Here is a 57,671-nt window from a genome sequence, read left to right as displayed (position 1 = left end):
CGACCGCCATCCCGGCGTACAGAAACCTGACTGAGGAAACACACACCATGGCCGACCCGATCGAAACCCGCCCGCCACTACCCCCGTTCACACGCGAAACCGCGATCCAGAAGGTGCGCGCGGCGGAAGATGGCTGGAATACCCGCGACCCCGAACGCGTGTCGCTCGCGTACACACCGGATAGCGTCTGGCGCAACCGTGCCGAGTTCACGCATGGCCGCGCGGAGATCGTCGGCCTGTTGCGTCGCAAATGGGCAAAGGAACTCGACTACCGCCTGATCAAGGAACTATGGGCATTCACGGGTAACCGCATCGCTGTGCGCTTTGCCTACGAGTGGCACGACGACTCGAACAACTGGTTCCGCTCATACGGCAACGAGAATTGGGAGTTCGATGAACACGGGCTGATGGCGCGCCGTCATGCCAGCATCAACGATCTGCCGATCCGCGAGGCCGACCGTCTTTATCATTGGCCGCTGGGTCGCCGTGCCGACGATCATCCGGGCCTGTCCGACCTCGGCCTCTAGGCCCCTCAGAGGTTGAAGGTGGACACCTGCCGGGTGTTCACCGCTCTGCCATCGGTTCTCCGTTATCGTTGCATCTGCGCCGTGGGGCATGTCTCGTGCCCGCGCGCCCGAGCGTGTCCTCCACATCGCCAGTGCGGGTTGAGGTACAGTGCGCGACGGACGACAAGCAAGAATACCTGGAACATAGATGACACCGGCATTCGATCGGTGGCGGAGAATACATGCATTTTCGTCAGACAAAAAAGCAGATTCGACACGCGGCCGTAGCGCTCGTCGCGAGCCTCGCCGCAGCGTCCGCTGCGCATGCGGGCAATTGGTGCGACGGCGGCGTATGGGTCGACGCCATGCTCGGCTCGTATCACATCAATCCCGATCCCAATACCCACTTCGAGCAGTTCAATCCTGGCCTTGGCGTCGAATGCTGGCTCAACAATCAATGGGCGCTGACTGCCGGCGGCTTTCGCAACTCGCTGCGGCGGCCTTCGTACTATGGCGGCGGCGTCTGGGCGCCGGAGTTCGCGCACTGGGGGATCGTGCGGATTGCGGCGATGGGCGGGATCATCTCGGGCTATAACTACGGAAACTGGGGCCTCGGCCGTAACCACACGATCGGGCCAGTGGTCGCGCCGATCGTAATGGTCGACTACAAGCGCGTCGGCGCTAACTTCATTGTGATTCCGCCGATCCCCTCGGACAATCTTCCGTTCACGATCGGGTTTCAGGTGAAGGTGAAGTTCTAGTCTGCAAGGGTGAGCGATTCCAGGATGGTGAGGAATTCCAGGAGACGGCGTCATCGTAGTCAAAGGTGAGGAGCGCCATGAAATATCGTCAACGCCGCCAAAGGTGAGGAATTCCAGGAGACCCAACCACCTCGACGAAAGGTGAGCTGTTCCAGGGAGCACGACATCACGTCTGTGAGAGGTGAGCCGTTCCAGGAGATCGCTCGCCAAAGGTGAGCGATTCCAGGAGGTGAGAAATCGCCGCGTTGAGTACGCACCTGAAATAAGGTGAGGATTTCCAGGGAGTCGTTGTCTTAGCCGCCCACGGAGCTAACAGAGCTCCACGACACTAGGTACTCTCCCGCTCGATCAGACTGAACCCCACATCGACGATTGGCTCACCGCCAGCACGATTCTCAATCCGATCAACCAGCATGGTTGCCGCAAGCGTTCCAATTCTCGTGCCGTCGACTCTCATGGTCGACAACGGTGGCGTGGTGTCCTTCGCAAAATTCAGATCACCGTAACCAATCACACGCAGTTTCTCTGGCACTGCGATATCCCGGTACTCCGCTTCCATCAACACGCCCAGTGCCAGAATATCCGCGCCACAAAAAACGGCGTCGATATCGGCGTGCGTGTCGAGCAAGCCTTTCAGCGCCCGTCGCCCGTCGCCCAGATTCGCGGGTGACTCGACCGTCACCACAGGGATCGCGGAGATGGTTTTGCCGTTTCCGAACGCTTTGAGGAACGCTTTGGTGCGGGCCTGCGCCCGCCTGTCGCTGGGTGTGACGACAGCGGGCCGCCGCACGCCACGCGTCTTCAGAAAATCCGCAGCAGCCTTCCCAACGTTCTCATGAGAGAAGCCGACCAGCATGTCGATGGGCTCGCGTGTCAGGTCCCAGGTCTCGACGACAGGAATGCCGCACGCGCGCAGCTTTTGCCTCGCACTATGGGAATGAATGACGCCGGTCAGTACGATGCCGGCGGGCCGTCGGCCGATCACCGCATCAAGCAGGGCGTCCTCGCGCGACTCGTCGTATCCGCTTTGTCCAATCAGCAACTGGTAGCCCGCAGCGGCAAGCTCGGTCGTCAGGGCGCCGACGGTTTCCTGAAACACGCTCCCCGCCATCGCCGGAATCAACGCGACGATGAGACGGCTGCGAGTCGACGCCAGCGAACCGGCGATGAGGTCGGGCGTATACCCGGTTTGCCGGACGGCCGCCTGGACGCGCTCCAGCGTATCGACCGAAACCAGCTCCGGCGTGTTCAGTGCGCGTGAGACGGTCACCTTCGTCACGCCGACGAGCGTCGCGAGATCGCTCAGCGTCACGCGGCCGGAGTTCTTGCGGGCGCGCCGGGAGGCGCTGCGTTCGACAGGGGCAAGCAGGGTAGTAGGCGGTTTGCTCACGACGTTGATCACTCAGGCCCAAAAAAAGTTGCTGGCGATTATGGCAAAACCATACTACCATGCGTCGTATGTTACCGGTTACATGAACCGGTAACATTAATCAGAAAAAAGGCGATTGGCGCGAACCGAGTGCGTGCGCCCAGGACTTGAGAGACAGGGAGAGCATCATGTCGCAGGCTGGTACGGTGTTGAGCGAGCCGCTGATCCGGCTTAACGCCGCGGACAATGTACTGATCGCGCGAGAATCGCTGTCGATCGGGCAGCAACTATGCATCGGAGATGCGACGATCCGCATACGCGCGCAAGTCACCGCGGGCCACAAAGTCGCCGCCTGTCACGTCCCCCGTGGTGAGCCGATCCGTAAATACGACACGGTCATTGGCCTCGCGGCTCGCGACATCGAGGCGGGTGATCACGTCCACACTCACAACGTCGAACTGATTGATTTCGAGCGCGATCCGGGCTTCTGTCTCGATGTGCGTCCGGTCGAGTACGTGGCGGAAGCTGAACGGGCCACATTTAACGGTATCGTTCGGCCCGACGAGCGGGTCGCGACGCGCAACTTCATCGGGATTCTGGCATCAGTCAACTGTTCGTCGACCGTTATCAAGAATATCGCCGCCTGGTTTACGCCGGAGCGGCTTGCGGCTTATCCCAATGTCGATGGCGTGGTCGCGTTCGCGCAGACCAGCGGCTGCGGGATGTCCTCACCCAGCGAGCACTTCGACGTGCTGCGCCGCACGCTCGCCGGCTATGCGCGTCATCCCAATCTTGCCGGGGTGCTGATCGTCGGGTTAGGTTGCGAGCGCAATCAGGTGGGCGACCTGCTCGATTCACAAGGGCTCCATGTCGGTACGTCGGTCCATGCGTTGGTGATGCAGGACGAAGGTGGCACCCGGGCAACGATCGATGCGGGGATCGCTGCCATACAGAAGATGCTGCCGTTGGCGAACGATATCGAGCGTCGCCCGGTGTCGGCGAGCCACATCAAAATCGGTCTGGAATGTGGCGGCTCCGATGGCTTTTCGGGCATCACGGCCAATCCGGCCCTAGGCGCGGCCATGGATATTCTGGTGCGACATGGTGGTACGGCCATTCTTTCCGAAACCCCCGAGATTCACGGCGTTGAATACATGCTGACGCGCCGTGCGGTAACACCGGAGGTCGGCCAGAAACTGCTCGACCGGCTTGCGTGGTGGGAGCGCTATACGCGCGGCCACAACGGACAATTCAACGGTGTCGTCGGGCCGGGTAATCAGAAGGGTGGACTCGCCAACATCTTCGAAAAGTCGCTCGGATCGGCGATGAAAGGCGGCACGACGCCGCTGCAGGCTGTCTATGAATACGCCGAGCCGATCGATCGGGCCGGCTTTGTCTTCATGGATTCGCCCGGCTACGATCCCGTTGCGGTGACCGGGCAGATTGCAAGTGGCGCAAACCTGATCTGTTTCACGACCGGCCGCGGCTCCATGTTCGGCTCGAAGCCCGCGCCCACGCTCAAGCTCGCGAGCAACACGCCGATGTTCAAGCGGTTGCGCGACGATATGGACATCAATTGCGGACTTGTCCTTGATGGAGAGCGGTCGGTCGAGGAGATGGGGAAGGATATCTTCGAGCACATCCTTCGAGCTGCGTCGGGCGAGCGCACCCGTAGTGAATTGCTCGGGCTGGGCGATCACGAATTTGTGCCCTGGCATATGGGCATCGTGAGCTGAAACGCCACCTCATTCCTACAAAAAAGCGGAGACAGAGATTGAACCAAGCCTTGCAACAGGCGCCACGCAGCAAAGTGCGCTGGCTGGTGGCCGGTCTGATGTGGTCGGCCATTGCCATCAACTATATCGACCGGACGGTGCTGTCCGCCGCGGCCCCTCATCTTCAGGCGGAGTTCCATCTCAGCGCGATGGAGATGGGCATCGTGATGTCGGCGTTCTTCTGGTCGTATGCGTTGCTGCAATTGCCTGCGGGCATGCTCGCCGATCGCTTCGGACAGAAGATCGTGCTGGGTGCGTCGGTGTTCTGGTGGTCGCTTGCGACGGCCGTAACCGGACTCGCCACCGGCTTCAAGTCCCTCGTGCTCCTGCGGGTCATGCTGGGCATCGGCGAAGCCGGCGCCTACCCCAGTAACGCGGGCATCGCCTCGCGATGGTTTCCGCGCAAGGAACGCGCGACGGTGGCGGGCATCTTCGATAGCGGATCGAAGCTTGGAGGAGCGGTGGCGCTGCCGCTGATCGCCTGGCTGCTGGCGACGTTCGACTGGAAGGTCACTTTTGCGATCACCGGTGTGCTGGGTCTCATCTGGTGCGTCGTCTGGGTGTTCGTGTTCAGGGACTCGCCGGCGGATCACCGACGCGTGAATGCGGCCGAGCTTGCCCATATCCGCAATGACGAAGCGGTGTCGCGCTGCGACGGCGTGGGCGCGACCGCCGATGTCCCCTGGCATAGGCTGTTTGCACATCGGAACATCTGGGCCATGTGTATCGGCTTCTTCATGATCAACTACAACTCCTACTTCTTCATCACCTGGCTGCCGACGTATCTCGTCAAGGAGCGCGGCATGAGCCTGATGGAGATGGGCTTCATGGCTTCGTTGCCGCTCGTACTTTCGATGATCGTCGAGGTATTCGCGGGCTGGGCCTCCGATCGTGTGTATGCCTCCGGACGGCTGTCGCTCACCGCGACCCGCAAACTGTTTCTCGTCGTCGGCCTGGTGATGGCGTCAAGCATCGGACTCGCAGCGTTCGCGACTTCTCCGCTCGTGGCCGTCGCATTGCTCTGCGTGGCGAAGTCGGGCACGACCGTTGCCGCATCCCAGGTCTGGGCACTACCGGGTGATGTCGCGCCGGGGAATATGGTGTCGCGGGTGGCGGGCATCCAGAACACCGTCTCGAACATGGGTGGCGTGGTCGGTCCGATCGTCACCGGCGCGATCGTCGGTGCAACCGGCTCTTTCATTCCCGCGCTGCTGTTCTCGTCGGCGCTGATCGTGATCGCGATCCTCAATTACCTGTTCCTGCTCGGAAAGGTGGAGCCCATTCAATTCAATCAAGTCCCCGCGGAGGCTAGAAATCGTGATGAACGCAACGTCGATGTCAGCGCTTAACCCATTCAAGGCGGCGCTTGCAAATGGTCAACGACAGATCGGTTTCTGGCTTTCGATGGCCGATGCTTACCTGGCCGAAGTCAGCGCGACTGCCGGCTTCGAGTGGCTGTTGATCGACGCCGAGCACGCCCCGAACGACGTGCGCAGCATTCTTGCGCAATTGCAGTCGGTCGCGCCGTATTCCGCCGAAGCCGTCGTGCGACCCGTGAACGGTGATCCGGCGTTGCTCAAGCGCTTACTCGATATCGGCGCACGTAACCTCCTCGTTCCGATGATCGATACCGCGGATCAGGCCCGCGCGTGCGTGGCCGCCGTACGCTATCCGCCCCATGGAATTCGTGGTGTGGGCAGTGCGGTGGGACGTGCGTCGCGCTGGAGCTTGCGTACTGACTATCTGGATATCGCGGACAGTGAGATCTGCCTGCTCGTGCAGGCGGAGACGGTCACATCGCTCGACAATCTCGAGGCGATATGCGCGGTTGACGGCGTTGATGGCGTCTTTATCGGGCCTGCGGATCTGGCCGCGTCGATGGGCCATCGCGGCAAGCCCGGGCATCCGGAGGTGCAGAACGCGATCGAAGCGGCGATGCGCACCATCATCGCTTCCGGCAAGGCGGCCGGCACGTTGACCTCGGACCCGGTGCTCGCGCGTCGCTATCTCGAGCTTGGATGCACATTCGTCGCGACCGGCGTGGACATCCTCATGTTTGCGAACGCAGCACGCAAGCTCGCCCGGGAGTTCATCGAGCAGTGAAGAATGGTGAGGAATTCCAGGAGATGGCGCCACCTCGATCAACGGTGAGGAATTCCAGGAGACGGTGTCATCTCCGTCAGAGGTGAGTCATTCCATGAGTCAAACAGCACCTTGGGAGCATGCAAAGACGCGCTAAGGTGAGGAATTCCAGGAGATGATCTGCAAAGGTGAGTGATTCCAGGAGGTGAGCAATTACCTTGCTGAACGCGCACCTGAAATAAGGTGAGGATTTCCAGGGAGTCCTCGTCATGGTCGCCGACGGTGATGCGGCGAGCGGTCCAAACCTCACCCTGGTGCGCCCCGGAGCAAGACCGATACCGCCAATCTCCTTACATCCTCTTCCATATACAAACAAAGCGTGTGCGCGACACCTTGCGCCGTCCCACGCCGCAAAAGCCGTGTCACCTGCGCCGCACGGCGACGCACACCTCCGCGTTTGCGTGGCAGAAACGGCTCCGCCTCGTCATCTTGTAACGACGCCGTAAAACATGAACTCTCGCTGATTGATAAGTTGCGGATAACGCGCGTCGTCGCCACTCAAGCAACGACTTTGCGTGACCGTAGATCAATCGAAGGAGAAAGCATGAAGAAGTTATTGGCAATCGCGGCGCTGGCCGCACTGAGCGCAACCTTGAGCGGATGCTGGTGGGGGCCGCCTCCGGGTTGGGGCGGCGGAGGCCCGGCTGGTGGTGGACCCGGCGGCCCCGGCGGCGGACCGCACAGCGCGATCGTCGTTCCTGACAGTACCGCTCAAGGCTGAGCAGTAAACCAAGCCGAAACTAAGTCGATAGCGAAGCCGATAACGAAGCCGACAACTAAGCGGGAAACGTAAGCGTCACCACGAAACCGCCATCTGCGGCGTTATCGGCATGAAAAACGCCGCCGTTATATCGCACGAGACGCCGCACGATCGCGAGCCCGAGCCCGCAGTGCGCATCGCCGCTACGCGCTTCATCGAGTCGCACGAACGGTTGCAGCGCACGATCCAGTTGACCGCTGGGAATGCCGCCGCCGTGATCGCGCACCTCGAGCGTGTACTGGCCATCGCGGCGGGACGTCGAAATTTCCACCGGCGGCTCGCCGTAAGTGAGCGCGTTCTCGATCAGATTGGTCAGAATCCGGTCGAGGTCGACAAGCGGCAACCCAAAACCATCTCCGGCTTGTAGATCGAGGCGCACGAGCGCATCGTCCGCGAGACTGTCGCCGTAATGCCGGCGACAGTGGGCGTCGACGCTGGTGCTTGGTGAGGTATCCGCCGTCTCACGTGCGAAGTCGAGAAACTGCGTGACGATGCGCGACAACGATTCCGAGTCCCGCAAGAAGCCGCGGCGGTTCGCTTCGTCCGGCAGCAGATCCGCACGCACCTGCATGCGCGTGATCGGCGCGCGCAGATCGTGCGCCACGCCGGCCAGCATCACCGCGCGCTCCTGCTCGGCTTGCGCAAGTTCATGCACCATCTGATTGAAGTCGCCAATCAGTTCTTTCAGCTCGCGCGGGCCGCTCGCCTCCACAACCGGCGCGCGATGGCCGATGCGGAACTCGCGCGCTGCGAGTGCCAGCCGATGCAATGGCCGTTGCAATTGCCACGCGCCGAGCAACGCGATGATCACCGCCAGCACCAGCATCATCGCCGATGCGCCCAGGAAGCGACGCGCCGGCAGCGTCGAGTTTTGCATTTCGAGCCAGCCTGGATTGCCGGCGTAATGGACCCAGACTGTGCCGTTCTCGCCGTCGGCTACGACCTGGCTGCCTGCTGGCAACTTCTCGCGCAAGTCGTGTTCGAACGGACCCGAGGTGTTTTCACACGGCGCGGGACAGCCATACCGGATCGCGTCTTGCGCGCTCACATAAGACACACCGAGCGTTGCCGCGACATGGGAAGCGGTGAGCGTGCCGTCCTGCCTGGCCTCTACCGCGAGAAGCAAAGCGCGCTGCGCATGACCGGCGTCGATCTGGCCGCGCTCGCGGTCCACGAGGACGATTCCGATGATGTGCACCAGCACGATCAGGCTCACCGTCATCAATGAGAGCCGGCCGAACAGTGTGTTAAAGGGATTCTTCATCGTCATTGCCGCCGGGCACGAACATATAGCCGATGCCGCGTATTGTCTGGATCCGGCGCGGATTGGCCGGGTCGTCTTCAAGCAGACGGCGCAGGCGCCACACCGGCACGTCGATACCGCGTTCGGTCACTTCCGAGTGCGGTCCATGCAGCAGATCGACGAGCTTGGAGCGCGACAGCGTTTCCATTGGATGCGCGGCGAGCACTTCGAGCAGCGCATATTCGCCGCCGGTCAGCTTGAGCGCTTCGTCATCGCGAAACAGGGTGCGCCTCGCGAAGTCGAGCCGGAAGCGGCCGAAGCGCAGCGCTTCACGCTTTTCGAGCGCCGTAGCCGTGGACCCCGATGGCTGCGCATGACGGCGCAACACCGCATGAATACGCGCGAGCAGCTCCTGCGGCATGAACGGCTTGCCGAGATAGTCGTCGGCGCCGAGTTCCAGACCTATTATGCGATCCACGCCATCCGCGCGCGCTGTCAGCATGATCACGGGAATCGTGTCGCCATTCGCACGCAATTGCCTGAGCGCGCTGAGTCCGTCGACGCCCGGCATCATCAGATCGAGCACGATGATCGAGGGTCGCTCGCGTTCCAGCCGGCGTGCCAGATGGTTCGCGTCGTGCAACACGGACATCTCGATGCCGCGTTGTTGAAAGAAGGTTCTGAGCAGGTCACGAAGGTCGGCGTCGTCGTCGACCAGTAAAACCTGGATGGGCGTGTCTGACATGGCTGGGCCCTGATCGATGAGGACAATTGACGGACGGCGCGGCCGCGCGCCTGTCGCACGTCGCAATATAGCGAATCGCGCGATGGCAGCGGTTTCGGGTTCTTATCTGCGCTTACAGTTTATTACGGTAGCTGCCTTCGGTTCTGTCTGGCTGCGTGAAGCAACCAGTACCGGTCAACGTCACGCCGTCCGATTCATCGCCACACCACGCGCCTCGTTACAACTCGTAATCCTCGCCTAAGCCACCGTAAGACGCCGCTCACTATGCTGGGCCACCTCTCGCCGCTGGTGGCGTTACGCGGTTTCCTCAGAGACGCATGCCAGACGGCCCTTTGTCGATTGAGTCGAAGGATGCCCACAGCATGCCGAATAACCCTACCGCGTCCGGACCTTCCTCGCGCGTACCGAGATTCACCTATCTTGCCGCTGCAGTCGCCGCCGCCACGTTTTGGCTGGCGGGTTGCGGCGAGCAGGCACCGCATGGACCACCACAGTCCGTTCCTGAAGTTGGCGTCCAGACGATCGCGCCGCACACCGTGGTGTCGAGTACCGAATTGTCCGGGCGACTGTCGGCGATCCGTATCGCCGAGGTCAGGCCGCAGGTCGAAGGCATCGTCAGAAAGCGCCTCTTCACTGAAGGCGCGTTGGTCGCAGTCGGCGCGGTGCTTTACCAGATCGACCCGTCCAGCTACCAGGCAACTTACGACCAGGCCGTCGGTACGCTCGCCAAAGCCGAGGCGACAGCGAGCGCCGCGCAGACCAAGGCCACCCGCTACGCCGAACTGTCGAAGATCGAAGGCGTGAGCAAGCAGGACTACGACGACGCCGTCGCCTCCCTGGAGGAAGCGAAGGCCGACGTGGTCTCCGACCGTGCCGCATTGAAGACTGCTGCGATCAATCTCGGTTATACGAAAGTCGTTGCGCCCATCGCAGGACGCATCGGCAAATCGAGCGTGACTGAAGGCGCGCTCGTCACCGCGGAGCAGACCACCGCGCTCGCGACGGTCCAGGCGACGACCGAGATGTATCTCGACGTCACGCGCTCTTCCGCCGACTGGTTGCGGCTGCAGAAAGAATTTGCCAGTGGCCAGTTGCAACAGGCGGGCCCGGACGGCGCGGTTGTTCATCTCGTGATGGAAGACGGAAGCACGTACACGCAGCCAGGCAAGCTGCTGTTTTCCGATATCACCGTCGACGCCACCACTGGCTCAGTCACCTTGCGTTGCGTGTTCCCGAATCCGGACGGCGTGTTGCTGCCCGGCATGTTCGTGCGCGCGCGGCTTGAAGAGGGCGTGAGCCAGCAGGCGATCACGGTGCCGCAACTCGCGGTCTCGCGTGCATCCGACGGCTCGGCGAGCGTGCTGACGGTCGACGCCGACAACAAGGTCACGCAGACGCCCGTCACGGCTGACACCGCTTCAGGCGCCGACTGGCTCGTCACGCGCGGCCTCAAGGCGGGCGATCGTGTGATCGTCGCCGGATCGCAGAAAGCGCGTGCGGGTGGTGTTGTGAAGCCGGTCGAATCGCCCGCCATCTCGGGTGCGCCCGCCACCGCGGACACCACGTCGGCCGCACATAGCTAAAGCGAGACACTCATGGCAGGTTTCTTTATCAACCGACCGATCCTCGCGTGGGTCATCGCTATCGTCATCATGATGATTGGCGGCGCCTCCATCGGGACGCTTCCGGTCGAACAGTATCCGAGCGTGGCACCGGTTTCCGTGCAGATCACGGCGACGTATCCGGGCGCCTCGGCCGAAACCGTGGCGACCACCGTCACGCAGGTGATCGAGCAGAAACTGAGCGGCATTGACCATCTGCTCTACATGTCGTCCACCAGCAGTTCGGCCGGACAGGCCACCATCACGCTCACGTTTCAGCAGGGCACCAATGCCGACATTGCCCAGGTGCAGGTGCAGAACAAGGTCGAGCAGGCCAGTTCGTCGCTGCCGCAGACGGTTCAGGACCAGGGCGTGCAGGTCGCGAAGGCAGCCAATGCGTTTCTGATGATTGTGTCGCTCTCGTCCGCCGACGGCAGTATGAATTCCATCGACCTCGGCAACATCATCGCAACGCAGATCGAAGACCCGCTCACGCAGATCGACGGCGTCGGCGACGTGACACTGTTCGGCGCGCAGCACGCCATGCGTATCTGGCTCGATCCGGTAAAGCTGCAGGCCGTCGGTCTGACTGCCGGCGATGCCACCACCGCGATCACGAATCAGAACGTGCAACTCTCGGTCGGCCAGATCGGCGGCTCGCCTTCCACGAAGACGCAGGCGCTCAACGCGACCATCTCGGCTTCGAGTTTGCTCACCACGCCCGCGCAGTTCGGCGCAATCCTGCTGCGCGTGAATAGCGATGGCTCGAAGGTCATGCTGAAGGACGTCGCGCGCGTCGAGGTCGGCGGCGACGATTACAGCACGGACTCGCGTCTGAACGGCAAGCCGGCGGCCTCGCTCGCGGTCAAGCTGGCGAGCGGCGCGAACGCGATGAGCGTGGCCAAAGCGGTGCGCGCCAAGCTCAACGAACTGAGCGGGCAATTGCCGCACAACGTGGTGGTCGACTATCCGTACGACACCACGCCGTTCGTGCGCATCTCGATCGAAGAGGTGGTGAAGACACTGATCGAAGCGGTGATGCTGGTCTTCGTCGTGATGTACGTGTTTCTGCAAAACCTGCGCGCTACGTTGATTCCGACCATCGTCGTGCCGGTCGCGTTGCTCGGCACGTTTGCCGTGATGTCGGCGGTGGGCTTTTCGATTAACGTGCTTTCGATGTTCGGGCTCGTGCTTGCGATCGGGCTGCTGGTGGACGATGCGATCGTGGTCGTTGAAAACGTCGAGCGGCTGATCGCGGAAGAGGGACTATCGCCCGTCGAAGCCACCCGCAAGGCGATGAAGCAGATCACCGGCGCGCTGGTCGGCATTACGACCGTGCTGATTGCCGTGTTCATTCCAATGGCGTTTTTCTCGGGGTCAACGGGCGCGATTTACCGGCAGTTCTCGATCACCATCGTCGCGGCGATGCTGCTCTCCGTATTCCTCGCATTGACGCTGACACCGGCGCTGTGCGCGACCATGCTGCGGCGCACGGACGTCGAGCACCACACGAAGCGCGGCGTGCTCGGCTGGTTCAACCGTGTGCTGGCGCGTGGAACCGATCGTTACGATTCGACGGTCGCGCGTGTGATCGGCAAGCCGATGCGCTATATGGTGATCTACGTGCTGATTGGGGGCGTGGTTGCTCTGCTCTTCATGAAGCTGCCGTCGTCCTACCTGCCGGACGAGGATCAGGGGATCATCATCACGTCGATTTCAGCGCCCGCCGGCACGCCCGCCGCGCAGACGCTGGAAGTCGTGAAAAAGGTCGAGGCGTATTACCTCGGCCTGCCGCAGGTGGACAAGATCATCGCGCTGACCGGCTTCAGCTTCAACGGCTCGGGGCAGAACAATGGCCTCGCCTTCGTCAAGCTCAAGGACTGGAGCACGCGGCGTGGCAGCGACGGTTCGGCGGCGGCGATCATCCAGCGCGCCAACATGCACTTCGCCGCCTCGCGCGACGCGCAGATTTTCGCGCTCAATCCGCCGGCCATTCAGGAGCTCGGTACGCAGAGCGGTCTCGACTTCGAACTGGAAGATCGCGCCGGGCAGGGCCACGACAAGCTGATGGCCGCGCGCCAGCAATTGATCGCGCTCGCGGCGCAGGACAGCGCGCTATCCGGCATGCGTCCCGGCGGCCTCGACGATACACCGCAGTTCCATGTCGATATCGATCGCGAGAAGGCGAGTGCGCTCGGACTGTCCATAGCCGACGTGAACGACACCTTGCAGACTGCGTTCGGCTCGACTTACGTGAACAACTACGTCGATACGGGACGCATCCAGAAGGTCTACGTGCAAGCCGATGCGCCTTACCGGATGATGCCGTCGGATATCGGACGGTGGTACGTGAAGTCCAGCACGACGAGTAGTTCGAGCACGAGTACCAGCGCGAGCACTTCAAGCAGCAGTTCGACTACAAGCACTAGCAGTACGACCACTGCAGGCTACGACGGCCAGATGGTCCCGTTCTCCGCGTTCGCCACCGGCAAATGGACCTTCGGGCCGCCGCAGATCGAGCGCTTCAACCGCACGCTGGCGATGGAAATCACCGCGCAAACCGGCGCGAACACCAGCACGGGCCAGGCGATGGCGGCCGTCGACGCGCTCGTGAAGAAGCTGCCTGCCGGCTTCGGCATCGACTGGACCGGACAATCGTACCAGGAGCGCCTTGCCGGATCGCAGGCGATCTACCTGTACGCGATCTCGCTGGTCGTGGTGTTTCTCTGTCTGGCCGGTCTGTACGAAAGCTGGTCCATTCCGATCGCGGTGATTCTGGTCGTGCCGCTCGGGGTGCTCGGCGCAGTGCTGGGCGCGCATATCCGCGGGCTGTCCGACGACATCTACTTCAAGGTCGGCTTGCTCGCAACCATCGGGCTCTCCACCAAGAACGCAATCCTGATTGTCGAATTCGCCAAGGACCTGCAAGCGCAGGGCCGCAGCCTGATCGACGCCACGCTGGAAGCGGCGCGACTGCGTCTGCGGCCGATTCTGATGACATCGCTCGCTTTCGTGTTCGGCGTACTGCCGCTGGTCATCAGCACAGGCGCTGGTTCCGCGAGCCGGCATGCAATCGGCACCGGCGTGATGGGCGGCATGATCGCCGCGACGCTGCTCGCCATCTTTTTCGTGCCGGTGTTCTTTGTTGTCGTGCGCCGCCTGTTCGGCGAACACGGCGATGCCACGCAACAGGAAGGTGTTGAATGATGAGACTCAAATTGGGTGCATGCATGGTGGCGTTTGCCATTGCCATGCTGACGGGTTGCACGCTGGACCCGCACTATGAACGGCCTGCGGCACCCGTCGCGGTGGCCTATCCAAAAGGCGAGGCGTACGAGAGCGCGAGCGTGACCCCAGCCGCGGTAGCTTCGGAAACGGCTGCGGCTGCCACGGTGACTACCGCCCCGCCGCTCGGCGCCGACTTGGCCTGGCGCAGCTTCTTTCGCGACGAACGTCTGCAACGGCTGATCGAGATCGCGCTCGACAACAACCGCGACTTGCGCGTCGCCGCGTTAAACGTGGCCGAGTACGAAGCGCAATACCGGATCACGCGTGCCGCGCTCGCACCGTCGATCAGCGCGAGCGGCAGCCTGACTCGCGAGCGCACCTCGGGCGTGACGACCAGTTCCAGCGACGTGAGCGTCGGCACCACGTCATGGGAGATCGACTTCTTCGGACGCTTGCGCAGCCTCAAGCGTCAGGCCCTGGAAAACTATCTCGTAACGGATGCCTCGCGGCAGAGCACGCAGATCAGCCTGATCGCGACGGTAGCGACCGACTACCTGACCTTGCTGTCCGACGAACGTCTCCTGCAGATCACCGAAGACACGGTCAAGGCGGACCAGTCGACGTACGACGTGACCAGGCGCATCCAGGAACTGGGTAATTCGTCGATGCTCGACGTGCAGCAGGCGCAAAACTCGTTGGCGAGCGCAAAGGCCAGCCTTGCGTCCTACCGGCGCGCCGTAGCGCAGGACCGCAACAACCTGGTCGCCGTGCTCGGCGCGCCGATCCCCGACGACCTTCCACCCGCTCGTGAATTCGACGACGAGTCGATGTTCGCCGACATCGGTGCGGGCGTGCCTTCGTTGCTGCTCACCCGTCGACCCGACATCGTGCAGGCGGAACATGCGCTGAAGGCGGCGAATGCGAACATCGGCGCCGCGCGCGCTGCGTTCTTTCCGAAGATCGAGCTGACGGCGTCAGCCGGTACGTCGAGTTCGACGCTTTCAAGTTTGTTCAAGGCGGGCACGGGCGCCTGGGCATTCGCGCCGAGCGTGTCAGTGCCGATCTTCGATTACGGCAGCAACAAGGCATCGCTCGACGTCGCCAGGATCGAGAAGCAGATCGAAGTGGCTGACTACGAAAGCACCATTCAGACAGCGTTCAAAGAAGTGGCGAACGCACTGACCGCGCGCGCAACTTACGTCGATCAGGTGGAGGCGGATCACGACTATGTGACGTCGTCGCAGCGGTACTACACACTCGCTCAGGCGCGCTACAAGGCGGGTACGGACAGTTTCCTCACTTTCCTTGACGCGCAGCGCACGCTCTACACCGCGCAGCAGCAACTGGCGTCGGATAGTCTGTCGCGACAGGCCAATCTTGTGACTTTGTACAAGGTGCTCGGTGGCGGTTGGGAGGGAAGCTGAAAGCCGAAAGGTGAGAACATTCGGGAGCGCGTGAGATGATAATGTTGCTACCTGTCGACGCACTTTCGATTCGACGGTGAGAAGATTCGGGAGGTCTGCCCAAACGCAAACGCAGCCATCCGCGCGTTACTTTCCATTCATATGGAGCACTTCCCCAATGACGCCTGACGCTTTCCGTGAAGAAATCAAGGCAGCGCTGGCTCCGCACGCGGATGCCGGGCGTGCCGTCGCGATGCGCGCCTACATGCGCGACCAGTTCGAATACATTGGGGTGCCGACGCCACTGCGGCGCAAAGCGATATTGCCGATCTTCAAGCGGCTGCCTGTAGAAAACGCCGAACATCTGCTCGCGTGTGCACACGTCTTATGGGCGATGCCGCAGCGCGAATATCAATACGCTGCTACCGATCTGCTGGCACGCAAGTGGAAGATGCTGGCGATCGCGGACATCGAGCATCTGCTGACAATCGCTCAGCGCAGCGCGTGGTGGGATTCGATCGATCCACTGGCAGGCGTGGTTGGCGACATTCTGAAGTCGGCTCGCGGGCAGACGCCGCACGCGCAGGCATGCATGGACGCGGCGCTCGAGCACGAATCGTTGTGGGTTCGCCGTATCGCGATGATTCACCAACTCGGCTGGCGTGACGATACGGATGAGACGCGTTTGTTCGGTTATGCGCGCTCGCTCGCCGCGGAGCCGGACTTCTTTATCCGCAAGGCAATCGGCTGGGCCTTGCGGGACTATGCGTGGCATGCGCCTCACGCGGTCAGCGGTTTCCTGATGACCGCGCGCGACATCCTGTCACCGCTCACGCTGCGTGAGGCGTCGAAGCACCTGCCGCCGATCCGCTGACACGTTGAGCACAAAGCAGCAGCTGTTTACGGCGTCGAAACGAAAAACTTTAGAAGAATATTTAATCCCTTTGGCGTGGCCAAACGCTCTGTAGTCATCGCTTGGTAACATGCGCCAGCAATACTCGGCAGCGCTGCAAGCTTGACTCAAATTAGCAAATAACGCGCTGCCCCGATCGAGGGCGGACGCGAAGGCCATACCCCCGGGGGGTTCACATGACTATCCGTCATCGCATCACGCTATTGGTTGTCTTGATGTTCGTCGCCTTGTCGGCAATCGGTGGCTACGCCGTGTACCAAACGCGCGGCAGCGCAGGCGAAGTGCGCAAGGTGACCGAGGGCGTCGTCCCCAGTGCGCTGGCTTCCGCTGACCTCGTCTCCCAAGTCAAAGACGTACAGCTCGCGACCATGACCTTGGTCTACGCGCCGGACGCCAACATGGTCGCCCAGGCACAAGACGAACTGAAGAAGAAAAAGACCTCGTTGCAACAGGCGCTCGCGCTGCAAGGCAAAGATGCCGCGAGCCATGCCCAGCAAGGCCTTGTTTCCCAGGCTAACGACAGTCTCGGGAACTATTTCTCTGCGATCGCTGAGACGGCGAAAATGAAGGCCGACGGCAAGAACGAACTCGCGCAAGCGTATTTGTTCGCCAACGTCGCACAGTATCGCGACGAACTCGAAGGCATTGTCGAAACTCTGCGTGTTGAGAAGAACCGCCAGAAAGACGATGCGATCACCACACTGAACGTCACGCTTTCCACTACCACGACGGCCATCGCCATCGTGACCGGTATTGCGATCATTCTGCTGACTTTCATCGGCACGCTGCTCTACCGTCAGATCACCCGCCCGCTCAGCCGCATGCAGGCCATGATGAGCGAGATCGCGTCGAGCCAGGATTTCACGCGCCGCGTGCCGGTGGGCCGGCTGGATGAGATCGGCCATTCGATAGTCGCCTTCAACGGCATGATCGAAAAGATCCAGGAAAGCTCGGCGCAACTCAAGCAGAAAACCGCCGACATCCAGGCGATGTTGCAGAACATGCAGCAAGGTATCTTGACGGTGGTCGACGGCGCCGTGATCCACTCGGAGTACTCGGCGTATCTGGAAGACATCTTCGAAACGAAAGACATCGCCGGGCGCGGTCTGATGGATCTGGTGTTCTCGGATACCGATCTCGGCTCGGATGTGCTCTCGCAAGTCGATGCAGCCACGCATGCATGCCTCGGCGAAGATTGCATCAACTTCGCGTTCAATCAGCATCTGCTGGTCGGTGAAATTTCGAAGCGCATGCCCGATGGCCGCATGAAGATTCTTGACCTCAGCTGGTCGGCGATCACCGACGAAAACGACGTTGTCGTGCGTTTGATGCTGTGCGTGCGCGACGTTACCGAATTGCGCAAGCTCGCTGCGGAAGCCAGCGAACAGCGCCGCCGTCTCGACATGATCGGCGAGATTCTCGCCGTGAGCGAAGAGAAGTTCCATCACTTCATCGAAAGCTCCGCGGGTTTCGTCAGCGAGAACGAGCGCATTATTCGCAAGCATTCGGCGGCGGACCATGCGGCGATCGCCGAGCTGTTCCGCAACATGCACACCATCAAGGGCAATGCGCGGACCTATAACCTGGCGCACCTGACTAACGTCGTCCATGAAACCGAGCAGAGCTATCACGAACTGCGCCAACCGGACGCGGACCGCTCGTGGGACCAGGAACACCTGATGCAGGAACTGACGCGCGTGCGCGAAGCGATCGAGAGCTACGCGAAGATCAACGAGCATAGCCTCGGCCGCAAGGCTAAAACCGGCGCGAACAACGCCGGCAATGCGGGCCGCTACGTGATGGTCGAGAAGGACCAGATTCAGCAGACTCTGAGCATGCTGGACAAGACGAACGCCGGCGAACTCCACGAATTGCAGTCGATGCGCGATGCGATGCGCCAGACCTTGCGCGCCTTGGGCAGCGAAAGCGTGCACGATGCGCTGTCCGGCGTGCTGGACTCGCTGCCTTCGTTGGCACAGGAACTGGGCAAGCCGGCGCCGGCCGTGCGCATCGACGACAACGGCTACCGTCTGCGCGGCCAGGCGAGCGGTACGTTAAACAACGTGTTCATGCATCTGCTGCGCAATTCGATGGACCACGGCATCGAAACCGCCGAGGCGCGCAGCGCACACGGCAAGAAGCTCGCCGGCACCATCGATATCGACGTAGGCGTGGACAGCGGCGCGCTGCAGATCACGCTCAGCGACGACGGCCGCGGCCTCGCACTCGAACGGATTCGCGGCATTGCCGTCGAGCGCGGCTGGACCGGCAGCGACGAACACTTGAGCGACGAAGCCATCGCCGAATTCATTTTCCGTCCGGGCTTCTCGACCGCCGCAACGGTGACGGAAGTGTCGGGCCGCGGCGTTGGCATGGACGCGGTGCGCGACTTCCTCAAGCGCGAGAACGGTCGCATCGAACTGCGCTTCACCGACGATCATAAGGGCGCTTCGTTCCGTCAGTTCCAGACGATCGTCTGCCTGCCGGATAGCTTCGCGGTCGACACGCTAGGTGTGGCAGCGCGCGGCGATGCCGGTGAACTGCAACTCGACGCGATGGCGGATTGAATGTTGGTCGAACGCTGATTGACGCGCTTCGCGACGGACTTCGGAAGGATAGGTTGTGATTCAACAGTACGTATTGGCGGCGGTGGCAGGCAGCGCGGTAACCGCGCTGCTGGCCTTTGTCGCGCACAAGTTGCAAAGCACGAAGCTGACGGCACGGCTCTCCGCCGAAGCCGATGTCCGGATCAGAGCGCTGTTGGCGGCGCAGGCGGACCACGGCGAAGCGATCCGCGTGCGCGAACAGGCCGCGCAGGAGATGGAAGCCTTGGCCGCAAAGTTGCGCGAGGAGCTGAGGCAGCAATCGGCCAGCGTCGACGAGCTGCGCGCAACGTTGAAAGCAGCGACTGACGAGAAGGATCTGTGGGCACATCAGGCGCAACAGATCGCAGACGAAGCCGCGCGTCTGAAGAGCCTCGGTGCGACATTCGAACGTTGGCACGAGCAGATGATCTCGCTGATGACGCAGAACCACGACATGCACGCGAAGAATCAGGAGCTGTCGTCGATCGTCCGGCATGTGGTGATCGTGTCGCTGAATGCGTCGATCGAGGCCGCGCGCGCGGGTCCGGCGGGACGCGGCTTCGCGGTGGTGGCGAGCGAGGTCCGGGCGCTCGCCGCGCGTTCTGAGGAGTTGTCGAAGAGCTATCGCGACAGCCTGCACCGCAACGATCTGACCACCACCTCCACGTTCCAGGACATCCAGGCGGGCGGCAAGATGATCGCGGCGTCGCTCTCTAGTGTCGAATCGCTTGCCAATCAATTCCACTCGAAACTGCACCAGGTGCCGGCGTGATCACGAGCCAGGCGAAGGACAGCTTCGAACGCATTTTCCGCAAGGCGGCAGAGGCGCGCTTGCCGAGGGATTCCGGCGACACGTGCGAGATCGCGCCGCTCGCCGAGGCCGGCGCGGGCGCAACGAAGGACACCCAGGTGGTCGTGCTGACCATCTCGTCGATTGTGTTCAGACTGCTGCTGATCTTGCACTTCGACGAAAACGACAGCACCCGCAGCTACTACCTGAAAGAAGCCGACGAGCGGCCGTTTCAGGAAGCTTTTCTGGAAATCTGCAATCTGTGTTGCGGCGCGATGAATCAGGAACTGCAGCGTTATTTCCCGGACCTCGGCATGTCGACGCCTTATGTATTGAGCGCGCGTTGTCTCGGGCATTTGCCGGCATTGAAGCCGGGTTTGCTGTCGTCGTATTCGGTCACGCTCAACGGTTCCGTGCAGCTTGCCGCGACGGTATGTGTGTGCGCCCATGCGCCGATCGACTTCGTGGCCGACACGAGCGCAATCGAAGAATCCAGCGGCGAGCTGGAGTTGTTTTGAGTGTTGTCACAGGAAAAAACATGTCGAAAATTCTGGTGGTAGATGATTCGAGCACCGTGCGCGACGAAGTGGCCGGCTTTCTGAAGAAGAACGGCCTGGACGTCGACACGGCGGTGGACGGCAAGGACGGCCTCGCGAAACTGAAGGCCAGCCCGGGCATCAAGCTGGTGATCAGCGACGTCAACATGCCGAATATGGACGGCCTGACGATGGTCGAAAAGATTCGCGGCGAACTCGCGAACACGACAGTCAACGTCATCATGCTGACAACCGAGAGCAGCCCGGCGATGAAAGAGCGCGGTAAGGCGGCGGGCGTGAAAGGCTGGATCGTCAAGCCGTTCAAGGGCGACGCGGTGCTGGAAACGTTCCGCAAGCTGGCGAGCTAGACGCCGCACGCACGGCGGGCCGGCCAAAGGTGAGGGTTTTCGGGAGCCCGCGCGCCGATGATTTGCAAAGCATGATTCGCTATAACGGCGGCGGTTGAAACACGCTAGTCTGCGGACATGTGCCAACTGCTCGCCCTCAGCTGCGCCGAACCCACCGACGTCAGTTTCTCGCTGACGGGTTTTGCTGCACGCGGCGGCCTCACCGACCATCATGTGGACGGCTGGGGGGTGGCGTTCTACGAGGACCGCGCTTGCCGCGTGTTCGTCGATGAAAAGCCCGCGTATCAGTCGCCGGTGGCCGAATTTCTGAAGTGCCATCCGATCAAGTCGCGCAATGTCGTCGCGCATGTTCGCAAGGCGACTCAAGGCGGCGCGCGCGTGGAGAACTGCCACCCGTTCATGCGCGAGTTACGCGGCCAGCAATGGGTGTTCGCGCATAACGGCGACCTGCAACCGCTTGGTGAACCGGAGCAAGGTCCATATGCACCAGTCGGCACGACCGACAGCGAAGCGGCGTTCTGCTTCATCATGAATCGCCTCTACACGCATTTCGCCAATCATGCAGACACGGATGACATCGACGCCGTCTTCGACGTCATCGAGCAGGCGACGCACGCACTGAACCCGTATGGCATTTTTAACTTCGTGCTTTCGAATGGCACGGCACAATTCGCGTACTGCTCGACGCGCCTATCGTACGTGATACGTCACTGGCCGTTTTCGAGCGCGCGTCTCGTTGATGGCGACCTCTCAGTTGATTTCGCCGAGCGTGGCACGCCGGCGGATCGCACGGCAGTGATCGCCACCACCCCACTCACCGATGAAGTCTGGACCACCTGCGAACCGGGCGATCTGCTGATGTTCCGCAGCGGCGCACTATTGCGGCGCGCGCATGTACCCGTTCCCGCCGAAGTCCTCGCCACCGCGAAATACGCACCTTCCGAACTGTCCGCCATTCCGGCGTGACTTCAAGCCAACGCGTGGCCTTAGAAGCGCCCACGCTACCGGCACTTTCATATCCATCGAAGAATTCGTTAGTTTGCCGACACAAATTCCTCTCGTATCGTTTCGCCAGATTTAAACAAATACAACATTGATACGGGAACTCCAAAAATGAAACGTCTTTCTCTCCTCGCATTGCCCGCAGGTCTTTTGCTTGCTGCCGGCGCTCAGGCACAGAGCAGTGTCACGCTTTACGGCATTGTCGATGCCGGTATCGCCTATGTTCACAACGCACAAAACGCGAGCGGTCAGAATCAGTCGACGCTCGTGAAGTTCAGCAGTGGCAACCTGTCTGGCAGCCGTTGGGGCCTCAAGGGTACCGAAGACCTGGGCGGTGGCCTCGCTGCTGTGTTCCAACTCGAGAATGGTTTCAACATCGGTACGGGCGCGCTTGGGCAGGGCAGCCGCGAATTCGGCCGCAAGGCGGTGGTCGGCTTGTCGAGCGGCACGTGGGGAACGGTCACCCTCGGACGTCAATACGACCCGGTGGTCGATCTGGTTCAAGGCCTCACGGAAGACAACTACTTCGGCGGCGTATTCGGCACGCCCGGCGATCTGGACAACTACGACAACAGCCTGCGCGTGGGCAACTCGGTCAAGTACGTGAGCCCTCTGTTTGCAGGCTTCCAGGTCGAGGCACTGTACGGCGTGGGTGGTGTTGCGGGTGCGACCGGCAGCGGCCAGACGTATAGCTTCGGCGCGGCCTATGCAAACGGGCCGTTGTCGCTCGGCGCGGGTTACTTCTACGCGAACGGCGGCAACACCACGACGACTGCGAATGTGCGGACGTGGACCAGCAGTTCCGATTCGCTGTTCAACACCGTCATCAACGCCGGCTTTGCAACGGCGAAGTCGATTCAGATCGTGCGGGTTGGTGGACAGTATGTGATCGGTGCGGCGACGATCGGCGCGGCCTACTCGAACACGCAGTACGCGAACGATGCGTTCTCCGCTTTCAGCAGCACGGCCAAGTTCAACAACGGCTCGGTGTTCTTCAACTATCAGATCACCCCGGCGTTGCGTACGGGCGTCGGCTATAACTACACGTCGTTGACGGGCCCGAGTTCGGCACACTACAACCAGGTCAACCTCGGTGCGGACTTCGCGTTGTCGAAGCGCACCGAACTTTACGCACTGGCGGGCTACCAGAAGGCAAGCGGTAATACCTTGAACGCGAGCGGCAAGGTGGTGAGCGCCCAGGCATCGATCGGTGATTACGGCGTGAATTCAGGGACCAACAGCCAGGAAGTGGCGGTGGTGGGGATTCGTCACAAGTTCTGATTGCCTGGTTGAATGAGCCGGCTGCCTTGATGGCGGCCGGCGTTCCGAATGTTCCCACAAAACTCAAAGGTGAGAATATTCGGGAGCGTGATGCGTCAGCGCACACGTGAGCCGTACCTCATCACCCGGCCTCACCATCCAGCTATTCCGTCGACGACTCCCGCCAGCATTTTCTGAGCAGATCCGCCACCGGTGCGGAACGCGAGTGCCTGACACACATCGCCTCTTACCTGGGTATGCAGATTACTCGACCCCTTCCAAAGGTGAGGGTTTGCGGGAGTAGCCGGTTCCGAACCATCGGTGGCCCGCCCAGCATGCCTTTGCGGCCTGCCCCCAAGCTCGAAAGGTGAGCGTTTTCGGGAGCACTCGGATGTGCACTTCACGCCTGGGCCCACTCGCTCCGTACCAAAGGTGAGATTTTTCGGGAGCTGATGCGCGCGTCGCAGGGTGACTTTGCGAGCCTTCCCATATCACGTTCTGCGTTGAAAGAGTTGGGAAGAAATTGCCAACCTTGGGGGCTGTTCCGCGTTTTGAGAATGGCGGCATACAGGGAAGATGGCGACGCGGACGACAAGCGGTCAGCGGATTGCTATTCCTGCAAGCCATCGCCTGTCTCTGAAAACCGATCGTCTCCTGGAATCAGTTGGATGAGTCAGCACATTCTCTTTGTTGGCGCCGATGCCGGCTTAACGGCAGTAGTGGGCGAATCTTTACGCGGGCAGGGCTGCGGCGTGTCCGCACGTCCGCATTGCGCCGGACTGAAGCACGTGGTGGAGACGGAACGGCCGGCGTTGCTGGTGCTCGACGTCTCAACGCCGCACGGCGACGGCCTTGCCGTATTGCGCGACTTGCGCATGAGCGGCAACGACGTGCCGGTGATTTTGCTGTCGGCGAGCAGCAAGGCGATCGATCGCGTGATCGGTCTCGAGCTCGGCGCCGACGATTTCATGAGCAAGCCCGCCGACCCTGCCGAATTGCTCGCCCGTATCCGCGTGCTGCTGCGCCGGCGTGGCGCGCTCGCGCCAGGCGCGCCGGAAACACGGCCGCCGTACCGCTTCGGGCGTTGCGAGCTGAACTTCTCCGCACGCGAATTGCGCCGCGACAACGAGCATTTCGCGCTGCGCAGCTCCGAGTTCGCGTTGCTGAAAATCTTCGTCAATCACGCGATGACCGTGCTCACGCGTGTGCAACTCAACGAGAAACTACGCGGCAATAGCGTGCTGCATCAAGGGCGGAGTCTCGATGTATCGATCTGGCGGCTGCGGCGTCTGATTGAGATCGATCCTTCCGAGCCGCGCTATGTGCAGACGGTGTGGGGACGCGGCTATGTGTTCGTGCCGCACGGCGAGATTGGAGCGGCCGAGCGCGGCGCGATGGTCGCGCCCGGCGTGTGAGTCTCGACGTTTCAGTCGAAAGGTGAGGTTTTACGGGAGCGTGAAGCTCGCGTATCAGGCCTGCTTCGCAACCTCGCGAATGTCGGCCACCGGCGTTTGCCCGAATGCATCGCTGAAGGCGTAGTCGAGCAGCTGGGTGGCGCATTGTTCGGGCGTCGAAAGCTGACCATTGCGCTTGAGGTCTTCGAATTTTTCGCGCATCGGAAACTGTTCCTCGCCGCTGCTGCGAATTTCCGCCTGCATATTCGTATCGATAACGCCCGGCGCGAGGCTGCAGATACGCAGCGCGCGATTAGCGTCGAGCGTAACGGCGCGTGCGTGATGATCGAGCGCGGCCTTGGTTGCGCAGTAGATGCTCCAGCCTGGATACGCATTGCGCGCCGCGCCGCTGGAAATATGCATGATGCGCCGGTCGGTCGCGTCGATGCTGGCCGCGGCGAGCGCGCTTGCCAGCATCAGCGGCGTGGCTACGTTCAGGCTCACGGCGGTCGCGATGTGGGTGGCGTTCTGGCCTTCGATCGGACCGATCGGTTGGACCATGCCTGCGTTGTTGATCAACAGTACGCTCTGCGCGCCGCTGACGAAGCTGCGCAGTGCATCGGTTGCGACCCACTGCGCGACGCGCGTGGGATCCGCAAGCTCGAGCTCGATTTCGTCGAGCAGCGCGGGGAAATGCTCTTTGAGTGTGGCGTGACGCGAGCGGGACAAACCGAGTACCGCGACACCGCGCGTCAGCAGTTGTTCAGCAAGGGATGCGCCGAGGCCGCGAGTGTGGCCGGTAACGATCGCACGGATCGGAGAAGAGGGAGACATGTCGTTCCTTGTGATCGGTCGCTTGAGAAGACCGTCATTTTCTCACGCTATGTCTGATGCTTGCAGCGGCGCCGGTCTTCAAGCCGCATTCCGAGGGCGCGCTAACCGCTCTCGAGCCTGGCGTCTATACCGCCGTCATCTCCTCTTCACGTCTCCATTCCATTTCCCTCAGGCAGAGCGAAAGCGCTCGCGATATTGCATCGGCGTGACGCCGATTCGCTTCGTGAAGACAATGCGCATCCGGTCTGCGGTGCCGAAGCCGCAGTCATAGGCAATCGCCTTGAGCGCGGCATCGCTGCTTTCGAGGAACTTGCGCGCCGCATCCACGCGAGCGCGCTCGACGAATTCGTGCGGCGTCACCTTGGTTTCCTGCACGAACACCCGGGCGAAATTCCGTGCGCTCATTCCGGCGACGTCCGCCAGTTGCTTGACCGTGAAGCTTTCGCGAATCCGTTCCATGACGTGCGCCTGCACTTTGGCGACCGGCGAGGTGTCGTCGGCGGGTGCGATCAGGTACGGGCTGAACTGCGATTGACCGCCTTGCCGCTGTGCAAACACCACCAGCCGTTTGGCGACGGCGAGCGCCGTATGCGGCCCGTGATGTTCGGCGACCAACGCAAGCGATAGATCGATGCCCGCCGTGACGCCCGCTGACGTGACCAGGTTGCCGTCACGCAGATAGATCCGGTCGAGATCGACATGGGCTCGCGGAAACTGCTCGGCGAGTTGCGCCGCGTGCTGCCAGTGCGTCGTGACGTTGCGTGCATCGAGCAGCCCCGCGTGGCCGAGTGCGAACGCGCCGGTGCAGATCGAGCCGAAACGTTCGCATTGTGTAGCGACTTGCGACAACCATTCCAGTAAACGCGTGTCGGGCGTGGCATCTCCCGGCAGCGCAGGGCCGCCGGCAACCAACGCAAGGTCAAATGGTCGGCGTGCCTGGTCGAACGTGGCATCGGCGACGAGCGTCATGCTGTTCGAGGCACGCAGTGGACCCGGCTCCGCGCTGAGCAGTGTGACCTCATAGCGATCCTGCGGCGCGATGAAGCGATTGGCTTCGGAGAACACATCGACCGGACCGGCGACGTCGAGCGCCTGCACGCCGGGAAAGATCGCGATCGCGACGGTGGGCATTGAACGACCTCCTTTGACGATGGATGGGAATCCGCTGCCCGCGGCAGTCATCGCGGTGCGTTTGGCAGTGTTCAACGGTCCGCGACGATTGCCCGCGACAGCGTGCTGACCAATACTGAGCTTCATCGGACGCGCTGCTCGACGGGTCAAATAAGCAGTCAGAGAAAGCATCGCGGACCAGCATACCAAACGCGCTATCGACTCACAAAGACTGCGCGTCCGGTTCATTCAAGTCTTCATGGAGCACTTCACATGACCACGATCGCAGGCATTCAGATTCCCGACAGCATGATGGCACGCGAAGCCACGCAGCTCGTGCGCGACACCGAAACCGAGTTGCTCTATCACCATTCGCGGCGCGTGTTCCTGTTCGGCTCGCTCGCCGGCGCGCGCAAGCAACTCAAGTACGACTCCGAGTTGCTGTACATCGGCGCGATGTTTCACGACATGGGACTCGTCGCGCCGTATAGCAGCGAGCATGATCGCTTCGAGGTGGACGGCGCGAACGCGGCGCGTGACTTTCTGCAGCGCCACGGCATCGGTGAAGACGATATCGAGCAGGTGTGGAATTCGATTGCGCTGCACACCACGCCTGGGATTCCGCAATATATGAAGCCGGTGGTCGCACTGGTGACGGCGGGTGTGGAGATGGATGTGCTGGGCCTCGCCTATGACGAATTCACCGACCGCCAGCGCCATGAGGTGATCCATGCCCACCCGCGCGGCGCACATTTCAAGGAAGGCATCATCGACGCCTTCGCGCACGGCACGATCCACAAGCCGGAGACGACCTTCGGCAACGTAAAGGCAGACGTGCTGGCGCTCAAAGACCCGCATTACCATCGGGAGAATTTCTGCACGATGATTCTGGGGTCGGCCTGGAAGGATTAATTAGTCGGCGTGCCGCGGCGAAAGTGACAGCCGCACAGAAGAAATATCGTCGGCACAATTTTCGTCCAGCATGTCATTTCCAGTAAGCGTTTGCGACTAAACCCATGAAACACCCGGTCGATCGTGTGCAGCGGCCAGCGCCGGGTGTTGCATTCCCAGACTCGTCATGTGCAGCGGATCGACCGCGGCCTGTCTGTCTGAGCGTTTGAACGTCGCCTATGTAGCCGATTTTGAAACCCGGCTACTCACTTGAGACTGGAGATGACATGAAATCGATTCGAGCTGTAATGATGTGTAGCCTGTTGCCACTCGCGCTTTTAGCGGGCTCCGTACAGGCACAGGGAATAGGGCGCGCCGGCACGTATCTGATGCCGCCGAACTACGGCATGATGATGGACAAGCTGACACCTGAACAGCGTACTCAGGCCATCGGTATCGAGCAGAAAATGATGCAGATGGAAATGGAGTATCAGGACACGATGGCGCAGATGGAGATGAAGCATGCGCATGAAATGATGCAAATGCAAAATCAGCTGCTGGATATTTTCAAAGGCCATTGACGCTCACCGCAGTTCGACCGGTTCGCGTGTCGACTCACGTCAGACGCGGCCCGGTCATCCTCTGCCGTGCAACGCGGCGATCTCCTGCAAATCGAGATCCCGCTCCAGTTCGGTTAGCAGTTCATCATGAATCATCCCTGACCGATGCATCCGCAACAACTCGCTGCGACCGGCCGCCACGGCGGCGAGCACAACGTCGTAATGTGCGGCGCGAACATCGGCGGGATATTCCGTCACATGCTGGTAGGTTTCCGTCATCTGCGCTCGATAGCTATATTGCTCCAGCAGGCGCGGATGAATCACTTGTCCCTGGGCGTCGTGCACAAGCGGTTGGATCGCGGCAAATTGAGCCGCTTCGAGCCTCGCCCACGCCTGAGGCTCGGTCAAATGCTGCTCGTTGCGCTCTTTCACGCTATCCAGTTTGACCCAGCGAATCAGCGCGCCGATCGTGGTCCCTTGCCCGAGCACGGTCACGAGAATCACCGCGAACGACGCGACCAGAATCAGATCCCGCCCCGGCATCGCCTCGGGCAACGAGAGCGCGATCGCCAGCGTCACCACGCCACGCATGCCGGCCCAACTTGTCACCGCTGACGAGCGCCAGTCGAGCGCAATGTTTGCGCGCCGCATCAGCTTGCACACGAATCCCTTCAACCATTCGACGGCGAACACCCACACGAAGCGTGACAGCACGACGGCTGCGATCACTGCGCCGACAGCGGGTGCAAACGCGGTCAACGCTTCGCCGACGCCGCCCAGCCGCACGATCACACCGCGCAGCGACAGTCCGATCAGAAGGAACACGAGCGCCTCCATCAGGAAGATCAGGACTTGCCAGAAAGCCGTGCCGCGCATGCGCACCGAGGCAGAGAAAACTTCATGCTGATGCCAGCCAAGCACCATCCCGCAACTGACGGTCGCGATGACGCCCGAGACGTCCAGCATGTCGCCTGCGATGTAGCTGATCCACGGGGAGAGTGCGGATGCGGTGATGATGAGGTAGGCGTCGTCGAGGTAGCGCAGCAGCTTGACGACCACGAAGCCGATCGCGATGCCCACCGCCACGCCACCCAGGCCGAGCACCGCAAACTGCCCGATCGCGTGTGGAGCGCTGAACGTGCCGGTCAGCGCGGCCGCGACGGCGAAGCGGAACAGCACGATGCCGGCGGCGTCGTTGAGCAGGCTTTCGCCTTCGAGGAGCACCATCAACTGGCGCGGCAGCGCGACGCGTTCCAGTACGGCCTTCGCGGCGATGGCGTCGGGCGGCGAGACGACCGCGCCCAGCGCGAAGCACGCGCTCCACGGTAGGGCCGGCACGACCCAATGCACGACCAGACCGACCGCGAGGGTCGTGAAGGCGACGGCGCCGATCGCGAGCAGCAGGATGCCGCCGAGATTGCGCTTGAATTCGTCCCATACGGAGAAGTACGCACCGTCCATGAGGAGCGGCGGCAGGAACACGACCAGGACCAGTTCGGGATCGAGGTTGATGCGAGGGAGTCCAGGCACGAAGGCCATTGCGGCGCCGCCGACCAGAAGCGCCGCGGCCGGTGGGAGTCGTAGCCGCTTGGCGAGCAGTTGGAGACCGATCATCGCGCCGAGCGACAGCAGGACGAGTTTGAAGCCCATGACGGAGGACATGCGGGAGCCTCGGCGGGTGGCTGGGGATTACTTTTTATCACAGAGTACGGTTGTTGCCTGCGGTTGAGCAGACGGACGATACACCTATCGCATCAAGTACTTGAGTCGACTGTGCGCAGGTTGTCCACAGCCTTGCGAACAAAAACTGGGGATAACTTTAGTGCGTCGGCTAGCGGTCGTCTGAGCGCGCTCTCCCGCAATTCCCCATGCGCGTCCGCTACTCCTGTTATTGCTGTTGGCAAGTGTTGATGACTGACAGGCGCTTGCGTGGTGTCCTACGAACTGTTGTGAACTCCAATGAATGCATATTTGTGAATATGCAGTGAGATCGTAATTTTAGGAATTGTCGGATAGTGGAGGTGGAATGCTCCTTATAGGGTGCTTAGGCTTCAACCAAGTACAACTAATAAGGAAGACTATGAAAAACAACAGAGTTACTGGTAATCCAGCAGGCATGGAGGCCCGCCTGCTGGCCGCATTCATGTTGCTTATGGTCGCGTTTGGCGCCAACGCGGCTGATTGCAACGCGGTGTGGACCGCAACCGGCGCAAAACCGGGCTCGCCCACCTGCCGGTGGGATGCGTACGCCGGCGTACCAGGCGGCATGCAGTACTACAACTGCGTTAGTTTGCCGCTTATCGACGCGTGGTGCGCGACACCAACTACGGAAGAACCAGAAGCGAGTTGTCCCGTCGCTGATCCCGTGTACCCGGGAAATGGTGCTGTCACCTTGACTGAGGCAGACTTTGTCAGTGGCGACGACATTCCGATGCTGTTCACGCGGACCTACCGATCCAGGTCACTAGGTACTTCCGCCACGGCGATGGGACCGGTCTGGTTCCATCGCTGGCAACGCAACCTGGGGCTCGCGAGCGCTAATAGCGGTAGCTCGTCCAAAGTGCTTGCGTATCGCGAGAACAGTGAACCTGTCACATTCCACTGGTCAGCGGGCACTTGGCGTACGGCGGGCTTTACCGGCCTGGCGCTCGCACAGAACGACTCCGGATGGACACTGACCGATCTCAAGACCGATACCGTTGAATCGTATTCGGCCCAAGGCGTGCTGCTTTCGGAGAGCCTGAAGACAGGATTTATCCGAACGCTGACCTATGACGGCTCAGGGTTGCTGACCACGATCACGCAGCATGCAGCAGGCACGGATGCGAACAATGACATCACGCTTCGCCTCGACTATGACGACAAGAACCGTCTATCACGCCTGAACGACCCTTTGGGTCGCATGACGCAGTACGGGTATGACGCGAATGGCAATCTTGTTTCGGTTACCTGGCCTGATGGCTATGCGCGCCTCTATGTCTACGACGACACCCGCTTCAAGAATGCGCTGACGGGCGAAATCGACGAGGCGGGCAACCGCGTTGCGACGTGGAGCTATGACGCCCAGGGACGTGCAGTGGGGGTTAGCCATCCTAATGCCACACAGAACGTGCAGTTCGCCTACAACACTGGCTCGACCGTTATCACCGGTAGCAAAGGTGCGACCACGCTGAGTATGTCGTCGGTTGGCGGGCTACTGCGACCTACCGGGACTACCTCCGCTGCGGGCAACAGCAGTTCGACGTGGGATGCGTCTGGCAATCTCTTGAAAGACGTAGACGCAAGCGGCGGCACTACTGAGTACAACTACGACGACACTGGTCGGCCGGTTCGGGCGGCAGTAAAAAATGCGTCAGGCACATCGATCTCCACGATCCGCTACGCCGATGCAACCAGTTTGCGGCCGTCGATGATTGCATCGCCGAATTTGATCCAGTCGTTCGTCTACGACGCACGCGGCAATACGACGGGGATCGGTGAGACTCCGACCCGTGACGCGACCGGCGCAAGCGGCTTTGATGCGCCGAAGAGCGACGGCGTAACGATGGCGTACGGGATGACATACGACGCGACCAATCGGCTTGCGTTTGTTCAGCAAATGGCTGATGGGAAAGTGGTGGGGCGGTGGCAAGTCACTCGCGATGCTACGGGAAACGTGTTCTCAATCTACCCGATAGAAGAGAACGTTGCCAGCGAAGCAATTTCGCGCGACGCCGCGCACCGTATTGAGTATGGCTATAACCCGACCGGTGACTTTGCCCTGCGTTACGACCGGCGTGGACGTATCGATCTCTTCAAGTTCCAGGAGTATGCGAGTCCGGCGAATGGCGGTATCCGGCGAGTATTCAAGGTCAGGTTCGGGTATTCACCGGACGGCCAGGTCGTGTCACTTACAGGCACGGTCGCAAAGAATGGCAGTCTGCTTGACCTGAACGACGGTACTGACATTCCAATCAGCAGTGAAGAAATTAACCAGTGGATTGACAACTACAACTATGGCGATTCGCCGGTAGGACCGCCGGCCAATTTCCAGGGCGCACGTCAGCTTCTTGGTGATTCTCTTCTTGCTACGTCGACTGTGTGCAGTAGCTGCCATTTTTCTGTGGGGTTGATTGACGGCGCCGCGCGGGGTATTTATTTTGTCTGGCGACTCATCCAAAACCCGGCGGTCAGATACGGTATTGGTCAGGGTGCGAGGAAGGCCGCAGAAAACTGGGAGCGCATCAAGGAGATGTGCAAACCTGCCGCGGAGACGGAGATTGATGGGATTCCGCCGGGGCGGATCAAGTCTGAGTACAAGGACATTACAGTAGGCGACAGCGTCCGTAACATTGAGACTGACGTGGGCAAGGCCGAATTCGAGGCGAACTTACGTAATGATGGCTGGACACAGTCGCTCAGCAAGGATGGCAAGATGGATATCTTCACAAAGGATGGGAACCGCTATGGTGTCCGGGATCAGTCAAATCAGGGCCAGCCTACGGCAGACTATTTTCCTGCCGGCTCGAAAGGGGCAACGGTAAAAATCCGCTTGGGTGGCCAATGACAAATATTGATTTCATCCACGACCGCGAAATCTTCACGTCGCTTTGGCAGCGCGCGTGTGAGTGCGTGCGAACACTTGCAACGATTCCGGCTTCGGACTTGCTTCACTTTGATTCTTCAAACATTGGCACGCAGGTTTTTCAGAGCTTTATTCGAGACGTCGCGAACTTGAAGGGAGCGGGTGAATTTGCTGTGATCGTTTTGAACCCTGATCCGTTCAGCTACTTTCATTTCCATTTTGGCAAGTATCCGGGATTCATTGTTACGGCGCACCACAGCGATGACGACTTTATCGACATACTGATGATGGACCCCGGAGATAGTCCGGCCGACGCGATTGGCTTCTATTCAGAGCGGTATGTCGTCTTGCCGATTTCGGGCGAATGGTTCATGTATGCCGATCGGGCATGGGATGGAGGCACTGGTGTCCTGACAGGTCCGCCTGACGTGATGACGTTCGCCAAGGAGTCTTTCGCGTTCTACGAGAATCCAGACTAGGCTTCAGCGCCAGACGGTTTACTCCAGATAGAGGGCGGCTTCAGCCGGTTGCCAGGCAGGCTGACGGATGCATCGAGTCGGCAGAATGCATTTGCATCAATGCCTTGGCACGGTTGTGGGCGTGTTATCCACAGCCTTGATCACAAATTATGTGGACAACTGGGGGCGGGGTGTCCCGCCTGCGACGGCGGGTTCGCTATTCCAGCTTTTTTCGTGGCCGGCGGCGAGGTGATGAGTGATGCTTACTCATCAACCGGGACTGGATATTCCCGCTGCTTCAGCTACTTGGCTGGGATGTGCGGCGGTTGTCCACAGGCTTGCCAACATTTTATGGGGACAAGTTTTTTGCGCGCGGCGCCACGGTTCTGTGTGCCTACGACGTTGGAAAACAGAAGAAGCCCAACGCCGCAAGCGCGCAACTCATGTCGTCGCCGAAGGCAAAAGACTCCTTAAGCCTTCAACACCGAAGCCGCCACATCTTCCCTCGACTGCACCTGCAAAACTGCATCCCGCTTGTCCAGCAAGTGCTGCCGAAGAATCGCGCTCAACTTCTTCCCATCCCGTGCCTCGAGCGCCTTCAACATTTCATCATGATCATGAATCGCGCTATCCCACTTGGGGATCTGAAAATTCGACCGGAACCGCAACGCCTGCAGGCGTCGATTAACAGCGACATAAGTCTGCCGCAGTGCTGAATTCCTCGCCGCCTCATTGATCTTGTCGTGAATCGCCTGATTGCGGCTGTAATACCCGGCCAGGTCGTTCTGCGTCCGGCAAGCCAGCATCGCGTAATGCAATGCCTTGATCTCGGCGAGCTCTGCAGCCGTCATCCGCTCCGCCGCCAGTTCGCCGGAAAAAGCTTCAAGACCACTCATCAGTTCGAAGGTCTCGCGCAACTCCGCTTCCGACATCTTCGACACCGACGCACCGCGATTCGGCGAAATCTCGATCAGCCCTTCCGCAGCCAATACCTTCAGCGCTTCCCGCAGCGGCGTGCGTGAAATCCCAAGCGTCTCGCACAACTCGCGCTCGTTCAGTTTCTTGCCCGGCTCGAGCACCCCCTCGACGATAAAGCGGCGGATGTGCTCCACCACCGTGTCGTGCAAACGCTGACGTTCAACCCTCGGCATCAGCGGAGAAGCGGCCACACCCGCATCGAAATTCGAATTTTGCATACAAAAGCCCTCAACACTGTGTTACGCGTGATTTTATCGGAAGCATGCAGATTAGTTAATAGCACGGGTAAACACCGGTGTCAGAGGCCAATTTTCGCCTTGGGATCATCGCGGATCATCTGATATAGTTTTTTGCATGCAAAATTCAATCGGAGGAGCCCAATGCTCAAGCTAGACTTTCATCCCGCTGGCCGCCACTTTCTACAGATCCCGGGTCCGAGCCCGGTGCCCGATCGCATTCTCCGTGCGATGAGCTACCCGACCATCGATCACCGCGGCCCCGAGTTCGGCGAACTCGGTCTGAAGGTGCTCGAAGGCATCAAGAAAATTTTCAAGACGCAGCAGCCGGTGGTGATCTATCCGGCCTCCGGCACCGGCGCGTGGGAAGCGGCGCTGTCGAACACGCTGAGCCCCGGCGACAGCGTGCTGATGTTCGAAACCGGTCACTTCGCGACGCTGTGGAAAAAGATGGCGGAAAGCCTCGGGCTGAAGCCGGAGTTCCTCGGCCTGCCTGGTATTGAAGGCTGGCGGCGCGGGGTTCAGCCGGACATGATCGAAGAGCGTCTGCGTGCCGACACGCAACACACGATCAAGGCGGTGTGCGTCGTGCATAACGAAACTTCCACGGGCGTCACCTCGGACATCGCCGCCGTGCGCCGCGCAATCGACGCCGCCGGTCACCCGGCGCTGCTGCTGGTCGATACGATTTCGGGCCTCGCCTGCGCCGACTACCGCCATGACGAATGGGGCGTCGACGTCACCGTGTCGGGCTCGCAAAAGGGTTTGATGCTGCCGCCTGGCATCAGCTTCAACGCGATCTCGCCCAAGGCATTGGCCGCCAGCAAGCAGGCCAAGCTGCCGCGCAGCTTCTGGGACTGGACCGACATCGTCGAGATGAACAAGACCGGCTACTGGCCGTACACGCCGAATACGAACCTGCTGTATGGGCTTCACGAGGCGCTGGAGATGATCCTCGGCGAAGGGCTCGACAACGTGTTCGCCCGTCACGAGCGTCTCGCCGAAGCCACTCGCCGCGCGGTCCGCGCGTGGGGTCTGGAGATTCAGTGCGCGGATCCCGCTGTGTATAGCCCGGTGCTCACCGGCGTGATGATGCCCGAAGGCATCGATGCCGACGCCGTGCGCAAGCTCATCTACGAACGCTTCGACATGTCGCTTGGTACGGGCCTCGGCAAGATGAAAGGCCGCATGTTCCGCATCGGCCACCTTGGCGACTGCAACGACCTGATGCTGCTGGCGACGCTGGCCGGTTGCGAAATGGGCCTGCGGCTTGCGGGTGTGCCGCTCAAGGAAAGTGGCTTGCCTGCCGCTATGGAGTGGTTGAGCCAGCCGACCAAGGCCGCGGGGCTGAAAGCGGCGGCTTAAGCGACGGGGTGCCACGCGCATCGGTGCTCGCCGCATCGGTGCGCCAGCGCATCTGCGCAGCAGGCAGCAAGTAACAGGCATCTCGCAGCAAAGGAAGGCGGGGAGCACTTCCCTCAAGAAGCCGCGCGTAGAACGCGGCCCCTGAACAAGATGCGATGTTCCCGCAGCGTAAGTCGCTGACGGGCGACGAAGCAGCGCGCCATTCCAGGCGCGCTGCCGATAGACTGCAATGGAGAGAGACGATGAAGCGGTTTCGTGTGAGCAGTGCGACCAGTATCGTTCTAGTGATGCTATGCATCATGTACTTCATCACTTACCTGGACCGCGTCAACGTCAGCACCGCGGCCGCAGGTTTCGGCAAGGAGTTCGGCCTCTCCCATACGGAAGTGGGCCTCGTGTTCTCTGCCTTCGCTTATCCGTATCTGATTTTCCAGATCATCGGTGGCTGGGTCAGTGACCGCTTCGGCGCGAAACGCACGCTGATTTTCTGCGGCGCTATCTGGGGCGTCGCGACTTTGCTGACCGGCCTCGCCGGTGGCCTGGTTTCATTGCTGGCTGCACGCGTGTTGCTCGGTTTCGGCGAAGGCGCCACGTTTCCCGCTGCTACCTCTGCAATGGCGCGCTGGGTCGCGAAAGAAAAGCGCGGCTTTGCGCAAGGTATCACCCACGCAGCATCGCGTATCGGTAATGCGGTTGCGCCAGGGTTGATCGTGCTGGTGATGGCTACCTGGGGCTGGCGCGAATCGTTCTATATCTGCGGCGTGTTCAGCTTGCTGTGGGTCGCGGTATGGTCGTTCACGTTCACCGAACATCCGAAAGATCATCCGCGTATCACGAGCGAAGAACTCGAAGTCCTGCCCGCGCCGAAGCCGAAAGCGGCCGGCGTGCCGTGGGGCAAACTGTTTCGCCGCATGTGGCCGGTCACGATCGTGTACTTCTGCTACGGCTGGACCTTGTGGCTGTTCCTCAGCTGGATTCCGCAGTACTTCCTGCACAGCTATCACCTGCAACTGCAAAAGTCGGCGATCTTCGCATCGGTCGTGTTCTTTGCCGGCGTACTCGGCGACACGCTCGGCGGCATCGTAACCGACTGGATCTTCACGCGGACCCGCAGCCTGAGGCGTGCCCGGAGCTGGATGGTATCGGTGTGCATGCTGTTCTGTCTGCTCTCCCTCATTCCGCTGATGTTCACGCACAGCCTGTATCTGTCGATGGCGTGTCTCGCCTCAGGCTTCTTCTTCGCCGAAATGACGATCGGCCCGATGTGGGCGATTCCGATGGACATCGCGCCGGAATACTCGGGCACCGCGAGCGGCATGATGAACACCGGCTCGGCATTGGCCGCGATCATCTCGCCGGTGGTCGGCGGATTTCTGATCGACTACTTCGGCAGCTGGGAGTTGCCGTTCGTCGGCAGCATGCTGTTGATGGCGATCGGCGTGGTGCTCGCGTTCCGCATGCAGCCGGAAAGCAAGTTCGAGCTTAACGCGGCCGATGAAGCGCACGCTACGACCGGCGTGGGTGCGTAAGCAGACTCCGCACGGTTCCCTCTCTTCGCCTTTAAAGCAATGACAACATTACTGACTCAACGTCTCGCCGACGCGCGCCGCAATCACCTGATGCTCGATACGCTGCCGTCGGAGCAAGCGCCCGCCGACAGCGCTGCCGCCTACGCGATCCAGCACGAGACCCTGCGCCTACTGGACGCGCCGATCGGCGGCTGGAAGATCGGTGCGAAGTCCGACAGCGGCCCGATCCAGGGCGCACCGTTGCCGGCAAACGATCTGCATGCCGACGGCGCACGGTTGCCGCGTGAAGCCTTCGCCCCGCTGGGACTCGAACTGGAGATCGCATTCCGCTTCGGTCGCCGCTTCGAGCCGTCGACAACGCCCTATAGCGAAGCCGACGTGCACGCAGGTATCGGCTCGATCGGCGCGACCATCGAGATCGTGGCGAGCCGTTACGCTGACTGGCCCAAGGTTGACAAGCTCTCCCAACTCGCGGATTTGCAGAATCACGGCGTGCTGATCGTCGGCGAATTTACGCCGTATCGCGAGGACTTTCCATTTGTGACGCCGTCGCTGCATTTCAGCTTTGAAGGGCGTGACGTGGTAGCGACGACGCCCGCCAATCCTGCCGGTGATCCGCGGCGCCTGCTGACATGGCTCGTCAATCACGCCACGTCGCGCGGTATTGCGGTCACACCGGAGATGGTCGTCACCACCGGTTCGTACACCGGCATGTTTTTCCCGCAGAGCGCGGGCACAGCGAGCGGGCGTGTTGAAGGGCTCGCGCCGATCAGCCTGACGCTGTACTAGCCCGCTTTCCTATAGGCCGACGATATGACGAACCCCACTTCCGCTTTACTCGTCAAGCCGATCCATCTGGTGCCCTCCGCGGCACGGCTGATGTCGCCGCTCGCGCAGCATCTGCGCAAGTCGTTGCGCGGCGACGTGTTGTTCGATGCGGCGAGCCGCGGCCGTTATTCGACCGATGCGTCGATCTATCAGATCACGCCGATCGGCGTGGTGGTGCCGCGCGATCAGGACGATCTGCGCATCGCGCTGGAGATCGCACGCAGCGAGAAAGTACCGTTGCTCGCGCGTGGTGCAGGCACAAGCCAATGCGGCCAGACTGTCGGCGAGGCATTGGTGATCGACACCAGCAAGTGGCTGAACAACATCGTCGTATTCGATGCCGACGCGCGTACGGTGACGGTCGAGCCGGGCGTCGTGCTGGACCATCTGAACGCATGGTTGAAGCCGCATGGCCTGTGGTTTCCGGTCGACGTCTCGACGGCAGCGCAATGCACGATCGGCGGAATGGCGGGCAACAACTCGTGCGGCTCGCGCTCGATCGAATACGGCAATATGGTGCACAACGTCGAAGCGATCGACGCCATTCTCGCCGACGGCAGCGAAGCACGTTTCGCCTCGTTGCGCGAGGCGCCGCAAGGTGCGCGCTTGCAGCAGATAGTCGAAGGCGTGAAGCGGATTGCTGAGCGAGAGCATGCTGAAATCGTCGAACGCGTGCCGAAAGTTTTGCGTCGCGTCGCGGGCTACAACATCGACGTGTTCGATTGCCAGAACCCGCGCGCTTATACCGACGACGGCATCGCGAATCTCGCGCATCTGCTGGTCGGTTCCGAAGGCACGCTCGCGTTCAGCCGGCAACTGACGCTGAAGCTCGCGCCGCTGCCGACGCATAAGACGCTTGGCGTGGTCAACTTCCCGACCTTCTGGCAGTCGATGGATCTCACGCAGCACATCGTCAAGCTGAAGCCGGTGGCTGTGGAACTGGTCGATCGCACGATGATCGATCTGGCGATGAGCAATCCCGCTTTCCGTCCGGTGGTCGAGAAAGCACTGGTCGGCGAGCCGCAAGCCATCCTGCTGGTGGAATTCGCAGGCGAGGATCGCGACCAGCAACTCGCGTCGCTCAAACAACTCACCGAACTGATGGCCGATCTGGGCTTGCCCGATTCGGTCGTCGAGATGCCTGCCGCGAACGAACAGAAGGCGCTGTGGGAAGTCCGCAAAGCCGGGCTGAACATCATGATGAGCATGAAGGGCGACGGCAAACCGGTCTCCTTCATCGAAGATTGCGCGGTGCCGCTCGAACATCTGGCGGAATACACGAGCCGTTTGACCGAAGTGTTCCACCGGCACGGCACGGAAGGCACCTGGTATGCGCATGCGAGTGTTGGCACGCTGCACGTGCGGCCGATTCTCGATATGCGGCGCGACGGCGCAGTGAAGATGCGCGCGATCGCGGAGGAAGCAGCGGCGTTGGTGCGCGAATACAAGGGCGCATATTCCGGCGAGCACGGCGACGGTTTGTGCCGCGGTGAATGGGTCGCGTGGCAATACGGGCCGCGGCTGAACCAGGCGTTCACCGAGATCAAGGCGCTGTTCGATCCGGACAACCGCTTCAATCCCGACAAGATCGTGCGTCCGCCGAAGATGGACGACGCACGCAATTTCCGCTTTGCGCCGGGCTACGAAGCGCAGCGGATTGATACCGCACTCGACTGGTCCGCGTGGAACGTTGAACGCGATCCGCTGACGGGGCGGGAGACGCTGCCGGGCAGTGGCAACGATCTGTCGGGCGGTCTCGCGAAGGCCGTCGAGATGTGCAACAACAACGGCCATTGCCGCAAGTTCGACGCGGGCACCATGTGCCCGAGTTATCGCGTGACGAAAGATGAGCAACATGTGACGCGAGGACGTGCGAACACGCTGCGTCTCGCGATCTCGGGGCAACTCGGCGAAGCAGGACTCGCCAGCGACGATGTCAAGGACACGCTCGACCTGTGTGTCTCGTGCAAGGGCTGCAAGCGCGATTGCCCGACGGGTGTCGACATGGCGAAGTTCAAGATCGAGGCGCGGGCGGCGCGTGTCAAACGGCATGGACTGCGTCTGCGCGACAAGCTGGTGGCCTTCATGCCGCGCTATGCCGCAACGGCGAGTCGCGTGCCGGGCTTGATGGCATTGGCCGACAACGTGCCAGTGTTGTCGGCGTGGTTCAAACGCTCGGTGGGTTTTGCGCCTGAACGTACCTTGCCGCGGTTCAAGAAATCGTTCCTGGCGAGCGCGTCGGCGGCCAAACCGCCTCAAGGCGGTGCGCTGAAAGAAGTGCTGTTGTTCGTCGACACATTCAACAACAACATGGAGCCGGAAAACGCGCGCGCCGCGCTGCAGGTGCTGGAGGCTGCGGGCTACACGGTGCACTTCAATACGCGCCACGGCGAGCGCCCGGTGTGTTGCGGCCGCACTTTCCTCGCGGCGGGTTTGGTCGATGAAGCGAAGCAGGAAGCGCGGCGCATGCTCGATCTGTTCAAGCCGTTTGTGGAACGTGGCGTGCCGATCGTCGGGTTGGAGCCGTCGTGTTTGCTGTCGTTGCGCGACGAGTTTCTGCACTATGGTTTCGGCGAAGAAGCGCAACGTCTTTCGAAGCAGGCGTTTCTATTCGAAGAGTTTCTGGTGCGCGAGGAAAAGGCCGGGCGCTTGCAGCTTGCGTTGAAGCCGTTGGCGAAGGAGCAGGCGCTCGTACATGGCCACTGCCATCAAAAGGCCTTCGACGCGTTCACTCCCGTGCAAACCGTACTGAACTGGATTCCTGAATTGAAGGTGTCGACGGTCGAGTCGTCGTGCTGTGGGATGGCGGGCAGTTTCGGTTACGAAGCCGAGCACTACGCGACATCGCAGGCAATGGCGGAACTCTCACTGCTACCCGCGGTGCGCAAGATCGACGGCAATACGGTAATGGTCGCGGACGGCACGAGTTGCCGACATCAGATTCATGATGGCGCAGGTGTCGACGCAATCCATGTGGCGCGCGTATTGGCGATGGCTTTGCAGTGAGCGCGGTTGGCCCCGGTTGGCCCTTATGCCGCGCCCACCACCTGCCGATACGCCGTCGGCGCCACGCCGACGCTTTCACGAAAACGATGGCTGAAATGGCTGGCGTTTGCATAACCGCATTGTTCGGCGACTTGCGCGAGCGGCAGTCTCGTGGTGCGCAGTAGCGTGCGTGCGCGTTCGAGCCGTTGCTGCGCGATCCACGCAGCAGGCGGTAGTCCGAACGACGTGCGGAACATGCGCGCCAGATGAAATTCCGAGAGCGCCGCGACACCGGCAAGCTCGCCGAGCGTGAGCGTTTGCTCGAGATGGTTCTCGATGTAGTCGCGCAAGCGCCGCCGGGTCGCAACCGGCAGCCCACCCTTGAGCGACATATCCGTGCGACGCACGCCTTGTGCGCGCAGCAGCAGACTCAACACCTCGTGCGCGGTTTCATTGGTCCGCAGCAGGCCATCAGGATCCTGCCAGTCTTCATTCGCGAGTGACTGACACAGGTACGCGATGCGGGCGTCTTCGAAATAAGTGCGATCGGCCAGCGTCAGTTCGCGTGGCTCGCGATCGAGTTCCTGCACAGCGCGCTGCGTGAAGTGTTCGGGCAGGAAGTAGAGATGCATGAAATGCATATGGCCGCGCACCCACCAGCGCGACTCATGCTCGCCGGGCAACGCGCAGAGCCGCGACGGCGCGCCGTAACGCCCGGGCATTTTCTGACGCTCGGTGCGATAGCCGCCGTCCAGATAGCACGACAGCGTGTGATGGCCGGGTCGGTCATAGACGGTCTCGGCTTCCTCAGTGTCGCGGGTCCAGACGGCAATGGCGAGTCGGTCGCCGAGCCACGCGAAGCGTTCGAGATTCGCGTTGGCGCTCTGCAGCGTGTGACAGACCGACTGAAGGCCGAACGGCGTTTCGGTGGATTCGATCACGGTGGCGGGCGGTCTGGCGTTCACGGAACGAGCGGGATGCATTCGATGACAGGATAAGCGTCAGTATAGGGCGAGCGATTGCCGGCCGCTCAGGCCTCCGAAAAAGTGCGCAATCCTGGACAAGTGCGGCCGCCGGCGCTGCAGCATAGTTGGGTTTCCGCTTTTTGCTGCTGCAGCCACTGCCATGAACCTTTCGCTTTATGCCGTCACCGTGCTGATCTGGGGCACCACGTGGATCGCCATCAAATGGCAACTGGGCGCGGTGCCGCCGCCAGTGTCGATTGCGTGGCGTTTCTGGATCGCAGCGCTGGTGCTGTTCGCGCTGCTGCGCATCATGCGCCGGCCGATCTGGCCGCCGCGCGCCGCGTGGCGCTTCCTCGCTGCGCAAGGCCTGGCGCTCTTCTGTCTGAATTTTCTGTGCTTCTACTATGCCGAGCAGGTGGTGCCGAGTGGCCTCGTTGCGGTGGTGTTCTCCACCGCGCCGCTGCTGAATTCGATCAACGGCCGGCTTTTCATGGGCCGTCCTTTGCAACCGTCGGCGATTGCCGGGGCGGCGTTGGGGCTCGTCGGCATCGTGTGCCTGTTTGTCCAGCAGATGGCAGGACACCTGGGCGACCACACGGTGTGGTTGGGACTCGCTATCGCGTTCCTTGGCACCTTGTGCTTTTCGGCGGGTAATCTGCTGTCGAGCCGGATGCAATCGATGGGCTTGCACCCGTTCGCCACCAATAGCTGGGCCATGCTGATCGGCGCCGGCGTCTTGACGGTGGGGAGCGCGCTGGCCGGCTTTTCTTTCTCGATCGAGCCTGATGCGCGTTATCTCGGCGCGCTCGCTTATCTGGCGATCTTCGGCTCGGTGATCGGCTTTACCGCGTACCTGATGCTGGTGGGGCGCATCGGACCGGAGCGGGCCGCCTACTGCACCGTGCTGTTTCCGATTGTGGCGCTGGCGGCGTCGACGGTGTTCGAAGGCTACCGATGGTCCGCGTTGGCGGTGCTCGGGCTCCTGCTGGTGGTGGCGGGGAATCTGGTGGCGTTCGATCTCACGCGGCGCATTTTTGTGCGGCGGGTGAGGACTTCCTGAGGGCGCGGTGCTTGGCGTCCAACTGCGCTTCCTTGGGCGGCTCCGCGAATGCCGGCGCTTTGAGGCCGGCGCCTTAATCCGCGGCCGCCCACTCCGGCCGCTTTCCCGTGCTGTCGAACAGTTCGAGTATCGTCGCCTTGACCTTCTGCACGGCATTGCTGAGTAGGGCTGTGTCGCGCCAGCAGAGTGACAGATCGCGCGAGAACAGCCGGTGATCGACCTTGGCAAGCTTGAGCTTGTGCTCATCGAGTTCGACGTGAGCGGCCGTCCACGGCAGGATCGTCACGCCTAGCGTGGCCATCACCGCCGCGAATAGCAACGCGGTAGAACTGGCCTCGAACAGAATCTCGCACGGTAGCCCGGCTTCGCGTAGCGCCCACTCGACGCGGCTGCGAATCGTATTCGGCGCGCTCGGCAGGATCAGCGGCATGCGCGCGAGTTCGGCGACCGACACCGGCTCGCGCGGCATCTGAAATTCCGGCCACGCAATCAGATAGAGCGCCTCGGTGAGCAGCCTTTGCGCGGCGACCCCGCGCGTTTCGACCGCGTCCACCACGACGGCCAGATCCACCCGCCCGCGACCGATCAGACTGCCGAGCTCCGCGCTCGGTGCTTCGAGCAACTCCAGCGCGATGCCGGGGTAACGGTCGCGGATCGTCCGTGCAAGCGGAATCGCCATCATCCGCGCGGTGCTCGACGGCATCGCGACCGACACTCGGCCCTGCGGCAGTTCGGCGTCCTGGCGCAGCAGCTCGCGCGTGCTGTCGGCCTGCCGCAGCAACTCGATCGCATGCCTGTAAAGCGTTTGCCCGGCTGCGGTGGGCGCCACGCCCTGCACGCTGCGCTCGAGCAATTGCATCCCCAGATCGCGCTCCAGATTGCGCATCTGCTGGCTGATCGCGGGCTGCGCGATATGCAGCGCCTCGCTCGCGCGAGTGACGTTGCCGCACTCCACCACTTTGACGAAATACCGCAGTTGCCGCAGGTCCATGCGCGTCGCTCGCTCCTTCATCCCATAACGAAATCCGATTGAGCTAGAGAAATATCATATTTTTCCATTATCGAGCGCGTTCTTATACTCAAGCCACAAAAAACCGAAGCGTGCCCAGCCGTGAGCTGTCCGGCGTCGCTTCAAAACGGCCGGCATCTGTCGGCTAGGAGATGAGCATGTCCAAAGCGATCGCTGCATCGGCGGCCGGGCTGAAGCCCCGGCGCACACCTCTCACCCGCGAGCAGATCGGCGGCTTCTGGGCGGTTTACTCGGGATGGGTGCTGGATGGGGTGGATTCGGTGATCTACGCGCTGGTGCTGATTCCGGCGCTCACCGAGTTGCTGCCCGTCTCGGGCATTGCCGCGACGCCCAGCAATCTCGGCATGTACGGCTCGATCCTGTTCGCGCTGTTTCTGATCGGCTGGGGGTTGTCGTTCATCTGGGGGCCGCTCGCCGACCGCTTCGGGCGGGTCAAGACGCTGGCAGCGAGCATTCTCATCTACTCGGTGTTCACCGGCGCCGCGGCGTTCGCGCACAACGTCTGGGAGCTGGCCGCGTTCCGATTGATTGCCGGCATCGGCGTGGGTGGCGAATGGGCGCTGGCGGGTACCTATGTTGCCGAGAGCTGGCCGGAAGATCGCCGCAAGATGGGCGCGGGCTATCTGCAGACCGGTTACTACGTCGGATTCTTCCTTGCCGCCTTGTTGAACTATACGGTCGGCGCGACGTATGGCTGGCGCGCGATGTTCCTGTGCGGTCTGGCGCCGGCGTTACTCGCGATTTTTACGGTGCTCAGGGTGAAGGAGCCGGGCCAGTGGCGCAAGGCCACGCATGGCGTCGGGCAGACGAACGCAGCGGCGGTGGCGAAGCGCCGGCCGCTGATGGAGATATTCGCGCCGGCTTATCGGCGTCGTACGTTGACGAGTGCGAGTCTCGTGGGCGTCGCGATTATCGGCTTGTGGGCCGGGTCGGTCTACGAAGCGAGCGCGGTCGTGACGCTGGCGACGCGCGCCGGTATCGACCGCGTCGGCGCTGTGCATCTCGCCTCGATCGGAGCGGCGTTGCTGTCGGTCGGGACGATCCTCGGGTGTCTCGTCGCACCGTGGCTGGCGGAAAGACTGGGGCGGCGCACGGCGCTCGGGGTGTACTTCGCCGGTATGGCCATGTCGATCGTATTCGCCTTCGGCTGGGTCTTCTATCTGCCGAACGGACTCAACCTGTTCATGGTGTCGCTGCTGTTCCTCGGCTTTTTCGGCGGCAACTTCGCGATCTTCTCGCTGTGGCTGCCGGAGCAATACCCGACGCGGATACGCGCTACCGCGTTTGCCTTCAATGCGTCGGTGGGCCGCCTGCTTGGCGCCGGTGTGAACTTCCTGCTGGCTGCCGCGATTCATTGGCAAGGTTCGCTCGGGCTGCCGATTGCGTGGACAGCGGCGGCCTTTGTGATCGGCCTGCTGATCTTGCCGTTCGCTGTCGAGACCCGTCATCAGACGTTGCCGGAATAGCGCCTTGTTGAGCGCATTGCTCGTGCTATCCGCGTCGGTCCTCGGACACTGCGGGGATAGCGCAAGTGCATCACTCGGGCTATCCGCAACCGTCATCAATTCGTTGGAGAACTGAATGCAAGCGTTACAGGGAATCAAGGTTGCCGAACTGAGCCGTGCGCTGTCGGGGCCGTTCTGCTCGATGGTGCTGGCCGATCTCGGCGCGGACGTCATCAAGGTCGAACCGGGTCCTGGCGGCGACATGAGCCGAACCTGGGGCCCGTTCGACCGGGGCGTAAGTACCTACTATCTCTCCTGCAACCGCAACAAGCGCGGCGTGTGCATCGACTTTCGCAACCCGGAAGGACTAGCCACGATTCACCGGCTGATCGACGACGCCGACGTGGTGATCGAGAACTTCAAGCCTGGCACCATCGAGAGCATGGGGCTCGGTTACGACGTGCTCAGCGCGCGCAATCCGCGGCTGGTGATGGGCAGCATCAACGCGTTCGGCTCCGATGGTCCGATGAGCAGCTGGCCGGGCTTCGACCAGATCGCGCAAGGCTATTCCGGCCTGATGAGCCTGACCGGTTTCGCCGACGGCGACCCCACGCGCACCGGCACTGCGATCGGCGACCTAAGTTCGGGCATGTGGCTCGCGATGGCGATACTGTCGGCGTTATTGGAGCGTGAGCGAACCGGACGTGGCCAGCATGTGAGCACGTCGTTGCTCGCGAGTCTGGTGGGCCTGCTGAGCGTACATGGTCAGCGCTATCTGAGCCTTGGCGACATTCCACACCGTACGGGCAACGCGCATTCGGTGATCGCGCCTTATGGTGTATTCGAAACCGCCGACGGCCCGCTCAACATTGCGCCGATTACGTCCGACATGTGGTTGCGCTTGTGCCAATTGCTCGATTTGCCTGCGTTGCCGGACGATCCGCGCTTCGCGACCAATGAGGCGCGCGTCGCGCATCGCGATGAATTGAAGGCTGCGTTGGAAGTGCGGTTGAAGACGCGTGGCAAACGGGAGTGGACAGAATTGTTTATCGGCGTGGGATTGCCTGCCGGCCCGATCCATACCTTGGACGAAGTGTTCGACGATCCGCAAGTGCGGCATTGCCGGTTGGTGGAAACGGTCGGGCATCCGACGCTCGGCGCGTTGCGCCAGGTCGTGACGCCGGTGTCGAGTTCAGCGGTGACGGGCGAATCTTCGCGTCAGGTCAGCCGGCATGCGCCGCCGGGCTTGGGCGAGCACACTGTCGATGTATTGCGCGAGGCGGGTTTCGATGAGGGTTCGATTGAGGCATTGATTGCCACTAAAGCGGTGCACCAACAGGGCGAATATTTGCCGCCGGAAAAGGCTCGGGAACGCGCGGCTGGCGTTGCGCTATGAGCGCCGACACAAAACTCGAAACGTGGATACGGGGAGCGCGCACCAAGCACGCCGCGAAACTTGGAGTACGGAGCGGGAATTGTCCAATGAGCGGGCCACAAACTTTGGAACATGCAGCAGAGGTCACACGATGAACACACCGAACGCATCGCCGTTTGCGGTAACGGTCGATATAGTGGATGAACGGATTGCACGCTTGACGTTCAGTCATCCTACCCGCCGGAATGCCCTCAGCGCGGAGTTGTTGCACGCGCTCGACTCACACCTTGTCAATCTCGCGACACAGCGCATACCGGTCGTGATACTTGGCAGCGGCGTCGGGCAGGACGTCTGGAGCGCGGGCCACGATCTTGGAGAGTTGGCGGATGACCGTGATCCGATTGCCTACGGCAAGCCGTTGGAACAGGCGTTGCGCCGCGTGCGCGCTTACCCCGGCGCAGTGATCGCGATGGTGTCGGGCTCAGCATGGGGCGGCGCCGTCGATCTGGCGATGAGTTGCGACCTGGTTGTTGCCGACGAAAGCGCGCGGTTTTCGATGACGCCGGCGAACATTGGCTTGCCCTATACGACGAGCGGCCTGCTGCGTTTCTTCAACAATCTACCGATTCATGTGCTGAAGGAAATGTTCTTCAGCGCGCAGCCACTCGATGCAGCGCGTGCCGAGCGTTTTGGCGTGGTAAATCGTCTGGTCGACAGCGACAAACTTGAAGCAACGGCGCTTGAAATGGCGCGCGGAATCGCAAGCAAGGCACCCTTGGCGATCCAGGCCGTGAAGGAACAACTGCGGATACTTGAAGACATGCAACCGATGCCCGTGCAGGCGATGGAACAGATTGCCGAGCTACGCCGGCAAGCATGCGAAAGCGCAGATTTCAGCGAAGGGCTAGCAGCGTTTTCAGAAAGACGGTCACCGACGTTCAGGGGCAAATGAATAAGACGTTCGCCAGAGCGAAAGACGTTGGTTGAGCGGAGCGTTTCAAGCAACGGTGATGTTCAGAACGATCGCGCCTGCACCGCCAGCACCAAAGGTGAGTCTTTCCGGGAGCAAAAAATAAGCGGAAGACGTCATCGGTGAGCTTTTTCGGGAGCGAGAAAAGCGCGAAGCGCGCAACCTCAAGCATTTCGCCGGCAACCGACATGCGCCAAAACGTAGCGGGTGGTTTTTGTGAAGTACTCTTCGGCGCGCGCAGCGCCGCCGGAAGAATGACGCCCTTGTCACCATCGCATGCAGGGGCACGAACCCAGATTCCAGATGCACCACTACCCGCAGCAGACCACGGTGCCCACTTAGAATTAGCGGTTTAAGCCGCTTTCTTTTGCCTACTTTTCTTTGCGGCAAGCAAAGAAAAGTAGGTGCCGCCCCGCACAGGGGCAACGCTAATAGACCACAAACAAAACAAGGAAAGGCACCAAAGCCAGAAGCACGGACAGCAAGCGCCGCGCAGGCAAACAACTCAAGAAAAGCCCAAAAATCCAGATCAAAGAAAAGCTCAACGCCGCGGACGCACAGCCACAACCACAGGTGCACACGCCGCCAGCCCCGCCGCACCGGCATAAGTCACCAACCCCATACCAGCCACCCACCACAACGCCACCGCCACATGCGGCGCCAAAATCGTCGCCGCCCCCGCCATCGCGACCCCGACAAGCCCTCCCGCCTGCCGCAACGCGTTCAACAATCCCGAGGCCACACCAGCCAACTCACCAGGCACCTGTTCCAGCACGGTCGAAATCATCGGCGGCACCGACAACGCTGTCCCACCACCGAACATCACCATCGCCGCATAAGTAAAAAACCAAGGCGCGCGCCATTCCAGGCTCATTGCCATCGCCGGCACCGCAACAGCAGCCAGCACGAGCCCAGTAGTCATGAACTGCGTCGCAGTAAACCGCCCATGCAACCTACCCACCACCACATTACCGATCGACAAACTCCCCGCAAGCGGCAAAAGCGTAAGCCCAATCTGCCGCGCATTGAACCCAAACTCGCCATGCAGATAAAGGCTCAACTCAAACAACAATCCAAAGTAGCCAACATAAACAAGCGTCCCCATCGCATTCATGGTCACGAACATCCGATTGCGAAACCACTCAACCGGCACCATCGGATGCCGCGCACGCCGCTCGACAACAACAAGTGTCAACGCTGCCAGTACGGCGAGCAACGCCGCCCCCCACACCTCTCGCGCAGCAATCCCACGCGACGGCAACTCAATCGCCGCATAGCAGAGCGCGCCCAGTGCGACGATGCTCGCCAACTGCCCGCCCCAATCGAAATGGCGGCCGACGCTGCGCGTCGAATGACGCACTACGACCCATGCGCCCGCGAACGCAACCAGCCCGGTCGGCACATTGATCAGAAACGCACTGCGCCAGCCGAACCCTTGCACAAGGAGCCCACCCAACACCGGTCCAATCGCCGCCGCGACCGATGCAATCCCAGCCCATGCAGCAATGGCGCGCCCACGTTCAACGGGGTCCTCAAAGGTGCTGCGCACGATGGCGAGCGATGCCGGCAGAAACAACGCCGCACCGCTGCCCTGCACGAAGCGCGCGACTACCAGTGCGCCGACGTTCGGCGCCAGCCCGCAAGCCGCCGAGGCCGCGACGAACAACGCGAGGCCCCACAGATACACCGCCTTCGCGCCGAAACGATCGGACGCGACGCCGCCTGCGAGAATCAGCGCGGCAAAGCTCAGTGTGTAAGCATCGACGATCCACGCGAGACCGCCCACGGATGCGCCCAGGCTAACGTGCATCGCGGGCAGCGCGACGTTGACGATGGTGGTGTCGAGCACCGCCATGAACATGCCGCTCGCCACCAGCGCGAGCGTCAGGCGCGGACGCCTGGCGGCCCGCTCCGTGTCGGCAAGCTCGGTGGGCAGCGATTGTTCAGCGGCGCATTCAGTCATTACACATCCTCGGGCTGGACTGCAATTGAATCGATCGACGAAGTCTAGTCACATACACGCATGCAATAAAGCAGTGATTGCGCATGTGTATGATGCAAATATGCACGACAGACAGCGCAGCCAATGATCAACTGGGACAACGCACGTTTTTTTCTCGCCGTGGCGCGCACGGGCACGTTGCGCGGCGCGGCGGCACAACTCGATGTCGATCAGGCGACGGTCGGCCGGCGGATCGCCGCGCTCGAAGAAACGCTTTCGGCGACGCTGTTTCTGCGCACCCCTGCCTTGTTTGTGCTGACGCCGGCCGGCGAAGCCCTGCTCGGGGCGGCCGAGACGATGGAGCAGGCCGCCTTGTCGATCGAACGGCGAATTGCAGGACTCGACGATCAACTGGCCGGCACGCTCCGCGTCGCCACGACGGATTCGCTCGGCAAACGCTTCGTGGTGCCGGCCATCGCCAAAGTACGGCGTGCGCATCCGGGCATCGAGATCGTCTGCGTGACGTCCGCGCAGATCGCCAATCTGACGCGGCGCGAAGCGGACGTGGCAATCCGCACGCTGCGGCCCGATGCACCCGACCTGATCGCGCGCAAGCTCGCGCAACTGGACGTCGGTATTTACGCGTCGCGCGAATACATTGCCGCACGCGGCGAGCCGCGCGAAGGCGAGGCGTTCGATGGGCACGATCTGGTGATGTATCAACAGCCGGCCTCGCCGTCGATGCGGGCGGCGTTGTGCGGCGAGCCGAGTTCGCGTGGGCGTCTCGTGTTCCAGACGCAATCCACCGCGATGCTGTTCGAGGCAGCCCTGGCCGGCTTCGGTATCGCCGAGCTGCCATGTTTTCGCGCTGATTACGAACCGGAACTGGTGCGCGTGATGCCGCATCGCGCGGAGCCGTTCGATGTCTGGGTAGTCGCGCACGCCGATCTATACAAGACCGCGCGGATGCAGGTGCTGATTGCGGCGGTGGCAGAAGAATTCGCGCAGGCGAGTTGAGGCACGCTAGCGCACTTCAAGTCGTATTCGCACGTCGATGCGTTTAGTGCGACGCAGTATTGAGTTCGTTTAGACGCTGCGAATCCAGCACCGGCCACAACGGCGGATCGGCCAGCGGCGGCGCTGCCTTGATCATTCCCGGCGCGTTCTCGAACACCTCGGCGAGCCAGTCGACAAAGGCTCGCACGCGCGGCGAAATCTGCCGGCTTTTCACATACGTCACCGAGACGGCGACCGGCGTCGGCTTGCATTTCGGCAGGACCTCGATCAACTGTCCGGATGCAAGATACGGCGCAGCGGCGGCGCGTCCAGGCTGAATCAGTCCCAGGCCTTCGAGCCCGCACGCGAGGTACGTGTGTTCGTCGTTCACCTGAATGAAGCCGTCTACTTTGACCTTGCTCGTCCGCGCCGCCAGGCTGAAGTCGAAGTCCACGCGCCGCCCGGTCTGCGTCGACAGCCAGTTCACCGCGACGTGATCAGCGAGATCGTCCAGATGACGCGGCTCGCCGTACCGTGCGAGATACGCCGGGCTCGCGCAGGTGACGCGTTCGAGCAGCCCGAGGCGGCGCGCAAGCAGCCGGGAATCGGGTAACTCGCCCAGTTCGATGCTGCAATCCACGCTTTCGCCAATCAGATCGAGCGTGCGCTGACCCACGCCGAGCGCCAGCTCGACATGCGGATGCAACGCACGAAACGAGGCCAGAGCGGGCACCACGATCGACGCGGCGATCATGCCCGGCATTGCGACGCGCAAGCGGCCGCGCAGATTCTCCGGGCGGTTGAACAGGCCCGACTCGACTTCTTCAATCGCGGCGAGAATCTGTGCGCAGCGTTCATAATACGCGGCGCCCTCCGTGGTCAGCGTGACCTTGCGCGTCGTGCGCACCAGCAATTGCACGCCGAGCAGGGACTCAAGCGCCTGCACGGTGGTGGTTGCAGTGGCGCGCGGAATCTCAAGCGATTCGGCAGCGCGCGTGAAGCTGCTGGCATCGACGATCCGCACGAAGATGCGCATGGCCTGCACTCGATCTATCACGATGCTTCTCCGGTAAGGCGCGGGGTGTGGCGAGTCAGCCAGGCAGCGAGCAGGGGCGCGAGCGCGAATGTCGCGAACAGCCAGAGCGCAGTGTGTTGCGCGCCGGATAGCGGGGCGAGGGTCGTGAGACCAGCGCCGTTCGCAACGAGACCCGCGAGCGCCGAGCCGAACGCCATCGCGAACAGTTGAATGGTGGTGATCGAGAGGGACGCCAGATTCTCTTCGCCCGGCTGCGCGGCAGTAAACACACGAGTTAGCAGATGCGGCCAGCCGATCCCGACACCCAGCCCGACACTTACGAGCGCCGCGCACAATGCGGTGGTACCCGGCAAGCCATCGAACAAACCTGCTATCGGCATCAGCCATGCAAGCGCGGCGAGTCCGAGTGCCGCGACCACCGGACCGGCGCGGCTCAAGCGCTGAGCAGCGATGGCGGAGCATCCGGCGCTGAACATTGAGCCGACCGACCAGCCGGCCGCCATCAATGCGGTCAGATAACCGGCGGCCAGCGGCGAACGTCCGTGGATCGTCTGCAAGAAATACGGCACAAAGATTTCACTGGTCACGCCGATGCCGAGCAGACTCATGCAGGCGTAGATGCGGCCGATCCGCGTGCGAATCGAAAACGAACCGCTCGGCAACAAGCGCGTGTGGGCGTCGCTGCGTTCGAGTCTCGCAAGCAGCCAGACGAAGCCAAGGCCGGCGATAACGCCGAGCGCGTTCCAGCGCATGTCGTCGGTTAATGCGGCGAGCGAAATCACCAGCACTGAGGCGCCGAGCAAGCTGACCTTGAGCAACGGGATTGGTTGAGCCGCTTCACCGTGGGCGCGTTTGTCATCGACCTCGCGATGCACGATCACGGCGAGCAGCAGCACGACCGGCAGCAACACCCAGAACGCCAGCCGCCAGTCGCCGAGCTGCGCGAAGATGCCGCCGACCGCCGGCCCGCATAGCGTCGCAACCCCCCACATACCCGACACCAGTCCCATCGCGCGCGGCCACAGGCGCTCTTCGAACACCACGCGAATCAGCGCGTAACTGAGAGCGAGCAGAATGCCGCCGCCGAAACCTTGCAGCGTGCGGCCGGCGAGCATCCATAGCATCGACGGTGCAGTCGCGCACACGACGGTGCCGAGCGCGAACACCGCCAGCGCGCTGAAGTACGTGGAGCGCGCGCCGAGCACCGCGAGCAGGCGTACCGACAGCACCGAGCCGAGAATCGACGCGACCACAAACAAGGTGGTGTTCCACGCATACAGTTCGAGCCCACCGATGTCGTGCACGACCGACGGCAGGATCGTCGTTGCCACATACACATTGGTGGCATGCAGCGCGACGCCACCCGCGAGACCCAACGCCCGCCAGCCGTTACTGCCGCTGAGCAGGTCGCTCCACGCCGGCACATCCGATTGCAGATTTTTCATGTCATGGACAGCCGTGCGAGGCTGGCTTATTATGCAAGTATTGGCTTGGATAATAATGCGCTCCAATGAGATATGCAAATGAAAGCTTGGAAAATTCACCGGCCGTTACGCAAGCCGCGTCAGCGGCTGCGCCGGTGGATCGCATCCTGAATCTGTTGAAGACACAGGGGTCTTTGTCGACGGCATCTATCGCGGGCGAACTCGGCATCACGGTCGAAGCCGCGCGGCAGCAGATCCAGAAGCTGCTGACAGGCGGCTTGATCGAAGGGCGCCAGGCGTCGCAGGCGGGGCCAGGGCGGCCGAGTCAAAGCTGGGGTTTGACGGAAGCGGGCAACGCACGCTTTCCAGATACGCATCCGCAATTGACCGTGCAGCTGCTCGGCTCGATCCGTCAGCTATTTGGCGAAGAGGGCCTCGACAAATTGATCGATCAGCGTGCAGTCGAAACGCGCGCGAACTATCTCGCGGCGCTCAAGCCGATCAAGGGCCTCAAGGCGCGGCTGACCAGGCTCGCTGAAATTCGCAGCGCCGAAGGCTATATGGCCGAGTTGCAGAAAGACGGGCGCGACTGGCTGCTGCTCGAGAACCACTGCCCGATCTGCGCGGCGGCGCGCACCTGCCAGGGTTTTTGCCGCACGGAGTTGCAGTTGTTTGCGGAGATCGTCGGCGAGGAGGGATCGATTGAGCGCGAGGAGCATGTGCTGGCCGGCGCGCGACGATGTACCTATCGCGTGAAGCTCAAGAGCAAATAGCACTGCATTTCAGCGCATGTTTATGCGCTTCGGATTGTTTAGACGATCAACTGCTTACCGCGAATTTTTTGCGAATAAATTTCCGCTTTTTCCATGCGAGGATAAAACGCCAACAACGTTCACGTATGTGCGATAGCTAGTCGATCCGCATACACGCGATAGCGCGCCGGACACGCCAGCCGTGTGCGCTTCGTCTCTCGCAAGGAAAACCCGTCGTGAAATTCTCCTCTCGCCTTGGCGTGGCAGTTCTTGTCGTCCATAGTCTGCTTCCTCTCAGCGCATCCGCGCAATCGCAACTCACCTACACCACGTCGTGGATCGGCAATAGCTTTGGTTTCGGTGATGGCAAGTGGATGCAGCAGGACATTCAGGCGATCAGCGTCGGCGCCGATGGCACCGTTTATACCAACGCCCCCTGGGATGAAAGCGGTAGCGAAATCGCCGCGTACCGTGCGGGCGACAAGATCGCCGTGGCCGGTTCGACGCATGGCTGGGGCGCTGCCGGCGGCGATGCGGTCGCGACGAACCGTACCTACCTGTACGCGGCAATGTCGATCGGCAATGAGAACAATGGACTGATCGGCGCGGACTATCCGCCGGCCAACCAGACATGGTTCGGCGTGACGCGTCGCACGCTTGCCAATCTGGCGACCGGCGCGCCTTTCACGGGCGGCATCGGCAATAGCGCCAACGCGACGAAGAACAGCTTCCTGCTGCTTGACACGGTGACGGCCGGCACCGATGCGGGCATTCGCGGCATGGCGGCCACCGATACCGAACTGTATGTCGCGGATACCATCAACAGCCGGATCCTCGTGTTCGACGCGGCCTCGATGCAGCGTTTGCGATCGTGGAACGTGCCTTCACCGGGACGCATTGCAATCGACACGGATTCGACGCTGTGGGTGATGAGCGGTGTTTCGTCCGGAAACCTAAGCATCCTTCACTACGCCGCCAATGGCACGGCGCTCTCCGGCACCTTGACCTTGCCCGCCGGCGTAGTGCCGACCGACATTGCGATTACGCCGTCCGGACAAATCCTTGTCGCCGACAACGGACCGTCGCAGCAGATCCTCGTCTACAACAAGGACGCCTACGGTCAGCCGCAAGCTGCCGCGCCGATCGGCACGCGTAACGGCATCTTCCATGTGGTCAAGGGCGTGCCGGGCAACTGGCGCTTCAACGGCATCACGGGTATCGGTCTTGATCCGGCCGGCAATCTGTATGTCGCGCAGAACGGCGAAGGGCCGCGGCCGCTCGGCTCGGCATCGGTTGGTCAAGGTGCGGTGCTCGAGAGCTATGGTTACAGCACGCATGCACTCAACTGGCGTCTGTACGGGCTGACTTTCGTCGATAGCGCCGCGTTCGATCCGGCAACGCCGAATTCCGTCTACACGGGCTCGAAGCGTTTCACGCTCGACTACAGCCAACCGGTTGGCCACGAATGGTCGTATGCCGGCTTCACGCTCGACCGCTTCGATTATCCCGACGACCCGGCCTTTCACGAGCCGCGCGGTGTGCGCGGCGAGCCGATGGTGCGGCGAATCAACGGTCAGCCGTTTCTCTATACGCTCGATCCTGGCGCGCATTATCTGAACGTCTATCGCTTCGATGCGGCGCATGGAGAAATGGCGGTTCCGTCCGGCTTGCTGGCGCAAAATCCGCTGCCGGGCACGTGGCCCGCAGCGCAGCCCACCTACGGCGAATGGTTATGGCGCGACAGCAATGGCAACGGCACCGTCGACGCCAGCGAGATCAGCAGCAATCCATCGACGGGCAGCACGGTTGGCAACGGCTTCTGGTGGGTCGATACGCCCGGCAACGTGTGGCTTGCCACGCCGACGAGCGGCATCCGCGAGATGCCGCTGCAAGGTCTCGACTCGGCCGGCAATCCGATCTACACGTACGCGAGCTCGAAGATGTTCGCGATGCCGCAACCGTTCACGCGGATCGCGCGGATCGTCTACGTCGCCGAGACCGACACGATGTACATATCGGGCTTTACGAGCGCGATCCCGTGGGATTCGACGCACTGGAAAGAGGCGGGCCCGGTGCTCGCGCGCTATGACAACTGGAGTTCCGGCACACCGACGCAGCAATACACGGTCTCCTTGCCATGGAACACGCAAACCAGTCCGCAGACGACAACGGTCGGCATTGCCGTGGCGGGCAATTACGTCTTCATCGCCGAGCTGTACACCGCGAAGGTGGACGTGTATGACGCGCGCACGGGCCAGGCGGTCGGTTATATGACGCCGGGCGCAAGCGTCGGCAACACCAGCGGCTGGGTGGATGTTTATCTCGGCATCAACGCGGTGCAGCGCGCCAATGGCGAATACGTCGTCCTGCTGGAAGATGACGCGCGCGCGAAAATCCTGATGTATCGGTGGACGCCTTGACGTGAATCGCGTGGATCGCGATGAGTCCGAGCACGAATAGACGCCAGCGCACGATCGGTATATAACAACGTGAAAGGATGGCTTTGTTCACTGATGCATCAACCTGAGAGAAGTTTCATCATGACGCAAGACGTAACGCCTAAGCCGCCCTCAGAAGACCGGCCCGACCTGGAACACCTCGATGCCGCGCTCAGTCACGTGGGCCAGCAGGTATCGTCCGGCAGCATTGCTTCGGGCGCCGCAAAGGGCATTCTGTATAGCCTGATCGAAACCCTTGGCGCGTTCGTCGGCGATCCCGATCTGCCAGAGCACGCCCGTTCTGGTTACGAGGGACTGCTGGAAGCCGCTCGCGAATTGCGCGCGAAGCTCGACCACTGAAGGCGAAGAGCGCGCGGCCTGCGGGCGGCGTGGTTCGCATCGCCGTGAGAGTCGGCGTGAGCGCCGACGTGGCGCGGGCGTTTGCTATTGCCATAGCAGCGGCAATTCGGCGAATGCAAACCGCTGGCGCAACTTGTCGGTGCATTTCGCCGTCGCATTAGCTGCCACAATTTGGCGGCTCGGTTCTCTGTGATAAAAAGGCGCATTGTTTCCAACATTGCGCCTTTTTTATGCTTTCCACGTCCGCTATCGCGTTGCTGGCCATCGGCATTATCGTCGTGCTGATTACGCCGGGTCCGACCAATACGCTGCTTGCGGCTGCTGGTTTGCGTCAGGGCGTGCGCCGTTCTTTGCCGCTGATCGCCGCTGAACTCGCCGGCTATCTTCTGTCGATTTCCGTGTGGGGGCATTTTCTCGCGCAAGCCGCGCACGCGCTACCGTGGTTGCCGTCGCTGCTACGCGTGGCGGCCGGTGTGTACATCGCATATCTCGCCGTTGATATGTGGCGTGCGGCGGTGGCTTTGCCCGATTCGACGCAGCGGGCGAGCGGCATGCGCACGCTATTCGTGGCGACGCTGCTCAACCCGAAAGGCTTGTTGTTCGCCGGTACGATCTTTCCCGCCGTCGCGTTCGCGCATGTGCCCGCGTATGCCACGGCGATGTTGATGTTCGCCTGCCTGCTGGTGCCGATCGCGCTTGCGTGGATCGCGTTCGGCGCGGCGCTTGGCAGCGGCAAACTCACCTGGTTGAATCCGGTGAAGATGCAGCGCGGCGCGTCGATCGTGCTGGGCGTGTTTTCCTTGTCGCTTGCGTGGGCGGCGCTGCATTAATTACGCCTCTTGTGCAGCGTGCTTAAGCTTCCATCCTGCTGTCCACGCTCAACGCCTCAAGCCATTCCGGCGGCGCGGAGGTGATGTCCAGTTGCGGTGTGCCGTGCCAGTCCGCACAGCGCTGCAAAGCGCGGCGCAGATCGCCCGCAAGCCTCGCACTCAGGCGCACGCCGGGTTCGATATGCAGCGATTTCAGTTCGAACACGCCGGTGGTCCGATGCGCTTTCGCATCCACGCGACCGACCAGGCGCCCCCGGCTCAAAAGCGGCAGCACGAAGTAGCCGTATTTGCGTTTCGCGGCCGGTGTATAGCATTCGATCGCATAGTCG

Annotated in this window: 48 protein-coding genes (2 of these 48 only partly in view); 35 read left to right on the top strand and 13 right to left on the bottom strand. The window is 61.6% G+C overall.

Features of this window, described 5'->3' with window-relative positions; genetic code table 11:
• The 3 genes from PQQ86_RS38125 to PQQ86_RS38115 all read left to right on the top strand — a co-directional run.
• A protein-coding gene (locus tag PQQ86_RS38125; RefSeq protein WP_408279230.1) for a TetR/AcrR family transcriptional regulator crosses the window boundary here: on the top strand, positions 1 to 30 show its final stretch. Its footprint begins 672 nt before the window's first position; the window shows 30 of its 702 coding nt (coding positions 673-702); its start codon lies off the left edge, out of view; the stop codon is at positions 28 to 30.
• A gap of 17 nt (positions 31 to 47) precedes the next feature.
• The gene (locus tag PQQ86_RS38120) at positions 48 to 527 is read left to right on the top strand and encodes a nuclear transport factor 2 family protein (protein WP_408279228.1); all 480 of its coding nucleotides are present in this window, start codon (positions 48 to 50) and stop codon (positions 525 to 527) included.
• Positions 528 to 748: 221 nt separating this feature from the next.
• Positions 749 to 1,267, top strand: a complete 519-nt coding sequence (locus PQQ86_RS38115) for a hypothetical protein (RefSeq protein WP_408279226.1) — start codon at positions 749 to 751, stop codon at positions 1,265 to 1,267.
• A 328-nt stretch (positions 1,268 to 1,595) separates the two neighbouring features.
• Here the strand turns inward: PQQ86_RS38115 and PQQ86_RS38110 are convergent, their stop codons facing one another.
• Entirely contained in the window at positions 1,596 to 2,573 is a 978-nt protein-coding gene (locus tag PQQ86_RS38110; RefSeq protein ID WP_408279456.1) for a LacI family DNA-binding transcriptional regulator, read from the bottom strand.
• 251 nt (positions 2,574 to 2,824) lie between these two features.
• Here PQQ86_RS38110 and PQQ86_RS38105 point away from each other — a divergent pair, with 251 nt between their 5' ends.
• The 4 genes from PQQ86_RS38105 (at position 2,825) to PQQ86_RS38090 (ending at position 7,274) form a co-directional block, all read left to right on the top strand.
• Entirely contained in the window at positions 2,825 to 4,372 is a 1,548-nt protein-coding gene (locus PQQ86_RS38105) for a UxaA family hydrolase (RefSeq protein WP_408279224.1), read from the top strand.
• A 98-nt stretch (positions 4,373 to 4,470) separates the two neighbouring features.
• The gene (locus PQQ86_RS38100; RefSeq protein WP_408279455.1) at positions 4,471 to 5,760 is read left to right on the top strand and encodes an MFS transporter; all 1,290 of its coding nucleotides are present in this window, start codon (positions 4,471 to 4,473) and stop codon (positions 5,758 to 5,760) included.
• Positions 5,747 to 6,514, top strand: coding sequence for a 4-hydroxy-2-oxoheptanedioate aldolase (gene hpaI, locus PQQ86_RS38095; protein ID WP_408279222.1), 768 nt, complete (start codon positions 5,747 to 5,749; stop codon positions 6,512 to 6,514). The genes PQQ86_RS38100 and hpaI overlap by 14 nt, the downstream gene beginning before the upstream one ends.
• A gap of 583 nt (positions 6,515 to 7,097) precedes the next feature.
• Complete coding sequence (locus PQQ86_RS38090; protein WP_408279220.1) at positions 7,098 to 7,274, top strand: hypothetical protein; 177 nt, start codon at positions 7,098 to 7,100, stop codon at positions 7,272 to 7,274.
• Between the two features lie 55 nt (positions 7,275 to 7,329).
• On the opposite strand, the gene PQQ86_RS38085 is transcribed toward PQQ86_RS38090, so the two are convergent.
• The gene (locus tag PQQ86_RS38085) at positions 7,330 to 8,577 is read right to left on the bottom strand and encodes an ATP-binding protein (protein ID WP_408279218.1); all 1,248 of its coding nucleotides are present in this window, start codon (positions 8,575 to 8,577) and stop codon (positions 7,330 to 7,332) included.
• Positions 8,561 to 9,301 (bottom strand): response regulator, encoded by a 741-nt coding sequence (locus tag PQQ86_RS38080; protein ID WP_408279216.1) that lies wholly within the window; start codon positions 9,299 to 9,301, stop codon positions 8,561 to 8,563. Before PQQ86_RS38080 ends, PQQ86_RS38085 begins: the two co-directional genes overlap by 17 nt.
• A 362-nt stretch (positions 9,302 to 9,663) precedes the next feature.
• On the opposite strand from PQQ86_RS38080, the gene PQQ86_RS38075 reads away from it, so the two are divergent.
• The 11 genes from PQQ86_RS38075 (at position 9,664) to PQQ86_RS38025 (ending at position 24,402) form a co-directional block, all read left to right on the top strand.
• A complete protein-coding gene (locus tag PQQ86_RS38075; RefSeq protein ID WP_408279214.1) occupies positions 9,664 to 10,884 on the top strand; it encodes an efflux RND transporter periplasmic adaptor subunit in 1,221 nt (406 codons plus the stop codon).
• Positions 10,885 to 10,896: 12 nt separating this feature from the next.
• Positions 10,897 to 14,109 (top strand): efflux RND transporter permease subunit, encoded by a 3,213-nt coding sequence (locus tag PQQ86_RS38070; protein WP_408279212.1) that lies wholly within the window; start codon positions 10,897 to 10,899, stop codon positions 14,107 to 14,109.
• Complete coding sequence (locus tag PQQ86_RS38065) at positions 14,106 to 15,554, top strand: efflux transporter outer membrane subunit (protein WP_408279210.1); 1,449 nt, start codon at positions 14,106 to 14,108, stop codon at positions 15,552 to 15,554. Before PQQ86_RS38070 ends, PQQ86_RS38065 begins: the two co-directional genes overlap by 4 nt.
• A gap of 157 nt (positions 15,555 to 15,711) precedes the next feature.
• The gene (locus PQQ86_RS38060) at positions 15,712 to 16,407 is read left to right on the top strand and encodes a DNA alkylation repair protein (RefSeq protein ID WP_408279208.1); all 696 of its coding nucleotides are present in this window, start codon (positions 15,712 to 15,714) and stop codon (positions 16,405 to 16,407) included.
• A 215-nt stretch (positions 16,408 to 16,622) separates the two neighbouring features.
• Positions 16,623 to 19,013 (top strand): HAMP domain-containing protein, encoded by a 2,391-nt coding sequence (locus tag PQQ86_RS38055; RefSeq protein ID WP_408279206.1) that lies wholly within the window; start codon positions 16,623 to 16,625, stop codon positions 19,011 to 19,013.
• A gap of 55 nt (positions 19,014 to 19,068) precedes the next feature.
• Positions 19,069 to 19,803, top strand: a complete 735-nt coding sequence (locus PQQ86_RS38050; RefSeq protein ID WP_408279204.1) for a methyl-accepting chemotaxis protein — start codon at positions 19,069 to 19,071, stop codon at positions 19,801 to 19,803.
• Entirely contained in the window at positions 19,800 to 20,339 is a 540-nt protein-coding gene (locus PQQ86_RS38045) for a hypothetical protein (RefSeq protein ID WP_408279202.1), read from the top strand. The genes PQQ86_RS38050 and PQQ86_RS38045 overlap by 4 nt, the downstream gene beginning before the upstream one ends.
• A 20-nt stretch (positions 20,340 to 20,359) precedes the next feature.
• The gene (locus tag PQQ86_RS38040) at positions 20,360 to 20,725 is read left to right on the top strand and encodes a response regulator (RefSeq protein WP_028196001.1); all 366 of its coding nucleotides are present in this window, start codon (positions 20,360 to 20,362) and stop codon (positions 20,723 to 20,725) included.
• A 117-nt stretch (positions 20,726 to 20,842) separates the two neighbouring features.
• A complete protein-coding gene (locus PQQ86_RS38035) occupies positions 20,843 to 21,691 on the top strand; it encodes a class II glutamine amidotransferase (RefSeq protein WP_408279200.1) in 849 nt (282 codons plus the stop codon).
• 147 nt (positions 21,692 to 21,838) lie between these two features.
• Entirely contained in the window at positions 21,839 to 23,008 is a 1,170-nt protein-coding gene (locus PQQ86_RS38030; RefSeq protein ID WP_408279197.1) for a porin, read from the top strand.
• 647 nt (positions 23,009 to 23,655) lie between these two features.
• Positions 23,656 to 24,402, top strand: a complete 747-nt coding sequence (locus tag PQQ86_RS38025; RefSeq protein ID WP_408279194.1) for a winged helix-turn-helix domain-containing protein — start codon at positions 23,656 to 23,658, stop codon at positions 24,400 to 24,402.
• 54 nt (positions 24,403 to 24,456) lie between these two features.
• Here the strand turns inward: PQQ86_RS38025 and PQQ86_RS38020 are convergent, their stop codons facing one another.
• Together PQQ86_RS38020 and PQQ86_RS38015 are read right to left on the bottom strand one after the other, a co-directional pair.
• Complete coding sequence (locus PQQ86_RS38020; RefSeq protein WP_408279193.1) at positions 24,457 to 25,215, bottom strand: SDR family oxidoreductase; 759 nt, start codon at positions 25,213 to 25,215, stop codon at positions 24,457 to 24,459.
• Positions 25,216 to 25,383: 168 nt separating this feature from the next.
• On the bottom strand, positions 25,384 to 26,346 hold the full coding sequence (locus tag PQQ86_RS38015) for a GlxA family transcriptional regulator (protein ID WP_408279191.1): 963 nt from the start codon (positions 26,344 to 26,346) through the stop codon (positions 25,384 to 25,386).
• 252 nt (positions 26,347 to 26,598) lie between these two features.
• On the opposite strand from PQQ86_RS38015, the gene PQQ86_RS38010 reads away from it, so the two are divergent.
• Together PQQ86_RS38010 and PQQ86_RS38005 are read left to right on the top strand one after the other, a co-directional pair.
• Positions 26,599 to 27,237 (top strand): HD domain-containing protein, encoded by a 639-nt coding sequence (locus PQQ86_RS38010; protein ID WP_408279189.1) that lies wholly within the window; start codon positions 26,599 to 26,601, stop codon positions 27,235 to 27,237.
• A 266-nt stretch (positions 27,238 to 27,503) separates the two neighbouring features.
• Positions 27,504 to 27,797: a hypothetical protein gene (locus tag PQQ86_RS38005; protein WP_097394929.1), complete on the top strand. Its 294-nt coding sequence runs from the start codon at positions 27,504 to 27,506 to the stop codon at positions 27,795 to 27,797.
• Between the two features lie 54 nt (positions 27,798 to 27,851).
• Here PQQ86_RS38005 and PQQ86_RS38000 read toward each other — a convergent pair whose 3' ends face one another.
• Positions 27,852 to 29,438, bottom strand: coding sequence for a Na+/H+ antiporter (locus tag PQQ86_RS38000; protein WP_408279187.1), 1,587 nt, complete (start codon positions 29,436 to 29,438; stop codon positions 27,852 to 27,854).
• A gap of 418 nt (positions 29,439 to 29,856) precedes the next feature.
• Here PQQ86_RS38000 and PQQ86_RS37995 point away from each other — a divergent pair, with 418 nt between their 5' ends.
• Both PQQ86_RS37995 and PQQ86_RS37990 read left to right on the top strand, forming a co-directional pair.
• On the top strand, positions 29,857 to 32,322 hold the full coding sequence (locus PQQ86_RS37995; RefSeq protein ID WP_408279185.1) for a DUF6531 domain-containing protein: 2,466 nt from the start codon (positions 29,857 to 29,859) through the stop codon (positions 32,320 to 32,322).
• Positions 32,319 to 32,819 carry a hypothetical protein gene (locus tag PQQ86_RS37990; protein ID WP_408279183.1) on the top strand — a complete coding sequence of 167 codons (501 nt, stop codon included), beginning with the start codon at positions 32,319 to 32,321 and terminating at the stop codon, positions 32,817 to 32,819. The genes PQQ86_RS37995 and PQQ86_RS37990 overlap by 4 nt, the downstream gene beginning before the upstream one ends.
• A gap of 449 nt (positions 32,820 to 33,268) precedes the next feature.
• On the opposite strand, the gene PQQ86_RS37985 is transcribed toward PQQ86_RS37990, so the two are convergent.
• The gene (locus PQQ86_RS37985) at positions 33,269 to 33,994 is read right to left on the bottom strand and encodes a GntR family transcriptional regulator (RefSeq protein WP_408279181.1); all 726 of its coding nucleotides are present in this window, start codon (positions 33,992 to 33,994) and stop codon (positions 33,269 to 33,271) included.
• Positions 33,995 to 34,156: 162 nt separating this feature from the next.
• Here PQQ86_RS37985 and PQQ86_RS37980 point away from each other — a divergent pair, with 162 nt between their 5' ends.
• The 4 genes from PQQ86_RS37980 (at position 34,157) to PQQ86_RS37965 (ending at position 40,740) form a co-directional block, all read left to right on the top strand.
• Complete coding sequence (locus PQQ86_RS37980; RefSeq protein ID WP_408279180.1) at positions 34,157 to 35,377, top strand: pyridoxal-phosphate-dependent aminotransferase family protein; 1,221 nt, start codon at positions 34,157 to 34,159, stop codon at positions 35,375 to 35,377.
• A 242-nt stretch (positions 35,378 to 35,619) separates the two neighbouring features.
• Positions 35,620 to 36,906, top strand: coding sequence for an MFS transporter (locus PQQ86_RS37975; protein WP_408279178.1), 1,287 nt, complete (start codon positions 35,620 to 35,622; stop codon positions 36,904 to 36,906).
• A 39-nt stretch (positions 36,907 to 36,945) separates the two neighbouring features.
• Positions 36,946 to 37,695, top strand: coding sequence for a 2-keto-4-pentenoate hydratase (locus PQQ86_RS37970; RefSeq protein WP_408279177.1), 750 nt, complete (start codon positions 36,946 to 36,948; stop codon positions 37,693 to 37,695).
• Positions 37,696 to 37,719: 24 nt separating this feature from the next.
• Entirely contained in the window at positions 37,720 to 40,740 is a 3,021-nt protein-coding gene (locus tag PQQ86_RS37965) for an FAD-binding and (Fe-S)-binding domain-containing protein (protein ID WP_408279175.1), read from the top strand.
• A 23-nt stretch (positions 40,741 to 40,763) separates the two neighbouring features.
• On the opposite strand, the gene PQQ86_RS37960 is transcribed toward PQQ86_RS37965, so the two are convergent.
• On the bottom strand, positions 40,764 to 41,684 hold the full coding sequence (locus tag PQQ86_RS37960) for an AraC family transcriptional regulator (protein ID WP_408279173.1): 921 nt from the start codon (positions 41,682 to 41,684) through the stop codon (positions 40,764 to 40,766).
• 160 nt (positions 41,685 to 41,844) lie between these two features.
• Between PQQ86_RS37960 and PQQ86_RS37955 the strand changes: the two genes are divergently transcribed.
• A complete protein-coding gene (locus tag PQQ86_RS37955) occupies positions 41,845 to 42,744 on the top strand; it encodes a DMT family transporter (protein WP_408279170.1) in 900 nt (299 codons plus the stop codon).
• Positions 42,745 to 42,817: 73 nt separating this feature from the next.
• Here PQQ86_RS37955 and PQQ86_RS37950 read toward each other — a convergent pair whose 3' ends face one another.
• Complete coding sequence (locus PQQ86_RS37950) at positions 42,818 to 43,735, bottom strand: LysR substrate-binding domain-containing protein (RefSeq protein ID WP_408279167.1); 918 nt, start codon at positions 43,733 to 43,735, stop codon at positions 42,818 to 42,820.
• 176 nt (positions 43,736 to 43,911) lie between these two features.
• On the opposite strand from PQQ86_RS37950, the gene PQQ86_RS37945 reads away from it, so the two are divergent.
• The 3 genes from PQQ86_RS37945 to scpB all read left to right on the top strand — a co-directional run bounded on the left by PQQ86_RS37945 (position 43,912) and on the right by scpB (position 47,546).
• Positions 43,912 to 45,240: an MFS transporter gene (locus PQQ86_RS37945; RefSeq protein WP_408279164.1), complete on the top strand. Its 1,329-nt coding sequence runs from the start codon at positions 43,912 to 43,914 to the stop codon at positions 45,238 to 45,240.
• Between the two features lie 115 nt (positions 45,241 to 45,355).
• The gene (locus PQQ86_RS37940) at positions 45,356 to 46,615 is read left to right on the top strand and encodes a CaiB/BaiF CoA transferase family protein (RefSeq protein WP_408279162.1); all 1,260 of its coding nucleotides are present in this window, start codon (positions 45,356 to 45,358) and stop codon (positions 46,613 to 46,615) included.
• Positions 46,616 to 46,745: 130 nt separating this feature from the next.
• Positions 46,746 to 47,546, top strand: a complete 801-nt coding sequence (gene scpB, locus PQQ86_RS37935; protein WP_408279159.1) for a methylmalonyl-CoA decarboxylase — start codon at positions 46,746 to 46,748, stop codon at positions 47,544 to 47,546.
• A gap of 559 nt (positions 47,547 to 48,105) precedes the next feature.
• Here scpB and PQQ86_RS37930 read toward each other — a convergent pair.
• Entirely contained in the window at positions 48,106 to 49,527 is a 1,422-nt protein-coding gene (locus PQQ86_RS37930; RefSeq protein ID WP_408279156.1) for an MFS transporter, read from the bottom strand.
• Positions 49,528 to 49,653: 126 nt separating this feature from the next.
• Here PQQ86_RS37930 and PQQ86_RS37925 point away from each other — a divergent pair, with 126 nt between their 5' ends.
• Complete coding sequence (locus tag PQQ86_RS37925; RefSeq protein WP_408279454.1) at positions 49,654 to 50,523, top strand: LysR family transcriptional regulator; 870 nt, start codon at positions 49,654 to 49,656, stop codon at positions 50,521 to 50,523.
• 43 nt (positions 50,524 to 50,566) lie between these two features.
• Here PQQ86_RS37925 and PQQ86_RS37920 read toward each other — a convergent pair whose 3' ends face one another.
• The gene (locus PQQ86_RS37920) at positions 50,567 to 51,559 is read right to left on the bottom strand and encodes a LysR family transcriptional regulator (protein WP_408279153.1); all 993 of its coding nucleotides are present in this window, start codon (positions 51,557 to 51,559) and stop codon (positions 50,567 to 50,569) included.
• On the bottom strand, positions 51,556 to 52,983 hold the full coding sequence (locus PQQ86_RS37915) for an MFS transporter (RefSeq protein WP_408279151.1): 1,428 nt from the start codon (positions 52,981 to 52,983) through the stop codon (positions 51,556 to 51,558). Before PQQ86_RS37915 ends, PQQ86_RS37920 begins: the two co-directional genes overlap by 4 nt.
• 86 nt (positions 52,984 to 53,069) lie before the next feature.
• Here PQQ86_RS37915 and PQQ86_RS37910 point away from each other — a divergent pair, with 86 nt between their 5' ends.
• The 4 genes from PQQ86_RS37910 (at position 53,070) to PQQ86_RS37895 (ending at position 57,342) form a co-directional block, all read left to right on the top strand.
• Positions 53,070 to 53,735, top strand: coding sequence for a helix-turn-helix transcriptional regulator (locus PQQ86_RS37910; RefSeq protein ID WP_408279147.1), 666 nt, complete (start codon positions 53,070 to 53,072; stop codon positions 53,733 to 53,735).
• 215 nt (positions 53,736 to 53,950) lie between these two features.
• Positions 53,951 to 56,134, top strand: a complete 2,184-nt coding sequence (locus PQQ86_RS37905; RefSeq protein ID WP_408279144.1) for an NHL repeat-containing protein — start codon at positions 53,951 to 53,953, stop codon at positions 56,132 to 56,134.
• 120 nt (positions 56,135 to 56,254) lie between these two features.
• A complete protein-coding gene (locus PQQ86_RS37900; protein ID WP_408279141.1) occupies positions 56,255 to 56,512 on the top strand; it encodes a hypothetical protein in 258 nt (85 codons plus the stop codon).
• A 230-nt stretch (positions 56,513 to 56,742) separates the two neighbouring features.
• Positions 56,743 to 57,342 (top strand): LysE family translocator, encoded by a 600-nt coding sequence (locus PQQ86_RS37895; RefSeq protein WP_097394908.1) that lies wholly within the window; start codon positions 56,743 to 56,745, stop codon positions 57,340 to 57,342.
• A gap of 22 nt (positions 57,343 to 57,364) precedes the next feature.
• Here PQQ86_RS37895 and PQQ86_RS37890 read toward each other — a convergent pair whose 3' ends face one another.
• A protein-coding gene (locus tag PQQ86_RS37890; RefSeq protein WP_408279138.1) for a winged helix-turn-helix domain-containing protein crosses the window boundary here: on the bottom strand, positions 57,365 to 57,671 show its 3' portion. 917 nt of this gene lie beyond the right edge of the window; the window shows 307 of its 1,224 coding nt (coding positions 918-1,224); its start codon lies beyond the right edge, outside the window; the stop codon is at positions 57,365 to 57,367.

The organism is Paraburkholderia sediminicola, from assembly GCF_046026675.1.
GTDB classification, from domain to species: Bacteria; Pseudomonadota; Gammaproteobacteria; order Burkholderiales; family Burkholderiaceae; genus Paraburkholderia; species Paraburkholderia sediminicola_F.
Note: the sequence above shows the minus strand (reverse complement) of the source record. Positions and strands in the feature narration are given on the sequence as shown.

Excerpts from the sequence above, each read along its gene's own strand:
- PQQ86_RS38120 (WP_408279228.1), top strand. The coding sequence starts at position 48 with ATGGCCGACCCGATCGAAACCCGCCCGCCACTACCCCCGTTCACACGC.
- PQQ86_RS38115 (WP_408279226.1), top strand. The coding sequence starts at position 749 with ATGCATTTTCGTCAGACAAAAAAGCAGATTCGACACGCGGCCGTAGCG.
- PQQ86_RS38105 (WP_408279224.1), top strand. The coding sequence starts at position 2,825 with ATGTCGCAGGCTGGTACGGTGTTGAGCGAGCCGCTGATCCGGCTTAAC.
- PQQ86_RS38100 (WP_408279455.1), top strand. The coding sequence starts at position 4,471 with ATGTGGTCGGCCATTGCCATCAACTATATCGACCGGACGGTGCTGTCC.
- hpaI (WP_408279222.1), top strand. The coding sequence starts at position 5,747 with ATGTCAGCGCTTAACCCATTCAAGGCGGCGCTTGCAAATGGTCAACGA.
- PQQ86_RS38090 (WP_408279220.1), top strand. The coding sequence starts at position 7,098 with ATGAAGAAGTTATTGGCAATCGCGGCGCTGGCCGCACTGAGCGCAACC.
- PQQ86_RS38085 (WP_408279218.1), bottom strand. The coding sequence starts at position 8,577 with ATGAAGAATCCCTTTAACACACTGTTCGGCCGGCTCTCATTGATGACG.
- PQQ86_RS38080 (WP_408279216.1), bottom strand. The coding sequence starts at position 9,301 with ATGTCAGACACGCCCATCCAGGTTTTACTGGTCGACGACGACGCCGAC.
- PQQ86_RS38075 (WP_408279214.1), top strand. The coding sequence starts at position 9,664 with ATGCCGAATAACCCTACCGCGTCCGGACCTTCCTCGCGCGTACCGAGA.
- PQQ86_RS38070 (WP_408279212.1), top strand. The coding sequence starts at position 10,897 with ATGGCAGGTTTCTTTATCAACCGACCGATCCTCGCGTGGGTCATCGCT.
- PQQ86_RS38065 (WP_408279210.1), top strand. The coding sequence starts at position 14,106 with ATGATGAGACTCAAATTGGGTGCATGCATGGTGGCGTTTGCCATTGCC.
- PQQ86_RS38060 (WP_408279208.1), top strand. The coding sequence starts at position 15,712 with ATGACGCCTGACGCTTTCCGTGAAGAAATCAAGGCAGCGCTGGCTCCG.
- PQQ86_RS38055 (WP_408279206.1), top strand. The coding sequence starts at position 16,623 with ATGACTATCCGTCATCGCATCACGCTATTGGTTGTCTTGATGTTCGTC.
- PQQ86_RS38040 (WP_028196001.1), top strand. The coding sequence starts at position 20,360 with ATGTCGAAAATTCTGGTGGTAGATGATTCGAGCACCGTGCGCGACGAA.
- PQQ86_RS38035 (WP_408279200.1), top strand. The coding sequence starts at position 20,843 with ATGTGCCAACTGCTCGCCCTCAGCTGCGCCGAACCCACCGACGTCAGT.
- PQQ86_RS38030 (WP_408279197.1), top strand. The coding sequence starts at position 21,839 with ATGAAACGTCTTTCTCTCCTCGCATTGCCCGCAGGTCTTTTGCTTGCT.
- PQQ86_RS38025 (WP_408279194.1), top strand. The coding sequence starts at position 23,656 with ATGAGTCAGCACATTCTCTTTGTTGGCGCCGATGCCGGCTTAACGGCA.
- PQQ86_RS38020 (WP_408279193.1), bottom strand. The coding sequence starts at position 25,215 with ATGTCTCCCTCTTCTCCGATCCGTGCGATCGTTACCGGCCACACTCGC.
- PQQ86_RS38015 (WP_408279191.1), bottom strand. The coding sequence starts at position 26,346 with ATGCCCACCGTCGCGATCGCGATCTTTCCCGGCGTGCAGGCGCTCGAC.
- PQQ86_RS38010 (WP_408279189.1), top strand. The coding sequence starts at position 26,599 with ATGACCACGATCGCAGGCATTCAGATTCCCGACAGCATGATGGCACGC.
- PQQ86_RS38005 (WP_097394929.1), top strand. The coding sequence starts at position 27,504 with ATGAAATCGATTCGAGCTGTAATGATGTGTAGCCTGTTGCCACTCGCG.
- PQQ86_RS38000 (WP_408279187.1), bottom strand. The coding sequence starts at position 29,438 with ATGTCCTCCGTCATGGGCTTCAAACTCGTCCTGCTGTCGCTCGGCGCG.
- PQQ86_RS37995 (WP_408279185.1), top strand. The coding sequence starts at position 29,857 with ATGAAAAACAACAGAGTTACTGGTAATCCAGCAGGCATGGAGGCCCGC.
- PQQ86_RS37990 (WP_408279183.1), top strand. The coding sequence starts at position 32,319 with ATGACAAATATTGATTTCATCCACGACCGCGAAATCTTCACGTCGCTT.
- PQQ86_RS37985 (WP_408279181.1), bottom strand. The coding sequence starts at position 33,994 with ATGCAAAATTCGAATTTCGATGCGGGTGTGGCCGCTTCTCCGCTGATG.
- PQQ86_RS37980 (WP_408279180.1), top strand. The coding sequence starts at position 34,157 with ATGCTCAAGCTAGACTTTCATCCCGCTGGCCGCCACTTTCTACAGATC.
- PQQ86_RS37975 (WP_408279178.1), top strand. The coding sequence starts at position 35,620 with ATGAAGCGGTTTCGTGTGAGCAGTGCGACCAGTATCGTTCTAGTGATG.
- PQQ86_RS37970 (WP_408279177.1), top strand. The coding sequence starts at position 36,946 with ATGACAACATTACTGACTCAACGTCTCGCCGACGCGCGCCGCAATCAC.
- PQQ86_RS37965 (WP_408279175.1), top strand. The coding sequence starts at position 37,720 with ATGACGAACCCCACTTCCGCTTTACTCGTCAAGCCGATCCATCTGGTG.
- PQQ86_RS37955 (WP_408279170.1), top strand. The coding sequence starts at position 41,845 with ATGAACCTTTCGCTTTATGCCGTCACCGTGCTGATCTGGGGCACCACG.
- PQQ86_RS37950 (WP_408279167.1), bottom strand. The coding sequence starts at position 43,735 with ATGGACCTGCGGCAACTGCGGTATTTCGTCAAAGTGGTGGAGTGCGGC.
- PQQ86_RS37945 (WP_408279164.1), top strand. The coding sequence starts at position 43,912 with ATGTCCAAAGCGATCGCTGCATCGGCGGCCGGGCTGAAGCCCCGGCGC.
- PQQ86_RS37940 (WP_408279162.1), top strand. The coding sequence starts at position 45,356 with ATGCAAGCGTTACAGGGAATCAAGGTTGCCGAACTGAGCCGTGCGCTG.
- scpB (WP_408279159.1), top strand. The coding sequence starts at position 46,746 with ATGAACACACCGAACGCATCGCCGTTTGCGGTAACGGTCGATATAGTG.
- PQQ86_RS37930 (WP_408279156.1), bottom strand. The coding sequence starts at position 49,527 with ATGACTGAATGCGCCGCTGAACAATCGCTGCCCACCGAGCTTGCCGAC.
- PQQ86_RS37915 (WP_408279151.1), bottom strand. The coding sequence starts at position 52,983 with ATGAAAAATCTGCAATCGGATGTGCCGGCGTGGAGCGACCTGCTCAGC.
- PQQ86_RS37900 (WP_408279141.1), top strand. The coding sequence starts at position 56,255 with ATGACGCAAGACGTAACGCCTAAGCCGCCCTCAGAAGACCGGCCCGAC.
- PQQ86_RS37895 (WP_097394908.1), top strand. The coding sequence starts at position 56,743 with ATGCTTTCCACGTCCGCTATCGCGTTGCTGGCCATCGGCATTATCGTC.